This is a genomic window from Streptomyces roseofulvus (assembly GCF_039534915.1).
In the GTDB taxonomy this organism is placed as follows: domain Bacteria; phylum Actinomycetota; class Actinomycetes; order Streptomycetales; family Streptomycetaceae; genus Streptomyces; species Streptomyces roseofulvus.
This window is the reverse complement of record NZ_BAAAWE010000001.1, coordinates 396205-452467: the sequence shown is the minus strand read 5'-3', so window position 1 is coordinate 452467 and position 56263 is coordinate 396205. Positions and strand designations below refer to the sequence as shown.

Sequence of the window (56263 nt, the reverse complement as noted above, 5' to 3'; positions counted from 1 at the left end):
CGCGCGTCCACTCCGCGCCGCTGTCGGCCGAGTGCACCCACATGTTCATGATCTCGCCGATGTGCCCGAGTTGTTCGGGGCCGGCCTCCGGCGTGTAGTACTCGGTGACCGCGGACCGCCACTGTTCGAGGCCGGCGATCCGCTTCCTGAGGAGGGCGACCGCCTCTTCGCGCGGCAGGTCGACGATGAAGCCGATGCCGGCCGAGAGGACGTCGGTCTTCTGCTCGTGCGAGCTCAGCGCCTCGCGCAGCAGCGCGAAGTACTCCTCGGTGCCCTTGTCGTTGATCTCGTACTCGACGCGCGGCGGGCCGCCGGCGGTGCTCGGAGCGATCTCGTGGGCGATGAGGAGTCCCTGCTTCGCCATCTGCTTGAGCGCGTGGTAGATCGAGCCCGGCTTGGCGTTGGACCACTCGTGGGCGCCCCAGTACTCCAGGTCGTTGCGCACCTGGTAGCCGTGTGCCCTGCCGTGCTGGCGGACCGCGCCGAGGATCAGCAGCCGGATCGCTGACATGTGCGTTTCCCCTCTAGTCCCCGCTGGGCGGTGATCACCAGGCCACTCTACAAGTGGGCGAGCGGCGGACGGCAGGGAGCGGACCGGGTCACTAATCAAGTTTGACTAGACGGTGGGAGGTGTCGTACGTTGATGCTCTAGTCAAGTTTGACTACTAAGCCTGAGGGAGGGCGTTTTGTCTGACCGCGATCTGGCGATCGTCGCAGACGGCCTACGGAAGAGGTACGGGGACAAGCAGGCCCTGGACGGCCTCGATCTCACGGTCCGGGCCGGCACCGTCCAGGGGATCCTCGGCCCCAACGGCGCCGGGAAGACCACGGCGGTGCGCATCATGTCCACGCTGCTGCGCCCGGACGAGGGGCGGATCGAGGTCGCCGGCCTCGACGTGCGGACCCGGGCCGACGAGGTGCGCTCGCGGATCGGGCTGCTCGGCCAGAACGCCGCCGTCGACGAGGAGCTCGGTGGCCGGCAGAACCTGGAGATGTTCGGACGCCTCCACCGTCTCGGGGCGCGCCGCGCCGGTGCACGGGCCGACGAGCTCCTCGCCCGGTTCGGGCTCGCGGACACCGGCGCCAAGCCGGTCCGGCAGTACAGCGGCGGCATGCGGCGGCGGCTCGACCTGGCGGCGTCCCTCATCGCCCGGCCCCAGGTGCTCTTCCTGGACGAGCCCACCACCGGACTCGACCCGCGCGGCCGCACGGAGGTGTGGAACGCGGTCCGCTCGCTGGTCGACGGCGGCACGACCGTGCTGCTGACCACCCAGTACCTGGAGGAGGCCGACCAGTTGGCCGACCGGATCGCGGTGATCGACCACGGGAAGGTCATCGCGGAGGGCACGGCCGACGAGCTGAAGGCGAGAACGGGCGGCGACCGCGTCGACGTGGTCCTGCGCGACACGGCCCAGGTGGCCCGCGCGGCGGCGCTCCTCCCCGGCGAGGTGCGGGTCGACGAGGACCGGCGCATGGTCAGCGCCTCGGTCACCGACCGGATGGCCGCCCTGACCGAGACCGTACGGGCCCTGGAGGCGGCCGGCATCGAGGCGGAGGACATCGCCGTGCGCCGGCCGACCCTCGACGAGGTCTTCATGCATCTGACGGGGGAGGAGGCCGCATGAGTGCGACGATCCACGAGGTGAGCACCGCTCACGCCACCGGATCCCGGCTGGGCTGGGCGGCCGCCGACTCCTGGACCATGACCCGGCGCGAGCTGGCCCACTGGGCGCGACAGCCCGTCCAGGTGGTCGTCGGCCTGGTCTTCCCGGTGATGCTGCTGCTGATGTTCGGCTATCTGATCGGCGGCGGACAGGGTGTGGACGGGGACTTCAAGGCGTACCTCGTCCCCGGCATGCTCGCCCTGACCATGGCCTTCGGTCTCGAAGCGACGATGCTCGCCGTGACCCAGGACCTCGGCAAGGGGGTCATCGACCGGTTCCGCTCGATGCCGATGGCCTCCGGCGCGGTCCTGGTCGGGCGGAGCGTCGCCGACATGCTGCAGTCGGCGGTCGGCCTGGCCGTGATGCTCGCGGTCGGGTACGCCGTCGGCTGGCGCTGGCACGAGGGGTTCGGCTCCTTCCTGGGGGCGGTCGGCCTGCTGTTGCTGCTGCGCTTCGCGATGCTGTGGCTCGGGATCTTCCTCGCGATGGTGGCGGGCAGGCCGGAGCTGGTGCAGGCGGTGCAGATCCTGGTCTGGCCGGTCGGCTTCCTCTCCAACGCGCTCGCCTCGCCCGCGTCGATGCCGTCCTGGCTGGGCGCGATCGTGGAGTGGAACCCGCTGTCGGCTACGGCCACGGCGGTGCGGGACCTGTTCGGCAACCCCGGCGCCGGCGGCGACTCCTGGGCCGCGACCCACGCGGGGCTCCTCGCGGTGGCCTGGCCGGTCGTGCTGATCGCGGTGTTCTTCCCGCTGGCGGTGAATCGCTTCCGCGGTCTGAGCCGCTGACCTCTCTCCTGCCCCCGCCTCCGGCCCGGCTCCCCCGGGCCGGAAGCGGGGGTTGCCTGTGCGCTTACTCTATGAATTGCATAATTTGGCAATTCACTACATCATGAGTGCGCTACGACGAGGAGAGGCTGGCGCGTGTCGGTTCCGCAGTACCAGGCCGAGGCCGAGTTCGTCCGGAGGCTCGGACGCCCGGGAGGGCAGCAGCCGCCGTCCGGGCGGCACGCACTCCTCGCCGAACGCCGGGACGCCCGGTGCGCCGTCCGGTGAAGGCGATTCTCGAACGGGTCCGGGCCCTCCTGCCCGGACGCCGAGACCTCGCGGCCATGCGGCGCGACCCGCGGCGCGACCTGCTCGCCGGGCTCACGGTGGCCGTCGTCGCGCTGCCGCTCGCGCTCGGCTTCGGCGTCTCCTCCGGCCTCGGAGCCGAGGCCGGCCTCGCGACCGCCGTCGTCGCCGGGGCGGTCGCGGCGCTGTTCGGCGGCTCCGACCTCCAGGTCTCCGGGCCGACCGGAGCCATGACCGTCGTCCTCGTCCCCATCGTGGCGCGGTACGGGCCGAGCGGCGTCCTCACCGTCGGCCTGATCGCCGGTGTCCTCGTGATCGGACTCGCCCTGGCGCGGGCCGGCCGGTACATGGCGTACATCCCCGCCTCGGTGGTCGAGGGATTCACCCTGGGCATCGCCCTCGTCATCGGCCTCCAGCAGGTGCCGAACGCCCTCGGCGTCCCCGCACCCGAGGGGGAGCGGGTCCTGGCGGTGACCTGGCGCGCCGCTGGCGCGTTCGTGCAGGCCCCGAACTGGACCGCCCTCGGACTGGCCCTGGGCGTCGCCGCCCTCATGCTGGCCGGCGCCCGCCGGCGGCCGACCGTCCCCTTCTCCCTCGTCGCCGTCATCGCGGCCACGGCCGTCGCCCAGCTCTTCCACCTCGACGGGGCGACCCCGATCGGCTCACTGCCGGCGGGACTCCCCGCCCCTTCCCTCGGCTTCGTCGACCCGACGCAACTGGGCTCCCTGATCGCCCCGGCGCTGGCGGTCGCCGCCCTCGCGGCCCTGGAGTCCCTGCTCTCGGCGCAGGTCGCCGACGGCATGACCGTCGGCCAGAAGCACGACCCCGACCGCGAGCTGTTCGGCCAGGGCCTCGCCAACCTCGCCGCACCCCTCTTCGGAGGCGTACCGGCGACCGGCGCCATCGCCCGTACGGCGGTCAACGTGCGGACCGGCGCCACCTCCCGGCTCGCGGCGCTGACCCACGCGGCCGTCCTCGCCGCCATCGTCTACGCCGCCGCCCCGCTCGTCTCCAGGATCCCGCTCGCCGCCCTCGCCGGCGTGCTGATCGCCACCGCCGTCCGCATGGTCGAGGTCGGCTCGCTGCGCGCCCTGGCCAAGGCCACCCGCTCCGACGCCGTCGTCCTGGTCCTGACCGCCGTCGCCACCGTGGTCCTGGACCTCGTGTACGCGGTCGTCATCGGCTTCGTCGTCGCCGGCGCCCTCGCCCTGCGCGCCGTCGCCAAGCAGGCACGGCTCGCCGAGACGGACGTCACGGCCGACCTGCCGGGCGAACACGGAGCCGAGGAGCACGCGCTGCTCGCCGAGCACATCGTGGCGTACCGGATCGACGGCCCGCTGTTCTTCGCCGCCGCCCACCGCTTCCTCCTCGAACTCTCCGACGTGGCCGACGTCCGCGTCGTCATCCTGCGCATGTCCCGCGTGACGACCGTCGACGCCACCGGCGCCCTCGTCCTCAAGGACGTCGTCCAGAAGCTCCACCGGCGCGGGATCGCCGTCCTGGCCTCCGGGATCCGGCCCGGCCAACGGCAGGCCCTCGACTCCGTCGGCGCCCTGGACCTGCTGCGCCTCGACGGACGCGAGTTCGCGACCACGCCCGAGGCGATCGCCGCCGCCCGCGCCCACCTCCACGGCACCGGCGTCCTGGCCCCCGCCCCCGCTCCGCGCCCCCGGACCGCCACCGAAGAACCCTCCCGATGACCGCCGCCGCGCGTGCGGCGACGACCGGCCCGGCACGCGGAACCCGGCCCCGGCCGGGGGACTGGGCCGGGGCCGGGCGTCCGTCGGGGCGGCGCAGCAGCGAGGATGTCCCTCATGGCGAAGTGTTCTGCATGCTCACGAGGATGGATACCGCGCACGCGGCGACGGTCGCACGGGCGGTGGGCCCGGTGAAGGCGCCCCTGTACCAACTGAAGGCCGAGTTCTTCAAGACGCTCGGACACCCGGTCCGCATCCGGGTGCTGGAGCTGCTGAGCGAGCGGGACCACGCGGTCTCGGAGATGCTGGCCGAGGTGGACGTCGAGGCGGCGCACCTGTCGCAGCAGCTCGCGGTGTTGCGCCGGTCGAACCTGGTCGTCGCGCGACGCGAGGGCTCGACGGTGTCGTACTCGCTGACCAGTCCCGAGGTGGCCGACCTCCTCGCGGTCGCCCGGACGATCCTCTCGGGAGTCCTCGCCGGCCAGGCCGAACTCCTCGCCGACCTCCACGCGGCCACACCGCCGTCTTCCTGAGGGCGTTCACCTCGCCGCGCACCACCTGGAATCGCATCGGCTGGGGGAGAGGGGCCGACCGAGCCCGGAGGAGAACGCCGAGATCGACGCGCCGTGCGAGCAGGGGCGCTTCTACGGCACGGACGGCGTCGGCGGCCCCTCGGCCGACCCGTCCGGCTGAGACATCGCGACGAGTTCGACCTCGAAGCCGTCGTCGTTCTCCAGGTAGGCGGCGTAGTGCCGGTCGCCGCCGGCGTGCGGGTGGAGGTCCGGGAACATCAGGCGCCAGCCGTGTCCGGCGGCTTCGGCCGTCAGCTTCTCCACGGTGGCGGCGTTCTCCACATGGAACGCCAGGTGGTTCAGCCCGGGACGGAGGCGGTCGTACCGGTCGGCCGTGAGGGCCGGGGACTGTTCGAGGACGAGGTAGGTCGGGCCGAGCAGCCAGCTGCGGCCGGTGGCCCAGCTCTGGGAGACGGAGTAGCCCAGCGCCTCCAGCATCCAGCCCAGGGACACCAGCGCGCGGCCGAGGTCGGGCACCCAGATCTCGACGTGGTGCAGCGTCCCGTGCGCCGGCCGGTTCACGCGGTCACCGCCCGGGTCCGGACGAGGACGGCGGTCGGGGGGCGGTGCGACGGGGAGCCTGCGGGATCGGCCGGCGTGGACACGGCGTCCTTTCCGTCCGGCGCGGCGACGCCGGACCCATGGTGTGCGGTGACGATCGGTTGACCATGAAGAAAGGTACGTCCCTCGTGCACCGGAGATCACACCGCCGGCGCCGGCCCGGAAATGCGCGGCGAGGGGGTCCCGCGCCCTGTTAGCCTGCCGGAGGCCGTGCGACAGAACGAGGAGGTGGTACCCGTGAACGCATTTTCGACGTGGGTGCTCCTCTCCGGGGTCACGGTCGGGCGGTAGGTGTCGTCCGGGAGCGCCGTTCTGAGCACTCCTGAAAGGGCACGACCGTGCACTTCGCCTTCACCTCTGAGCAGCGTCTCGACGACGGCGTCCTCGAACGCGCTTTCACCCTCGGCGAGATCCCCGGCATCCTGTGGTCGCCGCCGGCCGCCTCCGCGCCCGCGCCTCTCGTCCTCATCGGCCACCCGCCGCTGGGACTGCGCGCAATGTACCCCCGGCTGGCCGGGCGGGCACGGCATTACGCGGCGGAGTACGGCTTCGCCGCCGCCACCATCGAGTTGCCGGGGAGCGGTGTGCGGCCCCGGTGGGCCGCCGCGGAACAGGCCCGGGCCGAGCTGCACCGGGCGAAGGAGGCCGGCGAGCCGGTCGGTGGCGAGATCGTCGACGCGCTCGTGCTCCCGCTGGTCGAGAAGGCGGTACCGGAATGGCAGGCCGCCCTGGACGCGCTGTTGTCGCTGCCCGGCATCGGCGGTCCGGTCGGCTACGAAGGGGGCGTGATCTCCGTCGGGGTCCGGCTCGCCGTCGTCGAGCCGCGCATCGTGGCCGCGGGGCTCTTCGCCGGAAGCCTCATCCCCGCCGTCATGTTCGAGGAGGCCCGCCGCGTCACCATTCCGCTGCACGTTCTCCTGCAGTGGGACGACGAAGGGAACGACCGGCAGGCGGCGCTCGACCTGTACGACGCCTTCGGGTCCACGGAGAAGACCCTGCAGGCCAATCTCGGCGGTCACACCGGCGTCCCGCGGTTCGCGTTCGAGAGTGGAGCCCGGTTCTTCGCCCGGCACCTGAGGTGACGTGGGCGCGGGCCCCTGCGCGTCGGCGGGGGCCCGCGCGGCCGCGGGGCGGGGCTCGGCGGCTGAGGCGGGCGACGCGTAGGGTGCCGGGATGTTCGCGACGCCTGAGGAATTCGTACGGAGCACGGTCGAGCGGGAGGGGGCGGCCGGGGCGACCTGGATCTCCGCACTGCCTGGGATCGTGGGGGAGTTGACGGAACGCTGGGAGTGCGCGCCGGACGGGGCCGTCATGCACGGGGGAGTCGGCGTCATCGTCCCCGTCCTGCGGCGGGGCGGGGAGAGCGCCGTGCTGAAGGTCTCGTTTCCGCACCCCGGCAACGTCCATGAACCGGACGCCTTCATGGCCTGGGGCGGGCGGGGTGCCGTGCTGCTGCACGAGCGCGACGAGGAGCGGTTCGCGATGCTGCTGGAGCGGGCCCACCCGACGACCCTCGCGGAGGCCGAGGACGGCGACGAGGTGGTCGCGGTCGCCGGGCGGCTCGGGCGGCGTCTCGCCGTTCCCGCGCCTGCCGGTCTGCCGCGGCTGAGCGAGCGGGCCGATGCCTGGGAGGAGGCGCTGCGGAGGGACGCCGAGGAGCTGTCGCACGCCCTGCCGCGCCGGGTGCTCGACGCCGCCCGTGCGACCGTGCGCGAGCTGGGGCGGGTCCAGCCGGAGACACTCGTCCACGGCGACCTGCACGCCCGGAACATCCTGCGCGCCGAACGGGAGCCCTGGCTCGCCGTCGACCCCAAGGGGCTCGTGGGCGATCCCGCCTACGACGGCGGCACCCTGCTGAAGTCCCGCGCGCTGACGCTCCTCGACGCGGACGACCCGGGCCGGGCCGTTCACCGCCTGCTCGACGTCTTCGCCGACGCGGCGGAGCTCGACCGCGAGCGGGTGCGGCGCTGGGCCCAGTTCCACGCGGTCCAGGCCGCCTTCTGGGCGCGGCGGCACGGTTTCCGGGTGGCGCGCGGGGGCCCTGAGCTCGATCGGATCACCGGGTTCGCCGACCACCTGGCAGAGCTGCTGGCCGGCGGACGCCGAGCCTGACGGGTGACCTCACCAGCGGCGCCGGTCCAGGCGCCCCCGGCCGCCATGTCGGACCGGCAGATACTCCAGGCCATGTCCGGCCTGACGGCAGGCATGTTCGTCTCCATCCTCGCCGGCACCGTGGTCGCCGACGCGCTGCCCCGGATCATCGCCGACCTCGGGGCCACCCAGTCCTCCTACACCTGGGTCGTCACCGCCGAACTGCTCGCCATGACGGCCACCGTGCCGCTCTGGGGCAAGCTCGGCGACCTGTACAAACCAGAAGCTGCTCCTGCAGATCTCCGTCGGCCTGTTCGTCGTCGGCCCGCTGCTGGCCGGCTTCTCCCAGGAAGTCGGGCTGCTGATCTTCGGCCGGGTCGCCCAGGGCATCGGCGCCGGCGGTCTCACCGCCCTCGCCCAGGTGGTGATGGCGGCCATCATCCCGCCGCGCAGGCTCGGCACGTACGCCGGCGTCTTCGGTGCCGTGTTCGCCGTCGGCACCGTCGCCGGCCCGCTCATCGGCGGTGTCCTGGTCGACACCTCCTGGCTCGGCTGGCGCTGGTGCTTCTTCATCGGAGTCCCCTTCGCGCTGGTCGCGATCGTGCTGCTCCAGCGGACCCTGAAACTGCCCGACCTGCGCCGCGAGGCGAAGATCGACTACCTGGGCACCTTCCTCATCGCGACCCCGTTCGCGGCCCTCGCGCTGCTCGCCGTGCTCTTCGTCAAGGAGAAGCCGCTGAAGACGACCAGCGGCATGCAGCGCCTCGCGGAGAATCCGGCGACGGTGGCGACGCCGCCCTTCAAGGGGATGCCGCGCCTCAGGGCGACGCCGCTCCCCAGGGCGACGCGCCCCGGCCCGTCGCCGACGCCTCGGCGTAGCCGATGAGACGGCCTCCCCCACCGACGCCGCGGTGGGGGAGGCCGTTGTGGTGTGTCACGGGGCCGCGCGGGCGTCACGCGTCGGTGACCAGCACCACCTGGAGGGTGCGGGGACCGTGGACGCCCTCGACCCGGTCGAGTTCGATGTCGCTGGTGGCGGACGGGCCGGAGATCCACGTCAGGGGACGCGTCGGGTCGAGGCGGGGCAGTGCCAGCGGCACGGACGCGACGGTCTGTTCGGCGGCGCGTACCACGCAGATGTGCAGGTCGGGGACGAGGGTGAGGGCGCGCCGGCCCTGGCCGGGGCCGCCGTCCAGGACGAGCGTGCCGGTCTCGGCGATCGCCAGGGCGCAGCCGGTGACCACGGCGTCGGTGCCGTCCAGGTCGTGCGGGGTGAGCGGGGTGTCCTCGTCGTGGCGCTGTTCCGCGGTCGTCGCGGAGAGCCAGGCGGGCGGCAGGCCGGGCGGGACGGCGACCGTGGCGGCGCCGTGCCGGTCGAGGAGCTCCGCGACGAGGGCGGGCAGTTCGCCCTCCGTGGCGCGGTGCACGCGCGCGCGGTAGTCGGCGAGGTTCTCGTGGAGGAGGTCCAGGAGCGCGGCCGGGTCGTCGGGGGCGTGCGCGGTGAGGTAGGCGCGTGCCGGTTCCCGGACGGCGGGCGCTTCGGCGAGCGCGCGGCGGACGCGGCCCAGGATCCGGTCGCGGGAGGTCTGGCTCATGTGCGGTTCCTCTTCCACCAGTCGCGGAACGGTTCGGCGGGCATCTCGGGCAGGTCGCGGCTCTCCGTCCACTGGCTCGCGCCGGGGCCGGGCAGCCTCTTCGGGTGCAGGGCGCGCGTCCTCGACGCGAGGCGCTCGCCCGCGGCGAGGGCGGCGGGGTGGTCGAGGACCCAGGCGGCCGCCTTGACGGCGGCCTTCTCCAGGCGGTGGCCGGGGCCGCCCCGCTCCGCGACCTTCTCCCGCAGGTGGACGAGGACTTCGGGGATGTCGATGGCGACGGGGCAGACGTCGTAGCAGGCGCCGCAGAGGGAGGAGGCGTACGGGAGGGAGGCGTCGAGCTCGCTCCGGGTGCCGCGCAGCTGCGGGGTGAGGATCGCGCCGATCGGGCCGGGGTAGACGGAGCCGTACGCGTGGCCGCCGGCCCGCTCGTACACCGGGCAGACGTTGAGGCAGGCGGAGCAGCGGATGCAGCGCAGCGCCTGGCGGCCGACCTCGTCGGCGAGGGTGTCGGTGCGGCCGTTGTCGAGCAGGACCAGGTGGAAGGCGGTCGGGCCGTCGGCGTCGGTGGTGCCCGTCCACATGCTCGTGTACGGGTTCATGCGCTCGGCGGTCGAGGAGCGGGGGAGGGTCTGGAGGAAGACCTCCAGGTCGCGCCAGGTGGGGACGACCTTCTCGATGCCGACGACGGAGATCAGCGTCTCGGGGAGGGTCAGGCACATGCGGCCGTTGCCCTCCGACTCCACGACCACCAGGGTGCCGGTCTCGGCGACCATGAAGTTGGCGCCGGAGACGCCGACCTTGGCGCGGAGGAACTTCTCGCGCAGGTGCAGCCTGGCCGCTTCCGCCAGTTCGGCGGGGCGGTCGGTGAGGCCGTCGGGCGCCGGGCGGCCCCACTCGCCCATCTCGGAGGCGAAGATGTCGCGGATCTCGCCGCGGTTGCGGTGGATGGCCGGAACCAGGATGTGGGAGGGACGGTCCTCGCCGAGCTGGACGATCAGCTCGGCGAGATCGGTCTCGTAGGCGCGGATGCCCTCCGCCTCCAGGGCCTCGTTGAGTCCGATCTCCTGCGTGGCCATCGACTTGACCTTGACGACCTCGGTCTCGCCGGTGGCCTTCACCAGGTCGGCGACGATCCGGTTGGCCTCGGCCGCGTCCGACGCCCAGTGCACGGTGCCGCCGGCCGCCGTGACCGCCTCCTCCAACTGCACGAGGTACGCGTCGAGGTGATGGAGCGTCCGGTCCTTGATCTGTCTGCCGGCCTCGCGCAGTGCGGCCCAGTCCGCCAGCTCGGCCACGGCCACCGCCCGCTTGTCGCGGATGGTGTGGGTGGCGTGGCGCAGGTTCGCGCGCAGGGTGGTGTCGCGTACGGCGTCGTGCGCGGCCTTCGGGAAGGCCGGCATGCCGACGAAGGTCCCGCTCATGCGAAGGGCTCCTCTTCCGTGCTCGCCAGGATCTCGGCGAGGTGCAGGACTCGCTGCGGGGCGTCCTGGCGGCGCAGCATGCCGCCGAGGTGCATCAGGCAGGAGTTGTCGGCGCCGCACAGGAACTCGGCGCCGGTGGACAGGGAGTTGCGGAGCTTGTCGGCGCCCATGGCGGCCGACACGTCCGGGTTCTTCACGGCGAACGTGCCGCCGAAGCCGCAGCACTCCTCCGCCCCCGGGAGCTCCACCAGCTCCAGGCCCTTGACCGCTTCGAGGAGTCTTCGGGGCCGTTCGCCCAGGCCGAGCACGCGCAGGCCGTGGCAGGAGGGGTGGTAGGTGACCCGGTGGGGGAAGTACGCCCCGACGTCGGTCACTTCCAGGACGTCGACCAGGAACTCCGTCAGTTCGTACGTCCGCGGGACGAGCGAGGAGGCGGCCTCGGCCGGCGCGTCGCCGCGTCCCTCGGCCTGTGCCTTCCGTCCGATCCTCGGGTAGTTGTCGCGGACCATGGCGACGCAGGAGCCGGACGGGGTGACCACGTGGTCGTAGCCCTCGAAGGCACGGGCCATGCGGCGGACCAGCGGTTCGGTCTCGCGGCGGTAGCCGGTGTTGTACTGCGGCTGTCCGCAGCAGGTCTGGGCGGCGGGGAAGTCCACGGTGACGCCGAGGCGTTCGAGGAGCCGCACGGTGGCGACGGCCGTGGCGGGATGGACCGCGTCGTTGACGCAGGTGGCGAAGAGGGCGACACGCATCAGGGGTTCCTCGGGGCGGAGTCGAGTCGGGCGGCGGCCGCGTCCCAGGCGGCGCTGTCACCCCCCGGGGTGTAGGACCGCAGGGGCTGGGTGGAGGCGATCAGCCGGCGCATGTCGGCGAGGTCTCCGACCAGGCCGGCGGCCCGCGCCTGGACGAGGATGTTACCCAGGGCGGTGGCCTCGGTGGGGCCCGCGACGACGGGCAGGCCGGTGGCGTCGGCGGTGAGCCGGCACAGCAGGTCGTTGCGCGCGCCGCCGCCGACGAGGTGGATCCGCGTGACGTCCCGGCCGGCGAGCGCGGCGGCCTGGCGCAGCGTACGGCGGTGGGCCAGCGCCAGGCTCTCCAGGACGCAGCGGACGACCGCGCCCTGACTGCCGGGGACCCGCTGACCGGTGCGGGCGCAGGAGGCGCGGATGCGGGCCGGCATGTCACCGGGCGCGAGGAACTCGGGGGCGTCCGGGTCGACGACGGAGGCGAAGGGCTCGGCCCGGGCCGCTTCGGCGAGCAGCGTCGGGATGTGAGTGGGCAGACCCTGCCCGTCCCAGGTGCGCCGGCACTCCTCCAGGAGCCACAGGCCCATGATGTTGCGCAGGTAGCGGACGGTGCCGTCGACGCCGCGCTCGTTGGTGAAGTTCGCCGCCCGGGACGCCTCGCTCAGCACCGGGGCGTCCAGTTCGAGGCCGGCCAGCGACCACGTGCCGCAGGAGATGTACGCGAAGCCGGGCTCCGTCGCGGGCACGGCGGCGACCGCGGAGGCCGTGTCGTGCGAGGCGACCGTCGTGACCGGCGTACGGGGATCGAGGCCGGTGTACGCGGCGACGTGGGGGAGCAGGGCGCCGGCCGGGTCGCCGGGGGCGCGGAGCGGCGGGAAGAGGGCGGGGTCGAGGGAGAGGCGGCGCAGGAGGTCCTGGGACCAGGTGCCGGTGCGGGCGTCGAGGAGGCCGGTGGTGGAGGCGTTGGTCTCCTCGGCGCCGATCGATCCGGTCAGCCAGTGGATCACCAGGTCGGGGACGAGCAGCAGGGTGCGGGCGACGTCCCGCTGGACGGTCCCCTCGGTGGAGGCGAGCTGGAAGACCGTGTTGAAGGGGAGGTGCTGCAGGCCGGTGACGCCGTACAGCTCCTGGCGGGAGACCGCGGCCCAGACGCGTTCGGCGGCGCCGTCGGTGCGGTCGTCGCGGTAGTGGTACGGGTGGCCGAGGAGGGCGCCGTCGGCGTCGAGGAGTCCGTAGTCGACGGCCCAGGTGTCCACGCCGATGGAGGCGACGCCGCCGGAGCGGGCGGCCTCGCGCAGCCCGTCGAGGACGCCCTGGAAGAGGGAGAGGACGTCCCAGCGCAGGCCGTCGGGGAGCCGGACGGGGGTGTTGGGGAAGCGGTGGACCTCGGTGAGGTCGAGGGTGTCCGGGCCGACATGGCCGAGGATCACGCGCCCGCTGGTGGCGCCGAGATCGACCGCGGCGAAGGCGGACGCGGAGGCGGAGGACGGGGGAGTGGGGGTCACGGGAGGTACCTCCGCGGTGCCGGTGGCTCATCGAGGAAGGAGGAGGACGACGACGGGAGGCGGACCGGCGGCGCGCTGTGGGGGCAGGGTGTCAGGCCCATGCCCGCACGAGCTCGCCACCGGTCCGCCGTGCACCCGGGGCGGACCCGTCGGTCGGTCCGTCCCGGGTGGCCCGGATCGGGCGTCAGCGCAGGAAGGCCGCCGCGACGCCCGCGTCCACGGGAACGTGCAGACCGGTGGTGTGGGTGAGGTCGCCGCCGGTGAGGGCGAAGACCGCGTTGGCGACGTGCTCGGGCAGCACCTCCCGCTTCAGCAGCGTCCGCTGGGCGTAGAACTCGCCGAGCTTCTCCTCCTCGATGCCGTACGTGGCGGCCCGCTGGGCGCCCCAGCCGGCGGCGAAGATGCCCGAGCCGCGGACGACCCCGTCCGGGTTGACGCCGTTGACGCGGATGCCGTGCTCGCCGAGCTCGGCGGCGAGGAGGCGGACCTGGTGGGCCTGGTCGGCCTTGGTGGCGGAGTAGGCGATGTTGTTCGGCCCGGCGAAGACCGCGTTCTTGGAGGCGATGTAGACGATGTCGCCGCCGAGCTTCTGGTCGATCATGATCCGGGCGGCCTCGCGGGAGACGAGGAAGGAGCCGCGGCCCATGATGGCGTGCTGGAGGTCCCAGTCCCGGGCGGTGGTCTCCAGGAGCGGCCTGGAGAGGGAGATGCCGGCGTTGTTGACGACGAGGTCGACGCCGCCGAAGGCGAGGACGGCCTCCCGGAAGGCGGCGGCGATCTGCTGCTCGTCCGTCACGTCCACCGTCACCGCGACGGCCTTGTCCGGGCCGCCCAGCTCCTCGGCGACGGCCTCGGCGTTCTCGCCGTTCAGGTCGGCGACGACGACGCAGGCGCCCTCGGCGACCAGCCGGTGGGCGATGGCCTTGCCGATGCCGGAGGCCGCGCCCGTCACGAGGGCGACGCGCGTGGCGAGGGGCTTCGGCTTCGGCATGCGTCGCAGTTTGGCCTCCTCCAGCTCCCAGTACTCGATGCGGAACTTCTCCGACTCCTCGATGGGCGCGTACGCCGACACCGCCTCGGCGCCGCGCATCACGTTGATCGCGTTGACGTAGAACTCGCCCGCCACGCGGGCCGTCTGCTTGTCCTTGCCGAAGGAGAACATGCCGACGCCGGGGACGAGCACGATCGCCGGGTCCGCACCGCGCATCGCGGGGGAACCGTCGGTGGCGTGCCGCCGGTAGTACGCCGCGTACTCCTCCCGGTAGGCGGCGTGCAGCTCCCGCAGCCGGGCCATGGCCGCGTCGAGCGGCGCGTCGGCCGGCAGGTCCAGGACGAGCGGGCGGACCTTGGTGCGGAGGAAGTGGTCCGGGCAGGAGGTGCCCAGGGCGGCGAGCCGCGGGTGCTCCGCGCGGGAGACGAAGTCGAGCACCGCGTCCGTGTCGGTGAAGTGGCCCACCTGCGGCCGGTCCCGGGACGCGATCGCCCGGATGTGCGGGGCCAGGGCGGCGGCCCGCTCCCGGCGCTCCTCCTCGGGCAGCGGGGCGTACCCCTCGACGACCCGGCCGAAGGGCTCGGGGCGGCCCCGCTCGGCGAGGAAGGTCTCGGCGGTGCGGATGATGTGCAGCGCGTTGCGCTCGCACTCCTCCGAGGTGTCGCCCCAGGCGGTGATGCCGTGTCCGCCCAGGACGCAGCCGACGGCCTGCGGGTGCGCCTCCTTGACGGCGGCGATGTCGAGGCCCAGCTGGAAGCCGGGCCGGCGCCAGGGCACCCAGACGACGGTGTCGCCGAAGCACTCGGCGGTCAGCTTCTCGCCGTCGGCGGCGCAGGCCAGGGCGATGCCGGAGTCGGGGTGCAGGTGGTCGACGTGGGCCGCGTCGACCAGTCCGTGCATGGCGGTGTCGATCGACGGGGCGGCGCCGCCCTTGCCGTACAGGCAGTGGTCGAAGGCGGCGACCATCTCGTCCTCGCGCTCCACGCCCGGGTAGACGGCCTTGAGGGCGCGCAGGCGGTCGAGCAGCAACACGGCGAGGCCGTCCTCGGTGAGGGTGCCGAGGTCACCGCCCGAGCCCTTGACCCACAGCAGGTCCACGGTGCCGCCGGTGACCGGGTCGGTGGTGGAGCCCTTGGCGGAGGTGTTGCCGCCGGCGTAGTTGGTGGTGCGGGGGTCGGATCCGAGTCGGTGCGAGCGCCCGAGCAGCGCGTCGACGGCGGGGTGGGTGGTCATGGTGACGGTTCCTCGTGGTTGTCCGGGCGGAAGGGGTGGGACGCGCGGAAGCGCTCGGCCGGTCAGGCGCCCCAGCCGGCCTGCTCGCCGCCGACGCGTTCGGCGGCGATCCGCTCCTGCCACCCGGAGGCGGCGTACGCGGCGACCGGGTCGGGGTGCAGCCCCCGCTCCTCGCGGACCTCGCGCAGCAGGGGCCGTACGTCGGTGTCGTAGGCGTCCATCAGGACAGCGTGGGCGGCGAGGACGTCTCCGGCGGCCTGCGCGGCGGCGAGTGCGTCGAGGTCGACGAGGAGGGCCTTGGCGGTGGCCTCCTGCACGTTCATCACGGAGCGGATGACGGCGGGGATCTTGGCCTCGACGTTGTGGCACTGGTCGAGCATGAAGGCGACGTTCGCGGCCCGGTCCAGACCGCCGTTCTTGGCGACCTCGTGCATGATCCGGAAGAGCTGGAAGGGATCGGCGGCGCCGACCATCAGATCGTCGTCGGCGTAGAAGCGCGAGTTGAAGTCGAAGCCGCCGAGCTTCCCCTCCCGCAGCAGGAAGGCCACGATGAACTCGATGTTGGTGCCGGGCGCATGGTGCCCGGTGTCCACGACGACCTGTGCCTTCGGGCCGAGCTTCAGGCAGTGGGCGTACGAGGTCCCCCAGTCCGGCACGTCGGTGGTGTAGAAGGACGGCTCGAAGAGCTTGTACTCGAGCAGCAGGCGCTGGTCGTCGCCGAGCCGCCCGTACACCTCGGCCAGCGCCTCCCCCAGCCGGTCCTGCCGGGCCACCACGTCGTCCTGGCCGGGGTAGTTGGTGCCGTCGGCGAACCACAGCTTCAGATCGGCCGAACCCGTGGCGTCCATGATGTCGACGCACTCCAGCAGGTGGTCGACGGCCTTGCGGCGCACCTTCGGGTCCGGGTGGCAGACGCTGCCGAGCCGGTAGGCGTCGTCCTGGAAGGTGTTGGAGTTGATCGCGCCCAGCTCCAGACCGCGGTCCTTCGCGTACGTGCTCAGCACCGCGTAGTCGTCGACCTTGTCCCACGGGATGTGCAGCGACACCTTCGGCGCCACCCCGGTGAACTCGTGCACCCGGGCGGCGTCGTCCAGCTTCTCGTACGGATCCCTGGGCACGCCCGCCCGCGTGAACACCTTGAACCGGGTGCCGGAGTTTCCGTAGCCCCAGGAGGGTGTCTCGATCCGCTGGCCGGCGAGCGCGGCTTTCACGGCGGCGATGTCAGGCATGGGTCACCTCGGGGGGAACGGGGGAGGAGTTAATGAATCGATTCATTACGGGAGCGAAGCTAAGCCTTCGTCAGGAGGGTCGTCAAGGTGTCGGGCGAGGCCGGGCCGGTCCTGGACGCCACGCTCCCTCGTCGGGCGTGGTGGTCGGCCGGGGGTGGTGGCGGCGCTCTCGGGGCACCAGTAATGAAACATTTCATCGGCGTCCCGCGGGTGGGTGGGGCGGTTCGGCTCCGAGCGCCGCGTCGCGGGGGCGCCGCCCACGCCGGCACCGGGGACGCCCCGCCCGCCTCCCGCCCCCCGCCGCCCGCTTGCGCTTCGTCGGCGCACGGCTCCGGACCATCCGCGCGGGCCCCGCCTCCCCGCCCGCCACCTCCCGGCCGACCGGCCCGCCCGAGCCGCCCAGGAGACCTTCCGCCGCGCCGCCGTACGGACGGAGGAACCCGCCCTGGCCATGGCCCGCGAGCTGCCGGAGACCGTCCGGCTGCCTAGAACCCCTGCCGCGGAGGCCACGTCCGGGTCGGATTTCCCGGGGCGTGCGGTCGGGAAGTCGTCGCTGGTCAGCCGCCGGCCCACCGCCGTACGTGATGCCGCGCACACCCGGCCCGAGAGCCCGCTCCGGGCGTGTTAGCTTCCGGCCGTGATGTTCAGGGCGGCGGACGGCCGCGAAGACGGCGCGGCACCGTCCGCTCACGGCCCCGTGACCGGGCTCGCGGGGGCGGAGGCCGGCGACCCGCTGGGTCTGCTCGACCTGTTCGGGGACTCCTTCGTACGCGACCCCCACCCGTGGCTGGACCGGCTGCGGTCCGAGGCGCCCGTGCACCACGACCCCGCCACCGGGCTGTGGCTGGTTAGCCGCCCTCAGGACATCCGGCACGTCCTCCTCGACACGGACCGGTACCTCCCGGACAACGCCCAGAGCGCGGTCACCCCCCTGCCCGTCGCCGTCATGCGGATCCTCGTCCGGGCCGGCTTCAGGCTCCCGCCGGCGCTCGCCAACAACGGGACCGCGAGCCACGCGGGACTGCGCCGGGCCGTGGCGCGTTTCTTCGACGCGCGGAGCGTCACCGCCGCCGTACCGGCGATCGAGCGCATCGCCGGCGAACTGCTCGACGAGCTGACGGCGCGCGGTGCGGGCCCCGCCGGCCTCGACCTCTTCGCCTCCTTCGCGCAGATCCTGCCCTGTCGCGTCCTGATGGAACTCCTCGGCATCCACGGCGTCGACCCCGCCACCCTCATCGCCTGGAGCGACGCCTCGCTGGAGCTGTTCTGGGGCCGCCCCACGCTCGAACGGCAGCGGGAACTGGCGGAGCTCGTCGCGGAGTTCCACCAGTGGCTCGCCGCCACCGTCCGCGACACCACCGCACCGCCCGGCTCCTTCGTCGAGGCGCTCGCCGCCCACCGGCTGCCCGACGGCGCGCCCCTGGACGTCGACACGGCCGTGGCCGCCTGCTTCTTCGTGTTCATCGCCGGCCAGTCCACCACCGGCCAGCTCCTCGCGACCGTGCTCCGCAGCGCCCTCACCGAACCCGGCGTCTGGCCGCGCGCGGCAGAGGAGCCCGGCCTGGCCGAGGCCTGGGTGGAGGAGGTCCTGCGCCGCGAGCCGCCCGTGACCACCTGGCGCAGGGTGACCGCCGAACCCACCCGCCTCGCAGGAGTGGACCTGCCGGCGGGCGCCCCCGTGCTGCTGATGCTCATGGGCAGCGGCTCCGACCCGGAGCTCTTCCCCGACCCGGCACGCATGTGCCCGGGACGCGAGAACGCCCGCGGGCACCTCGCCTTCGGCGCCGGCCGCCACCTCTGCCCCGGCGCCACCCTGGCCCGTACGGAGGCCGCGGTGGCCCTGCGCGCGGCGGCGCGCCGCCTGCCCGGCGCCCGGCCGGCGGACGCTCCGGCGGAGCCCCCGATGCTCGGCCTGCTGTCGTTCAGGGCGCCCCTGCAGGTGAGGGTCGAGACGTGAGGGACGGCGACGTCACCGGCCGCTGCGCCGATCACCCCAGCATGCGGGCCTGAACCTTCCGCTTCTATGGCAAGGCGCGCCACACCTCGGTCTCCGGATGTGGTGGGACGACATGTGGGCGCGGATCCCCGCCCTTCATCAGGATGTCCGCATCTCACACCCCCACCTGGAGATGCACATGAAGATCAGGAAGATCCTCCTCGCCGCCCTGGCGGCCGTCGGCCTCGCCGCGTCGACGGCCGGCGGCGCGACGGCGGCCGTCCCCGCGCCGACCACCGGCTCGCTGCAGCAGTACACCATCAGTTCGACGTACGTGAGCGGGCTCTCCTCCGGCGGGTTCATGGCCAACCAGATGCACGTCGCCTACTCCGACGTCTTCACGGGCGCCGGCATCTTCTCGGCGGGGCCCTACGACTGCGCCCAGAACAACCTCAACACGGCCCTGTACGCGTGTATGGACACCTTCCAGGCCCGCAAATCCCCCGCTCAGCTGGAGCAGTTGACCCGGGACCGGGCGGCCGCCGGCAAGCTGGACCCGGTCGCCAACCTCTCCGGCGACAAGGTCTGGCTGTTCCACGGCACCAACGACAGCACCGTCAAGGCCCCCGTCAACGACGATCTCGCCACCTACTACCGGGACTTCGGCGCGGACGTCGTGTACGACAACACGTCCGCCTCGGGCCACGCCTGGGTCAGCCCCCTCGGCCCCAACGCCTGCACCTCCACCAGCTCGCCGTACGTCAACAACTGCGGCGGCGACCCGGTGAAGGACATGCTGACCCACCTGTTCGGCAGCGTGAAGCCCGCCAGTTCCACCGCCCTGACCGGAAAACTGGTCCGGTTCGACCAGAGCGCGTACACGCCCGGCGGCAGCCCCGGCGCGATCAGCATGGGCGACGAGGGCTTCGCGTACGTCCCGCAGTCCTGCCAGAGCGGCGCCTCCTGCAAGCTGATGGTCACCCTCCACGGCTGCTACCAGTACTTCGGCCTGGTCGGCAACGCGCTCATGGACAAGGCGTACCTCAACGAGTACGCCGACACCAACGACATGATCGTGCTGTACCCGCAGGCGACGACCATGTCCGGCAACCCCCGCGGCTGCTGGGACTGGTGGGGATACAAGTCAGCGGACTACGCCCAGAAGAGCGGCCCGCAGATGACGGCCGTGATGAACATGGCCAAGGCCCTCGGCGCCGCGGGCACCACCAGCCCCCCGAGCCCGCTCCCGGCTCCCTCCGGCCTGACCGTCACCGCCACCACGAACACCACCGCCTCCCTGACCTGGAGCGCGGTCCCGGGCGCGGCCTCGTACCACGTCTACCGCGACGGGACGAAGGTGAACGGCGCCCCGGTCACCGCCACCGCCTTCACGGACTCCGGTCTGACCGCCGGTACGACCTACCGCTACACGGTCGCCGCCGTGGACCCGTCCGGCGCGGTCGGCACCCGGTCCGGCGCGGTGAACGCCACCACCACGGGCACCGCGGTGGTGTGCGTGACCGCCTCCAACTACGCCCACACCCAGGCCGGCCGCGCCCACCAGTCCGGCGGATACGCCTACGCCAACGGCTCCGGCCAGAGCCTCGGCCTCTGGAGCGTCGGAATATCCAGCACCATCAAGGAGACCTCCCCGGGCTACTGGGTGAAGTGCTGACCCCCTGCCCCCTCCCGGAACGACGCCTTGCCCGTGGGCTCCCCCGGCAAGGCGTCACCGCCGCGCGCGGCGCCCGCCGGACCGTCAGCGGCCGACGGGGTCGCCGTCCGCGCCGTCGGTCCGGCCGATCAGCATCAGGTGGCCGCCGTGGTGCAGGGGCGTGCTCAGTCGTACTCGGGTCGCCTCCTGTCCCGTCCGCGCGTCGACGAGGTGGACCTCGCCGTGGCCGCCGCGGGTGACGGCGACGAGGTCGGAGCCCGGTGAGGCGGCGACCGCGCGGCGCTCGACGCCTTCCCAGGGGGTGCCGCCCGCCTTCGGGGCGCCGTCCATGGCGGGCAGGGGGACGCGTCGGACGGCGTGGTCGGCGTCCAGGAGCACGAGTTCGTCGCCGTCGGGGTGGATCCGGGTGAAGGCGGTGTGGCCACGGGCGAGGGCCAGCCGGAAGACGAGGCCGGGGCCGAGGTCGATGAGGGACGTGCGGCCCGTCGTCAGGTCGTGGCGCCACGCCTGGTTCGTCCACTCCTGCCAGCGCAGCGGATCGGGCGAGCCGCCGCGCAACGTGGTCCACAGGGCCGGCCGGCGGGTGTCGAGACGGAGGTACCAGCCCCGGGCGGGGGACTCCCACGGGATCACCGGGCCGGCCCGGAGCGTGTCGCCGTCCCGCCGGGCCGTGTGCACGCCGGCGGCCGTGGCCGCGAACACCCGTCCGGTGCACGGCTCGTGGGCGTCGCCGTGCCCGTCGTCGGGCAGCGGCAGCAGTGCGTGCGGCGGGGCGGGAGGACATCCGGGCGGGGCCGCGAGGAGGTCCGCGAACCGGTGGGCCGCCAGCGCGCCCGGCGTCCTGTGCCGCAGGACGACGAGCGGGTCGCCGCCGCCCAGGACCGTCACGCCCGGCTCGTCGGCGCGGGTGCGGGCGCGGGAACTCTCGCCGGTGGCCAGGTCGACGACCGTCACGAGGTCCGACCACGGGACGGTGTTCTTCCCCAGGCCGGTGGTCACGGCCAGACGGCGACCGGTGGGGTCGCAGGCCAGGTGCTCGGCCGGCACGGCGACCGCGAGGGCGCGTTCGACCAGTTCGTCGCCGAACGGATCCAGTACGAGGAGTTCGCCCCGCCGGTCGTCGACACAGGCCACCCGCCCGCCCGGAAGGGCCAGGAACCCGGCGTGCTCGGAGAGGTTGCGTCCCGTGAGACGGGCCGTGACGGTGCCGTCGGGGACGGCCAGCACGGAGACGGATCCGGCCACGTGGTCGGAGACGAGGAGCGCGGTGTCGGGCAAGGGATCCTCCAGACGGTCAGGTGAAAATGATTATCATGTATGTTCTGTGCGTTCCAGGTTCCCGAGAAGAATGGAAGGCACCCATGCTGAGCGCACCGTCGAGAGCCGTACGCGGCTGGCTCACCGCAGTCGTGCTGGGCTCCGTCCTGGTCGGCTGCGGCACGTCCGCCGAAGCGCCCGCGCAGGACAAGGCCCGCCCGGCCGCGAAGGCCGAGGTCACCGTCGAACCCATCAAGGCGACCACCGAGTTGACCGACGTCAACGGCGTCCGCGTCGCCCTGGAGGAGAAGCCGGAGCGGATCGTCTGCCTCTTCGCGCTCTGCGACGACATCCTGACCGAGCTCGGCATCGTCCCGGCCGCCACCAACAGCGCCCTGCTCGGCCACCCCCGCTTCCTCGGCGCGGCCGGGGCGAAGAAGGTCCCCGTCGTCCCGGGCGGGTTCATCGCCCCGGAGGTGGAGGCGATCCTCTCCCACAAGCCGGACCTCGTCATCGGCCTGGGGGACACCCACGGCAAGCTCGCCCCCGCGCTGAAGGGCGCCACCACGTTCTGGGCGATGCAGCCCGAGACGTGGGAGGACAGCGTCGGCTATCTGCGCGACACGGCCGCCCTCACCGGCCGGACCGCGGCGGGGGAGAAGGCCGAGAAGGCGTTCCGGCTCAAGCTCGCGGCGGCCGAGAAGGCGCCGAGCGACAAGACCGCGCTGATCATCTACGGCAGTGACGAGAACTTCGGCGTCGCCACCCCGGACGGCGACGTGACCGCCAGCCTGTTCCCCCGCTTCGCCGACTACCCGTGGAAGTCCCGTGGCGTCGAGGGGAGTTACAGCCTGGAGGAGATCCTCGCCCAGGACGTCGACGTCCTGTTCGTCGAGACCATGAGCTTCGGCGGCTCCGACGGCAAGCTGTCCGAGAAGCTGGCGAAGAACCCCCTCTGGGGCAAGATCCCGGCGGTCCGCGACGGCGCCGTCCACGAGGTGGACTCCGAGGTGTGGGCCAAGGGGCGTGGCACCCGCTCGATGGGCATCGTCCTCGACGAGGCCGCGGCCGCCCTGCGGTGAGCGCCACCCCCTCCGCGGGAACGGGTCCTTCCCCGGCCCTGGTCACGCCCCCGGAGCAGGCCGGTGCGGCCGGCCGGCTCCGCGGGCGCGGGCGGGCCTGGCAGCCGGTCCTCGTGATCGCGGTGCTGAGCGCCGCGTCGCTGTGCGCGCTCTGTCTCGGCACCCCCGTCGTCCCGCCGCACCACCTGCTCGGTGCGGTCCTGGACGGCGAGGCCACGCTCGCCGGCATCGTCGTCACCGAACTCCGCGCCCCCCGCCTGGTGTTGGCGATCACGGCCGGGGCCTGTCTGGGAGCGGCGGGGCTGGTGCTCCAGGAGGCGCTCCGCAACCCCCTCGCCGTCCCCGAGATGCTGGGCGTCTCCTCCGGCGCGGCCCTGGGCGTCGCGGCGCCGCTGGTCCTCGCCCTGTCCCTGCCCGCCGCGGCCCAGCCCCTGCTCGCCCTCGGCGGGGCCGTGCTCGGCGGCGGGCTCACCCTGCTCGCCGCCGGGCTGGGACGCAGCCCGTCCGCCGTGCTCCTGAACGGCGCCGCCGTCGCCGCCGCGCTCCAGGCGGCGCTGCTCGTCCTGATGGTGATGGCCGACCAGCTCGACCTCCAGCTCATCTACCGCTATCTGCTCGGCTCCCTCTCCGCCAGGACGTGGGACGACGTCGCGGGAGTGTGGCCGTGGCTGCTCGTCGCGGCACCCGCCCTCGTGCTGTGCGCGCCCGTCCTCTCCGTCATGCGGCTGGGGGACGCCGACGCCGAGGCGCTGGGCGTGCGTGCCCAGCGCGCCCGGCTGGCGGCCCTCGCCATCGCCGTCGTGCTGATCGCACCCGTCACGGCGGTGTGCGGGCCCGTCGCCTGGGTGGGCTTCCTCGCCCCCCACGTGGCCCGCTGGTTCAGCCCCGGCGCCGGCGCGGTGCGGTGGCTCGTGTGGTCGGCCGCGTGGGGAGCCGTGGTCGTGGCCGTCGCCGACGTCCCCGCCCGGCTGGCCCTGGCCCCGGTCGAGACCCCGGCCGGCGCCTGGACGGCCCTGCTGGGCGTGCCGGCCGGCGTCGCGCTGATGCGGACCCGGCGCCGAAGCCGTACGACCGGGGGCGGTGGCGCCGTACGCGTACCGTCGGCCGGACCGCGTACGCCGGAAACCGCCGAGACGACAGACCGGGCACCAGGCGGCGCGCGCTCACCTTCGTCCTTGGACATCACCGGAGCGGAGGGCGCGCGATGAGGCGGCGCTTCGCGGTGCTCGTGGCCCTGGCCGTCGTCTGCGCCGGGGCGGAACTGGTCGCCGGACGCGGTCTGTCCCCGGCCACCGCCTGGGACGTGCTGACCGGCGGCGGGGACGCGACCGAGCGGCACATCCTCTTCCAGCTGCGGATCCCCAGGATGCTGGTGGCCCTCGGGGCCGGAGCCGGCCTCGCCGTCGCCGGCCTGGTCCTCCAGTCCGCGCTGCGCAACCCCCTCGCCGGCCCCGAGGTAACCGGTGTGACGCCGGGGGCCGTCCTCGGCGCGGTCACCGCGACCGCCCTGGGCCTCGCCGGCTGGGAGTCGCCCCTGGCCGTGGTCGTCGCCGCCTGCGCCGGCGGATGCGCCGGAGCGCTCCTGCTGTGGCTGCTCGCCGGCAGCACGGGGGGAGACCCCGCCCGGACCGCCGTGCACGGGGTCCTGGTGTCGGCGGTGCTCGGCGGGTTCACCGCCATGGTGCTGCTCGTCGAGCCGGGGGAACTCGGCAGCGTCGTGCAGTGGTTGGTGGGCACCACGGAAGGCCGGGTGTGGGAGCACTGGCACCTGCTGTGGCCCTGGGCGCTGCTGTGGGGAGCGGCCGCCTGGCTGCTCACGGGGCCGCTGACCCTGCTGCGCTGCGGCGACGACACCGCTCGGGCGGCCGGGCTCTCCGTCCACCGGGCCCGCGCGCTGGCCCTGCTCTGCGCCGTGGCGCTGACGGCGGGCGCGGTGGCCGCCGTCGGGGCGCTCGGCTTCGTGGGCCTCCTCGTCCCGCACCTCGCGGTGGCGGTCTTCGGCGCGGACCTGCGCTCCGCCCTGCCCGGCGCGGCGGTGCTGGGTGCGGTCGTGGTGTGCGGGGCGGACGCCGCGGCGCAGCTGTCCTCGCGGCTGCTCGCCGACACGCTCGACGCCGGGCGGCTGACCCTGCCGGTCGGAGCGGTCACCGCCTGCCTCGGCGCCGCGCTGCTGCTCGTCGTCGTGCGGCGCGCGCCGGACCGTACGTACTGAAGCCGACGGAGGACAGAACAACATGACCCAGTCCATGGGGATCCACGTCGAAGGCGTCCACTTCGGCTATCCCGGACGCCCCGTGCTGCGGGGCGTCGACCTGACCGTGCGGCCGGGCGAGCTGACCGCGCTCATCGGCCTCAACGGCTGTGGCAAGTCCACGCTGTTGCGACTGGCGGCCGGCCTGCTGAAGCCGGACCGGGGGCGCGTACGGCTCGGCGGCGAGGACCTGGCCGGGCTCTCCCGGCGGGCCACGGCCGCGCGGGCGGCTCTCCTGCACCAATCCGCTCCCTCCGTACCCGGTATGACGGTGCGTCACCTCGTGCGGCAGGGGAGGTACGCGGCCCGCGGCCCGCTCGGCATGCTGCGTGAGGGGGACGACCCCGTCGTACGGCGCGCGCTGCGCGACGTCGGCGTGGAGGGGTGGGCCGACCGGGACGTCGACGCGCTGTCCGGAGGTGAACGGCAGCGGGTGCGGCTCGCGATGGCGCTCGCCCAGGACACCCGCGTCCTGCTGCTCGACGAGCCGACCACGTATCTCGATCTGCACCACCAGCTCGACGTGCTGCGGACCGTGGTCCGGCTGCGCGAGGAGCGCGGGCTCACGGTGGTGATGGTGCTGCACGACCTGGCTCACGCCGCCCGGTTCGCCGAGCGGATCGTCGCGCTGCGCGACGGGCGCGTGGTGGCCGACGGAAGCCCCAAGGAGGTCGTCACGCCGGGGCTGCTCGCGGACGTGCTGAACGTGGCGGGGCGGGTCGGGAGCGACCCCGAGGGCGGCTGGCCGGTGTGTTACCCAGATCACCCTCTTCCCGAGCCGGAAAGATCTAGAAAATGAAAATCATTTCTATTAGTGTCGTCCACGGCGCTCGACCGAACGCCACAACTGCCTTACAGAAAAGGTGAGTCACATGAACAACGAGCAGATCTTCTCCCCGATCGTCGACCCGGGTCAGCTCGCCCACGACTCGGCCTCCCACTCCAACGCCCTCGTCGAGAACCCCTTCGAGGACACCGAGGAGTAAGCGAGGGAGCTCGTCCCTCGACCGTGGGCCCGCCCGTTGCCGTTCGGGCGGGCCCACGCCCTTTCCAGCCCACGCACCCCTTCCCGCCCCCGTCGTCAGGAGAACGCCGTGACCCGCAGCCGGCTCGCCCCCGGTGTCGACGTCGTCGCCGTGCCCAGCCGCGGTCTCGCCGTCCGCACCCCCGCAGGAGAGTTCCTCAGCGTCAGGACCCGCGACGCCGACGAGAACGCGCTGCTCGCCCGGCTCACCGGCGCCGACGCCACCCCCGAGGACGAGGAACTGCGGCGCGTCGTACGGGCCTTCGAGAACGCCGGCTACCTCGCCGACGACCCCCCGGCACCCCAGTGGCCCGCCGCCCGACGCGCCGTGCGCCTGCTCGGCGCGCCCGCCCTGACCGGCCCCCTCGCCGCCCACCTGACCGCCCTCGGCGCCGCACCCCGGACGGCCCCCGCGGCCGATGCCCCGGAGGTGCGGCCCCCGGACCTCGACGCCCTGCTCGACGGGAACCCCGCCGCCGTCGTCTGGTGCCTCGACGGACCCGTCCCCGACGGACTCTGGGACGCCGCCGACCGGCTCCCCGGTCACGGGGTCGCCTGGCTGCGCTGCCACCGCGAGGGCTGGCAGGCGTACGTCGAACCGCTCGCCGCCGAAACCGGAGACGTCACCGCCGCCCACGTCCGCTCCCGCCGCCTCGCCGCCACCCCCGCCCACCGCGAGCTGGCCGCCTACTGGACCGGGCCCCGGACGTCCGGCACCCCGGTCCGCCCCACCCTCCCCGCCGCCGCGCTGCTCGCCGCCCTCCTCGCCGACGACCTCCGGCGCTGGGCCACCGACGCCCCGGACACCGAGGGCCTCCCGGCCCGCCGCCGCCTCCGCGCGGTCGACCTGCGCACGCTGACCGTCACCGAGCACCCCGTCCTGCCGGTGCCCCCGGTCGCCCCCACGCCGAGGAGGGACGGGTGACCACGGGAGCCGTCGGGGCCCCGGTGGCCGCGGCGCACACCGTCCGCGTCGGCGGTCTCGCCACCGACGTACGTCTCCCCGAAGGCCCCGGCCCCTTCCTCGCCGTCCTCATCCGCACCCCCTACGACCGCACCCGCCACCTCGCGGAGGCGCGCGCCTGGGCCCGTCACGGCTTCGCCGCCGTCGTCCAGGACGTCCGCGGCCGGTACGCCTCCGCGGGCCGGTGGCGGCCGTACGAGAACGAGACCGGCGACGGAGCCGCGACCGCCCGATGGATCCGCCGCCGGGCGTGGAGCGACGGGCGGCTCGTCGCCGTCGGCGCCTCCTACGCCGCCCACTGCGCCGCCACCCTCGCCCTCGACGCCCCCGAGGACGCCCGCCCCGACGCCGTCATCGCGGCCGTCCCCGCACTCGGCGCGGCCGAGACCGCGCGCGAACCCACCGGCCCGGAACGACTCCTCGCCCGCGCGGGCTGGTGGGCCGCCCACGGCGACCGGCCGACCTCCGACGAGGGCGCGCTCGCCCGTGCCCTCGCCGAGGACCCCGCCCTGCTCACCCGTCTGCCGCTGACCGCCCTGCCCCACCGGCTCGGCCGGCCCCTGCCCTCCTGGACGGGACTGTGGCAGCGCCACGACCGCGGCCGGCTCACGGCCCGAGCCGCCCACGCCGAGGTGCCGCTCCTCGCCGTCGGCGGCCACCACGACCCCTTCGCCGAGGACACCGTGGGGCTGTGGCGCGCCTGGGGCGGCCCCGCCGCGCGACTGCTGCTCGGCCCCTGGGGGCACGGGCTCGTCACCGCACCCGGGCCCGACGCCCGCCCCGCCCACCGGCTGAACCTCGGAGCCCTGTACGTCCGCTGGGCCCGCCGCGCCCTCGCCGGAGACCTCGCCCCCGGCCGGCACGGCGCCGTCGCCCTCGGAGGCAGCGACCAGTGGCTGCCCGCCGACACCGCCACGGAACCCCGCTCACCTCGGCTGAGGCCCCTGCGCGGTGCCGCCTTCACCGCCGACCCCGACCACCCCGTCCGCTCTGACGACCTCACCGTCCCCACCGGGGGAGTGCCCGACCGCTTCCTCCTGGCCACCCCACCGCTGCCGCGCCCCCTCGACGCCGTCGGGCCCGTCCGCGTGCGGCTGCGGGCCACCGCCGACACCCCGTCCGCCGACTGGGCCGCCCGTCTCGTCGCCCTCACCCCGCACGGGACCGCCGAGCGGCTCGCCGCCGGCGTCCTGCGTCGCGCACAACCAGCGGGTGTTCCAGGGGAGTTCGCCATCGAGCTGGGCCGTGTCGCGCGCCGACTGCCGGCGGGCACCCGGCTACGGGTGGAGATCGCCGGACACCACTTCCCGGCCCACGCCCGCCACCCCCACAACGGCGACGACCCCGTCACCGCCACCCGGCTCCTCGCCTCCCGCCGGGACGTCGACGCCGACAGCGTGACGCTCACCCTGCAGGTCCTGCCCGCCCGACCGCCCGCCACCATCGACCCCGCCCAGGAGATCCTGCGATGACGCTGCCGCTGGAAGCCCTCGTCGACCCCGTCTGCGGCCTCGTCCGCAAGGTCAAGCCCGTCGAGCACCCCCCGGGCACACCACCCCGCTACACCGCTCTCACCGCCGAGATATCCGACGCCCGCCGGCACGGACTGTGGCCCGCCGACCGGGTCTCCCTCGGCACCACCTTCGGCGACCCCGAGCAGGCCCGCATCGCCGCCATCGCCGAAGGAGTCGAGCGGTACTGCGGCAACCGCGTCCCGCCGCCCGGCCACCCCGACGCCCCGCTGCGCGCCACCGCCGCCGAACTCGCCGACAAGGGAATGCGGTTGTACGGCCCCGAGGACCTGCCCGCCTACGCGCCCTGGCAGTACGAACGGGAGAGGTTCCCCTACCGGCGCCTCACCCCCGACACCCCCTCCCTCTGGACGCGCGGAACCGAGCACCTGCCCGACGGCGCCACCAGCGAGGTCTGGGCGCCCGTCGCCCTCACCCACCTCAACTGGCGCCAGGGCGACCTGCGGGAACTGCCCCGCACCCACCACCTCAACTACGCGGGCATCGCCACCGGCCAGGGACTCGACGACGCCGTCGAGCGCGGCCTCCTGGAGATCGTCGAGCGCGACGCCCTCGAACTCTGGTGGCACCTCGACGGCCCCACCCGCGGCATCGACCCCGCCAGCGTGCCCGGCCTCCTGGACGACCTCGCCGGCTCCGCCCTCGACGTCCACCTCGTCGAGATGCCCTCGGAGTTCGCCCCCTGCGTCGGCGCGCTCGTCCACGACCCCGCCCTCGGCCTCTATGCCGCCGGCTTCGCCTGCAAGTACGACCCCGCCGAGGCCGCCCGCAAGGCCGTCCTCGAAGCGGTCCACACCTGGGTCTTCACCCAGGGCCTCACCGGCCCCGACGGCTGGGTCTTCCAGGCCGTCGACCTCGGCCTGCTCGCCCGCGGGCTCTACCTGGACCACCGCGCCGACTCCCGCTACCTGGACGTGTGCGGCGAGCGGTTCGAGCACGTCCGCGACCTCGGCGCCCACGTCCAGGTGTGGCTCGACCCCCGCATGGCGGCCGAAGCCCGGCGGTTCACCGAACCCGCCCACGGCACCGTGCCCGTCCACGCGATCGAGCCCGGCAGCCGCGAACGGCTCCTGAAAGCCCTCCACTTCGGCGGCCACCGCGTCATGACCTTCGACCTGACCACCGAGGACGTGGCCGAGACCTCGCTGCGCGTCGCCCGGGTCCTCGTCTCCGGACTCCTCCCCAACGCCCCCGCCGCCTTCGGCTACTTCGGCTGCCCCAGGCTCGCCGACACGGCACTCCGGCGCGGCTGGCGCGCCACCGCGCCCGGCGGCCCGGAGGACTTCACCCTCGCACCTCCGCCGCACATGTGAGGACCACCGTGAACCACCCCGAACCGGACGACCTCCCCGCCGCCCTCGCCCAGGCCCGCTCCGCGCGCCGCCCCGGCCCCGACACCCCCGCCGGAGCGGCCGTCCCCGCCTGGCCGGGACCGCCGCTCGCCCTCCCGGACGCCGGCCCCGCGGACCTCGACCTGGACGCCCTCCTGCGGCTCTCCCTGGCCGCCGCCGACGGTTCGGGACGCCTGCGGCCCGCCTCCTCCGCCGGAGCGCTCCACCCGGTGGACACCGTGCTGGTCGTGGGCGACGGCTGCTCCCTGCCACCGGGACGGTACGGCTACGACCCGCTGCGCCACCGCGCCCACCGCCTCGGCGGACCGGCCGACGGGACGCCTCCCGGCCTGACCGCCGAGCTCTCCGTCACCGCACAGCGCACCGCCTCCCACTACGCCCACCGCGCCTGGCCGCTCCTGCTCCTCGACACCGGGCACGCCGCCGCCCTGCACCTCGCGGCCCGGGCGCTGGGCTCGGCGGAGCCCGTGCTGTGCCCGGACGGACACGGCGCCCACGCGACCGCCCTCGCCACCGTCCACGTACCGCCGCCCGGCCCCGCGTCCCCGACGCCGCCGACCCCCACCCCCGCCGAACTCCTGGCCCGCCGCAGCGACCCGCCTCCCCTGCCCGGCACCCCACCCGCCGACGCCCTCCTGGCGGTCCTCACGACCGCCGCACGGGCGGGCGGCGACGACCTGCGCTGGTGCGCGGCCGTGGGCGGCCCCCGGCCCGGCCTCCTGGAAGCGGCCCCCGACGGCGCCGGCCTGCGCCGGACCGCCGCCGGAGAGGCCCGGCCCACGCTCGCCGCCTGGGCGGCGGGACAGGCGTGGATCGCCGGCGCGGGCGCCGTGCTGCTCGCCCGCGGCTGCCCCGCCGACGCCGACGCGCCGCACATCCGCCGCACCCACCTGCGGGCCGGCTACGCCGTCCACCTGGCCCACCTCACCGCCCGGCGCCACGGCCTGGCCGCCCGGCCCGTCGGATCCTGGCAGCAGGCGGACCTCGGTGCCGCGCTCGGAGCGCCGCCCGGCAGGGACTGGATCGTCCACGCACTGGCCCTCGGCACCCGCCACGCCGACGAGGAGAACACCCCGTGACCGTCGTCCACCCCGAACTGCGCCGCGCCACCCGCGGCGCCCGGCGCTCCCTGCTCGCCGCCACCCTCCTGCAAGGCGCCGTCACCCTCACCCACCTGGCCCAGGCCGTCCTGCTCGCCCTCGCCCTCGCCGACCTCGCGCGCGGACGGACGGAACGCCTGCCCTGGCTCCTCGCCGCCGTCCTCGTCGTCGTCGCCGCCCGCGCCGCCGTCACCACCCGCCAGCGGCGCACCGCGACGCGGGCCGGGGCCGAGGTCAGGGTGGCGCTGCGCGACGAACTCCTCGCCCGCCTCGGCAGCCTGGGTCCCGCATACCTCACGACCGCCCGCGCCGGAGCCGTCCGCACCACCCTCGTCGACGGCGTGGAGGGAGTCGACGCGTACGTCTCCCGCTACCTGCCGCAGCTCCTCATCACCCTCACCGTCCCGCCGCTCCTGCTCGCGGTCACCGCCGCCGTGGAACCCACGGCCCTGTTCGGCCTCGTCCCCGCCCTGCTCCTCGCCCTCCTCGGCCCCCGCGCGTGGGACAGGCTCCTCGCCGCCCGTGGCAGGGAGCACTGGGACACGTACGAACGGCTGGGCGCCGACTACCTGGAGGCCCTGCAGGGCATGCCCGCCCTGCGGGCCGCCGGCGCCGTCGGCCGGACCCGCGCCCGCCTGGAGGAGCGCTCGGCGGCCCTGCACCGGTCGACCGTCGCCCAGCTCCGGGTCTCCCTGGTCACCACCGGCATCACCGACCTCGCCATCCAGGGCGGCACGGCCGCCGCCGCGCTCCTCGCCTGCTGGTCGGCCGTCGGCGGCGCCACCACGGCGACCGGCACCTACCTGGTGCTGCTCCTGGCGTCCGAATGCTTCCGGCCGGTCCGCGACCTCGCCCGCGAATGGCACGCCGGATACCTGGGGGCGTCCGCCGCCGACGGCATCGCGGCCCTGCGCACCGCCGCACCCGCCGTCCGCGACACCGGAACCGCCCCCGCCGACTGGCCGAAGGCCCCCGAACTCCGCTTCGACAACGTCGGGTTCACCTACGACGGCGCCTCGGCACCCGCCGTGGACGGCGTCACCTTCACCGCCCCCGCCGGGCGTACGACCGCCCTCGTCGGCCCCTCCGGCGCCGGCAAGTCCACCCTCCTCGCGCTGCTCCTGCGCCACCACGACCCCGGCGACGGCCGCATCACCCTCGACGGACTCCCCACCACCGCGTACACCCTGGACGCCCTGCGGAAGGGCGTCGCGGTGGTCTCCCAGACCACCTACCTCTTCCACGCCACCATCGCCGACAACCTGCGCGCGGCCCGCCCGGACGCCACGGACGACGACCTCGCGGCGGCGGCCCGCGCCGCCGGCGTCCACGACGAGATCACCGCCCTCCCCGACGGCTACGCCACCGTCCTCGGCGAACGGGGCGCCACCCTCTCCGGCGGCCAGCGCCAGCGCCTCGCCCTCGCCCGTGCCCTCCTCGCCGACGCCAGGGTGCTCGTCCTCGACGAGGCCACCAGCTCGGTCGACGAACGCCGCGAGGCGCACATCGTCCGCGCACTGACCGAGGCGGCGGGTGACCGCACCGTCCTCGTCATCGCCCACCGGCTCGCCGCCGTCCGCCACGCCGACCACATCGTCGTCCTCGACGCCGGACGCGTCGACGCCACCGGCGACCACACCCACCTGGTCGAGGCCGGCGGCGTCTACGCCCGACTCGTCGCGGCCGGCCGCACCCACCCGGAAGACGTCGCCGCATGACCACCCAGAGCCGCCCCACCACCCCGACCGCACCCGACCGGGGCGCCCTGCGCGCCCTGCTCCCCGCCCTGGCCGAACACCGGGCCATGACCGCCCGCACCTGCGCTGCCGCCCTCCTCGAACAGGGCGCGCTCGTCGCCCTCCTGACGTCGGCGGCCCACGCGGTCGGCACGGCCGTCATCGAGGCCGAGGCCCCCTCGACCGGCACCGTCGCCGCCCTCGCCGCGCTCGTCCTCCTCCGCACCCTCATGACCTGGCGCGAGATGGACCTCTCCCACGACCTCGCCTACCGGGTCCTCGCCGCGCTCCGCGTCCGGGTCTTCGACGGCCTCGCCCGCAGCGCGCCCGCCCGGGTCGCCGGCCGGCGCAGCGGCGACCTCGCCGCCACCGCGATGGCCGACGTGGAGGCGCTGGAGTTCTTCTACGCCCACACCACCGCCCAACTCCTCGCGGCCGGAACCGTCTTCACCGGCGGCGCGGTGGTCCTCGCCGCCGTGGAGCCCTGGCTGCTCGCCGCAGTGCTGCCGACCGCGGCCCTGCTCACCGCGGCACCGTTCGCCCAGGCGCGCGGCCGCGCGGCACACGGCGCCCGCACCCGGGCCGCCCTGGCCACGCTCTCGGCCGACACCGTGGAGACCGTCGACGGACTCCGCGAACTGCTCGCCTTCGGCGCCCTCCCCGCCCGCCGCCGCCGGCTGGCCGACCACGGACGCCGGTTGGGCGACGCCCAGCGCGCGGAGGCGACCGCGGAAGCCGCCGCCGCCGCGCTCCGCGACCTCCTCATCGTGGCCGCCGTCCTCGGCGTGGTGGCCACCGCCGCCCACTCCGTCACCTCCGGGCGCCTGCACGGCGCCTGGGCCCCGGCGGCGATGGCCCTCGCCCTGGCCGTCCTCGGCCCGGTCGCGGAAGCCGCCCGCTCCCTCAGCCAGGCGGTCTCCCTGCGCGCCGCCGCCGCCCGCGTCGGCGCGGCCGTCAAGGCCCCCGCCCTCGCCCCGCCGCCCACCGCCCCTCGCACACTGCCCCCGGGCCCCCTCGGCGTCCGGCTGCACCGGGTGCACTTCGACTACGGCGGCGCCGCCGTCCTCGACGGCGTCGACCTGACCGTCCCCGCCGGACAGACCCTCGCCCTCGTCGGAGCCTCCGGCGCCGGCAAGTCCACCTGCGCCCACCTCCTCGCCCGCTTCTGGGACCCGGCCGAGGGCACGGCCCAGCTCCTGCCCGCCACCGGCGACCCCGTCGACCTGCGCGACGTCGACGACGCCGAACTCCGGCGGGCGGTCGCCCTGGTGGGCCAGGAGACCCCCCTCTTCCACGGCACCCTCGCCGAGAACCTGCGGCTCACCGCCCCCGACGCCGACGACGACCTCCTCGTGGAGACCGCCCGCCGCTGCGGCGTCGACCGGATCGCCCCGATGGACGCCGTCATCGGCGAACGCGGCGCCACCCTCTCCGGCGGCCAGCGGGCCCGCATCGCCCTGGCCCGCGCCCTCCTCGCGCAGCCCCGCGTCCTGATCCTGGACGAGTCCACCGCCCACCTCGACAACACGGGCGACGCCGAACTCGCCGCGGCCCTCCACCACCCCGGCCGCACCACCGTCGTCATCGCCCACCGCCGCGCCACCATCCGCCGCGCCGACCGCATCGCCGTCCTCGAAGCCGGTCGCGTCACCGAGGAGGGCACCTGGGAGGAGCTCACCGCCCGCCCCGGCAGCGCCCTCCACCGCACCCTCGCCCGACGCTGACCCGGCGGCCGCCCGCGCGCCCTCCCGCACCCGCGTGCGGCGAGCACGGTTCCGGTGGCGGCGCGGGCGGTCCGCAGCGGCTGACCTACGCCCCACCGCGACGCGCGCGGTGGGCCAGGAGGGCGTCCAGGCCCGCGCGTTCGGCGCGCAGGCCCTGGAGGAAGGCGGCGAGAGAGGGCCCGCGCCGGGCCCATCCCGACATCGCCGTGATCGCCTCGTCGAGCGCGGACGCCGACTCCTCGATCCGGTCCGAGACGCACAGCAGCCGGCTCACCAGCTGCAGCGCGCGGGCGAACTCCACCACCTCGGTCGGCCCCTCGTGCGCGTGCCGCCGGAGCGTCTCGGCGGCCCGCTTGCCGACGACGACCGCCCGCGTCGTCTCCAGGGCGACCAGGGGCCACTGCCCCGCGATCCGCGCCGCGGCGTAGGCGTCGGCCGCGGGGGCGAGCGGGAAGACGTCGAGCCGGGCGCGGGCCTGCTCGGTACGCGGCCCCGCGCTCCGTGCCACCGCCGCCTCGCCGGCCGCCAGCAGCCGCGGCACGTCCTCGGGACGTCCGTACGCGTGGCAGGCGGCGGTGAGCACCCCCAGGTAGCCCACCACCTCCCCGGTCAGCTCGTCGTCCTGAGCCGCGTCCCCCAGGCCACGCGCGGTCAGCAGCAGGGTGCACGTCTCCCAGCAGCGCCGGGCCGGCCCCTCCGTCTCGTGGCCCCGTCCGCAGAGCAGCAGCGCGGACGTCTCGCGCCACAGCGCCCGGGCGAGCCGCCGCCGGCCGGCGAGATCGCCGACGGTCCGCACGAGCTCGGCGGCCGCCGCGGCGGCGTCGCGGGCGGCCGCCAGGGCCTCGGGCGTCTCGGGCCGCGTGAGGGCCAGATGGTCGGCGCGATCGCGCAGGCCGTCGGCGACCGCGGACGGATCGGGAGTGCTGCGTCTCCACCAGCGCATCGGCACGCTCCTGTTTCACGACGGATTCGCCCCTTGGAGTGCTGTGCAGGATTGTTGAACGATTCTCGGATATGCGCAAGACTGCGGTGGTCCGGCAACTCCCCTACGGTGCAGCGGACTTCAGTGTCGACCGGCCGTCAGGAACCACCTGCCCCGGCCGCCCGTCATCCCCCAGGGGAGCGCGGGACGCACCCGTCCCCCGCTCGTCACCACCGACCGACGTCCGAGGAGATCCATGGCCGACACCGTCCACTCACTGATCGACCGTGCTCACGACGTGCTGGTCGAGCTGCTGACCCAAGGCCCCACCCCGGCGGTCACCGCGGGACTCCACGACATCATCGCCCGAGCCGCGTCGCTCGGCCCCGACGGCGCCTGGCTCGCCCTCCCGGGCCACACGAACCTCGGCGCGGTGGCCCTCGCGTACGGTCGGACGGAGCAGGCCCTGCACCACCTCGACGCCGCCGTGTCCGCCGGTTTCAACGACTGCGTCGGGCTCCACGCCGCCCCCATGCGGCCGCTGCACCACGACCCGCGCTTCCAGGCCCTGTACCAGCGGATCCGGGTCACCCAGGCCGACCTCGACGAGTTCTTCTGGCTGCACCGGGAGATGCACACCATGGCGCGAGAGGCCCAGGACGCGAGCGTCCACAACCTCGGCCGCCTCGACACCGGGGTGTCGCTCCTCCCGCAGGCGCCCATGCCGACCCGCGAACCGGACACCCCCGGCGTCCTGGGCACCCGTATCGAACTCGCCGCGCTCCAGACCGCCCTCCGACAGGCCGCCGTCAAGGCGGAGTTCGAGCGCAGCGCCGGCAACACCAGCCTCAGTCTCATCGACGACGCGTGGGACTACACCCGTGCCCGGCAGGACGCCTGGTACGCGGACGACCTGGACGACCGCCGCCGACGCGCCGCCGAGGCGCGGGCCTTCGTCGAACGCCCCGGCGCCGGGACCACGCTCCTGCCCTGCCCGCCGCTGGGCTCGCTCGTCTACCCGGCCTGACCCGAGCGGGGACGTCACCGACCCCGCGCGACCGAACCTCCCTCCGACGGAGGGAGGTTCGGCGATTTGTACGCCGTCAGGCGCGGGCCAGGAGGTCCTCTGCGAGACCGTGGAGCACGAACCCGTTCTCGAAGCGCACCTGGTAGCCGGTCCCGGCCCCGGCGCCTCCGGAGTCGACCGCTCCCTGCCGGAGGATCTGGTCCCGCAGGTTCCCCAACAGCCCTGCCGCGTGGGCGTCGAACCGCTGGCCGCCGACGCGCCGGTCGAACTCGGCGAGCGCGTCCTGGGCCCTCCTCCCGCCCGCTTCCCTCGGCGCCGAGCCCGTGACGACGCCCCGCAGCCCCTCCGCGAGGAACAGCGGACCGGGGGAGCCGGTCCTCCCCGCGGTGCCGCTCCCGCCGACCTGGACATCCCTGACGAGCCTCACCTGCGCGCCGACCTCGTACGGCATGGGCGCACCCCCCTCGTTCGATCGTGGACATGCTCGTGGTCGTGGCAAGGGTAATCCGGACGCCGGGGGAGGAACGGCAGTTCGGTGACCGGATCACTCCGTGACGGGCAGGCACTCCCCGAGCAGGTCGACGACGTCCCGCCACGCGCGCCGCGCGTGCTGGGGGTGGTAGCCGACTCCGGGGCGCGTGGTGTGGTCGACCGGCGGGTGGTGGAAGGCGTGCAGGGCGCCGCCGTAGACCACGAGGCGCCAGTCGACGCCCGCGGCTTCCATCTCGGCGGTGAACGCGTCCCGTTGCGCGCGTGACATGATCGGGTCCTCCGACCCGACTCCGGCCCACACCGGGCAGTGAATGCGCGCCGCCTCGCCAGGTCGGCCCGTGGTCAGGCCGTTGACGGTCGCGATCGCGCGCAGGTCGACGCCGTCGCGGCCGAGTTCCAGCGCGATGGCGCCCCCGGTGCCGTAGCCGACGGCGGCGATCCGGTCGGGGTCGGTCCGCCGCTCGGCGCGGAGCACGTCCAGCGCCGCGTGTCCGATGCCCCGCATCCGGTCGGGGTCGGCGAGCAGCGGCAGGCAACGGGCCAGCATCTCCTCGGGGTCGCCCAGATAGCGCCCGCCGTGGAGGTCGAAGGCCAGCGCCACGTATCCCAGCTCGGCGAGCGCCTCGGCCCGGTGGCGCTCGACGTCGCTGAGCCCCACGCCCTCCGGCCCGACCAGGACCGCGGGCCGGCGGTCCACACCGGCCGGAAGTGCGAGGTGCCCTAACATCGTCCGGCCGTCGGCCGCGTACTCGATCGTGCGCGTGGTCACTGTCGTCATGGGCCTGGACAGTAGTGATCATCCGGCCCGTCCGGCCCGCGTTCCGCTGCCGGCGGAAGACCGCGGCGGTTCAGAGGCGCTTGGCGCTGCGGAGGGTCTTGGCGTAGTAGCCGTTGCCGTCCAGGCGGGAGACTCCGCCGATGTCGCCGATGGTGGGACCGTTGACCTCCTCCCGGCTCGACACGAAGATCAGGTGCCCCTCGGTGTCGTGGCCGAGGACCATGCCCACGTGGTCGAGGCGCTGCCCGGTCCGGGTGTCCAGCTTGAAGAAGACGAGGTCGCCCGGCTGGAGCTGGTCGATCGCGGACGGGCGGTCCTTCGCCGCGATGCCGGTGAGGGGCAGGACGTCGGTCCCCTCGCCGGAGCGCGCCATGCCGTTCGCGGTACGGGGCAGGCCGTCGCCGGACGTGTCCGAGGACATCAGCGGGTACCGGGCGCGGTAGCCCATCACCATCCGGATGTAACCGGAACAGTCCAGGGACCGGGCGCGGAGGGCCTCGGGCGTGCCGACGGCGCCGTCGCGGAACGGGTACGGGGTGCCCAGGAAGTCGTAGAAGTCGGACTGTTCGAGGCGCAGGTCGCCGCCCTCCGCGCCGGAGGTGTTCAGCGGGCCGAAGTTCGCGTCGCCCGCGACGACCAGGCCCTGCGCGTCCTTGCGCGGCGCCGCGCCCGCGACGTACTGGAAGGCGAAGGCGAAGACGTCGTCCTCCCGGCTGGTCGCGTACTCGGCGTACCACTCCTTGAACCACGTCGAGTCCTGGGCGTCCTTGGTCCAGCGCTTCGGCAGGAGGCGCACCCAGTCGGTCGTGGAGACCTTGGACGAGGTCGAGGCCGGTTCGGCGAAGGTGCGCGCCGGGCCCTTGAGCGTGGCCGTGCGGGCGCCGTCCGTCAGCACCGCCTTGACCTGGCCGTCGGCACCGCGGAGCACGCTGCGCGCCGGGTTCTCCAGCCGCGACCACCGCTGCTCGGACGGGTTCGCGGCCGCGCCGGCGGTCTTGGCCCGGGTGCCGTCCAGGACCCCCACGTCACGGACCTCGGTGACGCCCCGCTCCTCCTGGGCGCGCAGTTCGAGGGTGAGGTACCCCGAGGCGGCGACGAGCCCGAGCACGACGAGGCCCGAGAGGACCGGACGGGACTTCTTCTTCCCTGGCATGGTTCTTCCTCTGATTCTCGGGCGGGGCTCAGACCGCGGGCATGACGCCGAGCAGCAGGCCGGCGGCGATGACGATGTAGGCCGTCAGCGAGACGGTGGCGGTGGCCAGCAGGGTCGGACCCTTCGGCTGGCGGACCAGCTGGTAGGCGATGAGGCCGGGGACGATGAAGCCCAGGGTCTGGTTGCCGTACATGAGCGGGAACTCGATCGACAGGACGATCATCACGGTGGCCTGGAGCAGGACGCCCAGCAGCACCACCGCGGCGAAGAGGCGCTTGCCGTACAGGATCACCAGCCGCTGCATGAGCCGGGTGCCCGCGTAGGTGAGGGCCGTGACGCCGACGACCATGGCCGCGCGCTGCAGGTCCTCGATGAGGGTCAGGGCCAGCCAGCCCGGGGTGATCATGCCGCCGGGGGAGAGGTTGGTGGTGAGGTAGCACAACAGGGAGAAGAGCAGCCCGATGGCGATGCCGAGGGCGGCCATCTCGGGGGTCAGTGCGGCGGTGGTCAACGGGGGCTCCGGGCGCGTGTACGGGGAGGAGGCGGGTGGGTGGGAAGCGGCGGGCGGTTCAGGAGCGGGCCGGCGGCCGCTCGTCGCCGTCGTCGGGGGTGTCGAACCAGCCGAACGACGCGGCGGGGTCCTCGGGCCGCCCGGGCAGCCCGTCGCGCCGCCCCGCCGCCGAGCCGGGCCACGCCCGCTCGGCGTCACGGGACCAGCCCGGCGCCGGGCTCTGCGCCCGCTGCGCGTGCGCGTCGGAGCCGGGTCCCGCTGCCGGGTACGTGTCGAAGGAGGGTCCCGCGGCCGCGTGCGCGCCGCCGGGCTCAGCCGCCGGGTACGGAGCGGCAGCGCGTGCCGGTCTCGGGCGTGCGTCGGGGACGGGTTCCGCCACCGGGCGGGCGTCGGGGACGGGTTCCGCCACCGGGCGGGCGTCACCGCTCCGTGCCGGGATCCGGAGGCGCGGGATCCGGAGGGTCTGGGACGTCTCGTGCGGCTCCGCGTCCGCCCGGCCGTCCGGGGCCTCCGGGGCGGCGGCGACCGGGGCCGGCGCGGCCGGGGATTCGTCCGCCGGGAGCCCGGCCAGGTACTCGAGCAGTTCCTCGCCCTGGCCGTGGATGTTGCCGACGGCGACGAGCGAGGAACCGTCGGGCATCGCGGCCAGCATGGCGGGCATGAACTCCTCGGCCGGGCGGCGCTCGCCGCCCAGGTCGACCGCCCGGTCCCGCCAGGCGGCGGGGATGGCGTCGATGGCGCTCCTGGAGGGGTGGCCGATGACGAAGACGTTGTCCGGCTTCAGGTCGGGGATGATCTCGCCCATCTGCCCGTTGCGCTCGACGCGGTCGGGCCGGCAGTTGACGACGACGTTCAGCGGACGGCCGACGGCACCGAGATCGAGCAGCTGGTTGACGTTCATCAGCGTCGACTCGGGGTCGTTGGCCGCGAAGACGTTGGCGAACGCGAGGCGCTTGCCCTCGGGCGTCACGTAACGCTCCACGGAGAGGACGCCGGGGTCCGGCGGAGCGTCGTACATGCCCTGGAGGGCGACCTGCCGTTCGACGCCGAGCAGCTCGGCGACCGTGAGGGCGATCGCCACGTTCTCCTTGAAGGTGAACCAGCTGAAGCCCCGCAGCTCCGCGTCGGTGACCGACTCGGGGTCGGCGTAGACGAGTCGGCAGTTCCGGGCGTCGGCCTCCTCCTGCAGGATGGCGAAACGTTCCTTCTCGGCGGTGACGCAGATGCCGTTCTCCGGCATCGAGCGGCACAGCGAGCGGGCCACGTCGTCCAGGGTGGGGCCCATCTCGGCCAGGTGGTCCTCGCGGACGTTGCACAGGACGCCGATGGTGGAGCGGATCAGCTTGCTCTGGTTGACCTCCTGGAGCGCCGGCATCACGGCCATGCACTCGATGACGAGCGCGTGCGGCCGGTAGGCGGCGGCCCGCCGCACGATGCCGATCTGCTCCACCACGTTCGCGATGCCGAACTTCCGGTAGACCGGCTCCTCGGTCGCGTCGGGATGGATGAACCGCGCGGCCGTGCCCGTGGTCTTGGCGACCGTGACGAGCCCGCCGCCGCGCAGGGCGCCCGCACACAGGCGGGTGATGGAGGACTTGCCCCGGATGCCGTTGACCAGGACCCGGGCGGGGATGACGTGGAGGGCGGCGTAGTGCCTGCGCTGTTCCACGATGCCCGCGATCAGCAGGACGAGGCTGCTGACCAGGAGGACGAAGTAGAGGTAGAGCACGCGCCTTGTCACCTTCCGCCCGCACCGGCGCCGGACGGGGCGTCCGACGGCCGGCGGGCCTGGTCGTGTCGGTGGGCCTGCGCCTGCTGGCGCAGGAGTTCGAGACTGCGGACGACGGCGCCCACCTCGTCGTGGTAGCGGGGGTAGAGCACGGTCCTGAGATCGCCGTCCGCGAGTTTCTCGGCGCTCCGCGCGAGGGCGCGCAGCGGCCGGACGACCACGAGGTGGATCCAGCCGAGGCAGAGTATGGCGGCGGCGAGACCGAGCATCCCCGCCAGGACGCTGCGGTCCTCGCGCTCGTACGCGGTGATCTGGAACCCGGCGGCGTCCTGCCGGCTGACGACGGTCCAGCCGATGTCGGCGGTGACGCCGCCGCCGGAGAACGGCGCCGCCGCGGCCACCGTCACCCCGTCGCCGTCACGGAGCAGCAGCCCGTTCTCGACCGGGCCGGCCCCGACGCGCACACCGGCCGCGCGGACGAGGTCCTTCAGCGACGCGTCCGGCAGCTGCTCGAAGGCCCGGAAGCCGTCGCCGGCCGCGATGGTCAGCCCGGCGGAGTCCACCACCCGCACCTCGCCGAGGCCGGGCCGGGCGAGCAGCGAGTTGAGGAACTCCACCCGGATCTCGCCGACCAGGGTGTCGCCGTCGCCGCCGGGCACGGGGGCGGACGCCTGGATGACCGGCTTCTTGCCGCCCTGCCCCGACACCCGCACCGGCGGCCGGTCCTCGCCGCCGCTCCAGGCGTGCGGCTCACCGCCCGCGCGGGCGGTGACGGAACCGTCGGCGGCGACGAGGTAGAGGGCCTCGTAGCGGGTGTGCTTGACCAGCGCGTCCTCCAGCAGCCGGCCCGCGGCGCCGCTGTCGCCCGCCGCGATGAGGCGGGAGGCGGAGACGAGGTCGGCCTGTGCCTCGTTGAGCGCCCGGCGCAGCCGGTCGGCGATCAGGTCCGTGCGCTCCCGCTGGTCGTTGACCATCGTGGTCGGCACGCTCACCGACCCGTCCGTACGGTTCAGCAGCAGGCCGACGGGCACGCACCAGAGCAGCAGCAGGACGCCCGTCGCCACGAGCGGTCCGCGCGCCCCCACCCACACCCGGCGGGCGGTGCCGACCCCCTCGTCCTCGCCGTTCAGCCGGCGGCGCAGCCGCTCCAGGGCGAGGCCGATCCGGTGGGCCTCGCCCCGGCGCGGCACCGAGACCGGACGCCGCAGATCCCCGCGGGCCAGCCGGCGCGACTCCAGGAACAGCCGGAGCAGCGGCCGCTGGACCGTGCTCCAGAGCACGGCCACCGCGACCAGCCCCACGAGGAGCAGGGCGCCCGCCGCCGCGAGGCCGAAGAGGCGGCGGTCGGAGTCCTCCGGCTGCTGCTCGACCACGGGCAGCAGCGCGACGACCGTGAGCCCCAGGCCCGCCGCCACGCTCTCCTTCTCCTCGGGGTCCGAGGAGGCCAGCGAGGCGTACCCGGCGGTGGCGACCCGCCCGTTGTACGCGCCGCCGAGCAGGGTGCCGCTGACGCCGGGATACCCGCGGGACCCGGGCTCCTTGGCACGGACCGGGTGCTCCTCGGTCCGTACCGCGGCCTGGTCGGCGAGGCGCGTCATCTGCCGGTGCAGGAAGGCGAGCTCCTTGCGCTCCTGGTCGGAGTTGAGCGCCTCCGCCTGCTCGAAGCCGGCGGTGGCGAGGACCTCGCCGTCCTCGGCCACCACCGACATGCTGCGGAACGGACCGAGGTTCACGGCCGGCACGGACAGGCTGCTCGACGCGATCAGCAGCTGCTGGGGACGGTCGGCCCAGTCCAGGACGGCCATCGTCATCAGCCGCACGTCGCCGGTCTCCAGGCGTACCATCCGCGGCGTCAGGGCCCGCTCGCCGACGAGGACGTCCCGGTCGAGCCAGCCGAGGGGAATCGTCTCGCCACGAGCGGCGAGCACGTCCCCGCTCGCCAGGTCCACGACGGTGGTGCCGGTCCACTTCTGGTACGTCCGGCCCAGGTCCGAGAGGACCCGCCCGGGCCTCACGGGACGGCCCGCGTTCAGCGCGGCGGCGGTGCGCTCCAGGTCCGCGACCCGCTCGTCGATCGAGGCGCGCAGGGCGATGGCACCGTCCTCGGCGAAGTACCGCTGCGAGGACAGCACCGCGTCCGGCGCCACCGCTTCCTCGCTGGGCCCGAGCACCTTGGCCGTCAGCCCCGCGAGCGCCAGGAGCAGGACGCACAGGACGGCGATCGGCGGACGGATGCCGCCGAGAAGCGGCATGTCCGCGCGCCTGCGGCTGCGCCGCCGCCCTCCGCGGACGGCGAACGCTGCGTTCTTCTGTGTCACTGCTGTGTTCTTTCCTGGTTCCTGGGGCCTGGCCCTGCGGCATGCGCTGGGGCGCGGCGGGCGTCACCCGCGGCGCCTGCCGGAGGCGGAGAGGGTGTCCGTGGCGGCGGGTCGCGGCCCGGACCGGCGCCGGTTCAGTCCGGCAGGGACAGCTCGGCCAGACCGTCGCCGCCCGGCGCTCCGCGGTTGTAGAGGAAGCCCTGCGTGCGGTCGGCGGCGAGGCGGTAGCGGGCGAGCCGGTCGGGGGAGAGGCCGCCGGGCCGGTCGAGCGCCTGGCGCACGTCGACGAGCCGGTGGTCCTCGACGGCACCGCGGGGCGGCCGCTCGCCCTCCTCCACCTCGGGAGGGATGTCGACCAGCGTCGTGCGGTAGCGGGCGGCGACGTCCCAGCCGTCGTCCGTCTCCCGGAACTCGAACCAGCCGATCACGCCTTCCTCGGTGAGACCGGTGGGCGAGGAGTGGCGGGCCACCTGGTTCCCGAGGCTGTACGCGACCCAGGTGCCGTTCAGCTTCTGGATCGGCTGCACCACGTGCGCGTGGTGGCCGATCACGAGGTCGATCCCGGTCTCCCGGGTGAGCCGCTCGGCGAGCTCCAGCTGCGGCGCGCTCGGCTCGTTGTAGTGCTCCAGCCCCCAGTGGACCGAGAGGATCACGACCTCGGCGCCCTGCTGCCGGGCGCGCTGCTCGGCCTTCCTGATCTCGTCGGTGCTGATCCGGTTGAACGCCCAGCGTTCCTTCTCGGGGGTCGGGTTGAGGAACGACTCCCACGAGTAGGACAGGTGCGCCACCTTGACGCCCTTGACGTCCCGGATGTTGGTCTTCTGCGCCTCTTCGGGGGTACGGGCGGAGCCGGCGTGACCGAGCCCGACCGCGTCCATGGCGTCCAGGGTGCGGCGTACGGCCTTGAGCCCGTGGTCGTACGTGTGGTTCGAGGCGGTGGAGCAGGTGTCGTACCCCACGTCCTTGAGCGCCGTGAGGATCTGCGGGGGGACGAGGAACTCGGGGTACCCCTCGAACGGCCCCTTGGGCCTGCCCACGGGCGTCTCCATGTGGCAGATGGCCAGATCGGCCTTGCTGACCACCGGGCGCACCCCGGCGAGCAGCGGCCCGAAATCGAGCCCCGCGCTGCCCTCGCCGGTCTCCTCGGCGTCCTCGGCCGCCTGCTCGACGAGCTCGGGATGGATGAGAACATCTCCTGCGGCGGCGACGGTGAACGCTCGTCCGCCCGGCTTGACCTGCGGATTCGAGGGCGCCGCACAACCGGCCCCGAGAACGGCGACGGCGGCGGTCAGCGCCAGCGCACGCCCTATGGGGAGAGATTCACTCAATGTCACCGACGAATCTTCACATGAGCAACGCGGCCTCCCGCCGCTGGTTCGTCACGAGAACATCACTTTTCCTTCACATTCTCGGCGTCCTCTGCGTGTCGCTCGCCATGGCGGGCTGCCGACTGTCGACCTTCGGCGGCGATGTCACGGCTCACCCCAAAAGTCCTGAACTCGTCGATTTCGACCGCCGTGTCGTCGACTACGCCAGGCAGGCCGCCGAGCGTGCTCCCTACACACCGCCGAGCGCGGCGGACCGCGCCCGACTGGCCCTCGGCGTCGGCAGCCTCCTGGACGGAGACCGGTCCGGCGCCGAACGCCTTCTCGCCGCCGTGGGCTTCCGCGTGACCCGCCTGACCGACGCCGTCTCCGGCCGGCGTTACGACGAGGTCGCGGCACGCGAGCAGGGCCCCGAGGCCCGCTGGGGGCGCCTGTACGTCAGCGCCGGCGCCGCCGTCCGCTGGAGCGTGCAGGTGCCGCACCCGGTGTCCGACCGCGACACCGAAGCGCTGGGCGCCCACCTCATGGAGGGCACCCCGCACGGGGCGCTCGTCCTCGCCGGCGCCCACCGCACCGCCGGGCGCGGCGACGCGGCGGACGTGGCCCACCGCACCGACAGCGCCTTCCACGCCATCGTCCTGGAACTGCAGAAGCGCGATCTTCCGGGAATCCAGCTCCACGGCTTCGCGAAGAACGGCAGCCGCCCCTACGACGCCATCCTCTCCACCGGCGCCGCCCGCACCGTCTCCCGGGACGCCACCGCCCTCGCCGACCTCATGGAGGGCCGCGCCCTCCGGGTGTGCCGGGGCTGGTCCGCCCCCTACCCCCTCGAAGGCGCCACGAACGCCCAGGGCAGGTCGGCCCAGCGCCGAGGCACCCCCTTCCTCCACGTCGAGCTGGCCCCGAGGACGCGGGCCGACACCTTTGCGGCCGACCGGGCCCAGGCGGCGCTCGCGACCCTCCTGGCCACCTGGTCGGACGCCGACCGACCCTGAACCGGAGCCGTTCCGGGCGCGCCTGGTTTCACCGGCTGGGTGACCCACCGGGCCGAGGGGCGTGCCTGGTTCGCCTGACGGCCGGAGGACGGGGCATGGGTCCGCCCCGGCGGGGCAGGCGGGGGGCATGACATGGCTGCCCGACGCCCTTGTGAGCTGATGTGATCATGGTGAGTGACGCACACACCCGTCCCCCGACACCCCCTCGTCCCGGCCCGCCGGATCCCGGCGGCAGTCGGGGGGTGCGAGCGGCGTCGGGCACCCCGCCGAACGATCCCGTGCCGCCGAGTCCCACGCCGGCGCCCGGGCCGGGCCCCGGGCCGGAGCCAGGGCCGGTTCCCGGTCCGGTGCCCGGGCCCGGCGGGCCGGATCCGGTGCCGCCGGCTCCTCCGCGGCCCGCGCCGGATCCCCAGCCCGGGGGTCCGAGGCCGGAGCCGCGGCCCCAGCCGGGCCCCCTGCCCGGTCCGGTGCCCGCGCCGGAGCCTGTCACCTGAGCGCGGCCGCGCCGGTCAGGGCTGTGCCGTGCCGGAACGGCGCTGGTCGCTTTCGTTGCGCAGGTCCGCGGTGCGGCGGGCGAGTGCGTCGATGCGCTCGACGAGGTGCGCGGGGAGCGCGGGGCGGGTGGTGCGGGCGCGGGCGAGGGGCTCCAGCAGGCTGGCGGGGTCGCTGTCCGCGAGCGCCTGGCTGAGATCGCGCCGCAGGGCGGCGGGGAGGCTGCCGAGGGCGGTGATCTGTCCGGCGAGCTGGCGCAGGTCGGCGGCGTTGTCACGGGCCCAGGTGGTGACGGTGCGGTCCGCGGCGCGCCGGTCGCGGGTCGCCTGGACCCGCTCTTCGCGGGTGGCGCCGGGGCGGCCCGGGCGTACCCGCAGATAGCGGCGTTCCGCGGCCTGTCTGCTGGTCACCCCGAGGGGCTGGGCGAGGTCGGCCCAGCTGGCGCCCGCGTCACGGGCGGCCTCGATGAGGCCGGGCTCCCAGTCCGCGAGCTGCTCGCGCAGCTCGCGCAGGAGCAGGAGCGCCGCGAGCGCCTGCTCGGAGGAGGTGCTGGGCGGCGTGGTCGACGCGCTCGCGGTCCGCGCGGCGCGGACGGTCTCGTCGATCGAGGCGAGCGCGACCAGCGCCGCCTGGAAGCTCACGGGGGTGCCGCCTCCGGCCATGGAACCACGCTCTCCCTCATGTCGTCGTTTCGATGACGCCACATTTGTCATCCATCCGATGACATGTTACAACGGTGTCAGGTGAAGCGCATGGCACCACTGCCTGAACCGATGGAGGTGTTCCACGATGCTGATGCGCACCGATCCGTTCCGCGAACTCGACCGCCTCACCCAGCAGATGCTGGGCACGACCGGCACCTGGTCCCGCCCCGCCGCCGTCCCGATGGACGCCTACCGCGAGGGCGACGCGTACGTGATCATGATGGACCTGCCCGGCGTCTCCCCCGACGCGATCGACATCGACGTCGAGCGGAACATGCTGACGGTCAAGGCCGAGCGCCGACCGGTCCAGAAGTCCGACGAGGTCCAGATGGAACTGTCCGAGCGGCCCCTCGGCGTCTTCTCCCGCCAGCTGATGCTGGCCGACACCCTCGACACCGAGAAGATCACCGCGGACTACACCGCCGGCGTCCTCACCCTGCGTATCCCGATCGCCGAGCGCGCGAAGCCGCGCAAGATCGCCATCGGCCGCGGTGACGACCGCAGGGAGATCAGCGGCTGAGCCGCCCAGGCCGGGAGCGGAGGGCGACATCCTCTCCCCCTCCTTCGCCCCCGCTCCCGCCGCCCCCATCCCCCCACCTCCCCAAGGGGTCGCGATGAGACTGCCATGGCAGACCTTCCTCGACCGGGTGCAGGAACGCGGTGACTACGACACACCGCACGAGGCCGAACGGGCCGCCCGTGTCGTCCTGGCGCTGCTCGGCGCCCATCTGGTCGGCGATGTGCGGGCCGCGCTCGCCGCCCGCCTGCCGGAGACCTTCGCCGTCATCCTGCTCAACCCCCTCCAGGCCGCCGAACCGCTCTCACCGGAACGCTTCGTGCGGGCGACGGCCGCCTGGATCGAGGGAGCCACCGAACGGACGGCGGCCTGGGACGTCAGCGCCGTCCTCAGCGTCACCGCCGACGCGGCCGGCGAGGAACTCACCGCCCGGACGCTCCTGCAGCTCCCGCCCGGATACGACCTCCTCTTCGGCCGGCCCCACCTTTCCCCGTGAGCCCGGCCCGTCCTGTCGACACCTGTTCGCTCCGCCCGGCCGCGACAGCCGGGCCCGAAGAGAACGGCGACCCGCAACCACCATGACGATCCAGACCGAGACCACGACCCAGCACCGGACCGAGACCACGACCCTGGACGGCGGGCCCGCGACCGACCGGGGCGCGGCCTCCTACACCGGCCTCCTCGAACGCGTCCGTTACGAGGGCGCCTACCCGACCCGTGAGCGCGCCGAGCACGCGGTCCGCTCCGTACTCACGGCGCTGGGAAGGCAACTCGTCGGGGAGGAACGCGTCGAGCTCGCCGCCCGCCTCCCCTTCGAAGCGGCACTGACCCTCACCGCTCAGATCCCCGCCACCACCCCGCTCACGGGCTGGGAGTTCGTCAAGGACCTCGCCCACCGCACCGACAGCAGCCCGGCCACCACCCGCTGGGACGTCGGGGCGGTCCTCACCCCGATCGCCCAGCTGGCCGGGCCCGACCTCACCGAGCGCATCATCGGGCAGCTGCCCTCCGGCTACGCCCTCCTCTTCGGCAGGGCCGAACTCCGCGCGCCTACGGCCAGGCGTTGACCAGTCCGTCGTGGTGGGCGGCGAGCCAGGTGGCGAAGTCCTGGAGGGCGGGGTTGAGGCTGCGGACGGCCGCGAGGTCCCGGGCCGCGGTGAAGCGGTGCTCGCACTCCGCGTAGTACTGGAACATGTTCCCCGACTCGTCGGCGCCCGGAGTGCCCTGCGCGCGCCACTCGTCCGGGCTCAGGGGCCGGTACCGCACGGGCTCGCCGAGTGACGCGGAGAGCGCCGCGGCCATGTCGGCGACCTTGAGGTGCTCGCCGGCCACGCTGACCGTGGCGGCGACGAAATCGGCGCCGCCCCGGAAGACGGCGAGGGCGGTTTTGCCGATGTCGTCGACCGCGACGCCGGCGAGCCGGCTCTCGCCCATGGGATACGTGAGGCGGAGGACGCCGTCCGGTCCGCGCTGCGGGGCGAAGGGGCCGAAGAGGTTCTCCCAGTAGAAGGTGGCGCGCAGGAAGGTGGTCGGCACCGCCTCGTCGGTGAAGAAGTGGTCCGCCTCCGCCTTGCCGTCGAAGTGCGGCACCTTGTAGCGGTCCTGGAGTGTGGGCATCCGGTCGTCGTCGAGGGGGATGCAGTCGCGGGTGTCCTCCAGGGTGGACCAGACCGCGTGCTGGACACCGGCGTGGGAGGCTGCCCGGGCGACCGCCTGGGCCTGGGTCTTCTCCCGCTCCGCGGACATGTGTTCCCAGAAGTTCGTGACGACGAACGCGCCGTACGCGTGCTCGAAGGCGGGGGCGAGGCTCGGCGGATCGTCCATGTCGGCGCGGACGACGTCCTCGACGCCGAGGCGCTTCAGTTCCCGCGCGGGCTCCCCGTCGAGGTCGCGGGTGACGGCACGTACGGTGAACTCCGACGCGCGGTCGGCGAGGATGGCACGCACCAGGCCGCCGCCCTGCCGGCCGGTCGCCCCGATCACCGTGATGATCTTCTTCTCGGTCATGGCTCGATCGCCTCGCCCCTCGGTCCACCTGTCGGCGGCCCGCGTCGCCTTGCGCCCCGTCGCCCTGCGAGTGCCCCGCGCGGCCGCGGGCATGCCCGGACGGGGTGGCGTCTGAAGGAGCCGAGCCCACGACCACCGGAACGGCGCATACGAACGGTCGTGAGCTAAGATTTCGGGCATGCCTCGACGCTCCGCCGCAGAAGCCCTCGACACCCGAGCGCGCATCCTCGACCGTGCCGTGGAGATCGCCGCGACGGACGGCCTCGAAGGCGTCACCATCGGACGCTCGCGACCGACCTGGGCATGAGCAAGGCAGGCGTCCACGGCCACTTCGGGTCCAAGGAAGCGCTGCAACTCGCCGCCTTCGACGTCGCGGTCGAGCAGTTCAGGGAACGGGTCCCGGCCAGGGCTGCGCAGGCGGCCGGTCCGGGCCTCGGGCGCCTGCTCCACCTGTGCGACGCCTGGGTCGACTACCTCGAACGCGAGGGAATCGCCGGTGGCGGCTGCTTCCTCACCGCCGCGGCCCTGGAGTTCGACAACCGCCCCGGACCGGTCCGCGACGCCGTCGCGGACGCCGCCGACCGCTGGCTCACCCACCTCGCCCGCCTCGCCGCGGAGGCCGTCGAGGCCGGGGACCTGCCCTCCGAGACCGACCCGGCCCAGATCGCGTTCGAGCTCAACGGCATAGCCATGGCCGCCAACCAGGCCATCCAGCTCCAGCGCGACCCCGCCGCACCCGACCGCGCCCGCCGCGCCATGCACCGGACCGTCGGAGCCCCCTGACCCGACGACCCGCCGACGGCCCCGGCCTCGAACTCGGCGGCGCCCGCCCTGCCTTCGCCGGTGGACGACGGCGTGCCCTGCGTGGGGCTGCGTCGTTGAGCCCGGCATGACGATCTCTCACTGCCGTGTTCTTGCCGCCGTCGCCGTCGCCGCCACGGCCGTTCTCGCCTCCGCCGGAGCGGCCGCGGCCGACTCCGTCGGCAACAACGTCCCCGGGGTCGGCCTGCTGACCCAGGCCTTCGGGAACGGCGATCAGCAGGACAAGGCCGCCGACACCCTGCCCACCCACAACGCCCTCAACAACATCCGCGTCCCCTGACCGAGGTGCCCACCGGCTCGGTCGTCGCGCGGGCCGGGGGAGACGGTCGGCGCGGGCGCGCTCGCTGACCCGAGCCGGTGGGTCTCACGCGCTCGTCTTGCCGCCGTCCGTGGTAGGGAGAGGGATGCAGACAGCGTTCCACGTTCCCCGTCTCCCCGTCGACGACGATCTTCTGCTGAGGCCCTGGCACATCGGCGACCTGCCGCTGGTGCGGGAGGCGGCGGAGGACGCCTACATCCCCCTGGTCACCACCGTGCCCAGCCCCTACACCCATGACGAAGGCGTCGCGTTCCTCGCCCGTCAGGAGGAACGGGCGCTGCGTCGCACGGGCTATCCGTTCGTCGTGGCCGAGGTCGCGGGAGACCGTGGCCTCGGCACGGTCGGCCTGTGGCCGAACGCCACCGACACGGGCCGGGCGGCCCTGGGTTACTGGGTGGCCGGCTCCGCCCGGGGGCGCGGTGTCGCCGCCGCCGCGTTGCGCACCGTCTGCTCCTGGGCCTTGGACGACCTCGGCTTCGAGCGGCTGGAGCTGTACGTGGAGCCCTGGAACACCGCCTCGCGCAAGACCGCGGTCCAGGCCGGCTTCTCGTACGAAGGACTCCACCGTGCCTGGCAGTCGGTGGGCGGCGAGCGCCGGGACATGATGTCCTACTCCCGGCTCGCGACGGACCTGGCCAAGACCGTCGACTGATCCTCAGGGGCCGTCTTGACCTCACGTCAACTTGAGGTTCTACGGTGATCGCGTTCCGTCGATCCCGAGGGGGAGAGGTCCGTGACCGTGACGTTCAGGGAGTATCCGGAGAAGGAAGTGGCTGCTCAGCCCATCGGGGCGTGGAGCGGCTCGGCGTATCGGTCGGTGGTCGGGGCGCTTCGCGAGCAGTTGGCGGTGGAGGGACTCACGCAGCCGCACTGGTGGACCCTCCAGCATGTCGCCGGGGATCCGGGCAGGTGGACCCGGGCGGCGTTGACCGACCGCCTGGAGCGTTGGGACGACCTCGGCACCGACTTCGACGGGGTCTTCGACGACCTGGTCGGCCGAGGCTGGCTCACCGAGGAGGCGGGGCGCATGACCCTGACCGAGGCGGGGGAGGAGGGGCGCGTGCGGGCCAAGGAGCGCAACGCGCGGATCCATCGGCAGGTGCACGAGGGCGTCGCCACGGCCGACTTCGTGACCACGGTCAACGTCCTCCGGCGCATGGTCGCCAATCTGGGTGGCGACGCGGACCTGCCGGGCTGACGCCCCCACCACGGACACGGCAAGGGCGCGATCCGCGGGCCCGCCGGCCCGGTCAGGCGGCGGGCCCGGTCAGGAAGACCCGTTCCAGCAGGGTGCGCAGGCGGTCGCGGTCCTCGGTGTCGAGGCTGTCCAGGCCCGCCCGCGTGGTGCGCATCCTCGCGCGGATGGCGTCGGCGACGCGCTCGCCCTCAGGGGTGAGGATGACGTTCTTGACGCGGCGGTCGGAGGTGCCGGCCTCGCGGCGCACCAGGCCGCGCTTCTCCAGGCGGTCGATGATGCCGGTGATGTTCGAGGCGTCGCAGGTCATGGTCTCGGCCAGGGCGCGCATCGCGGCGGGTCCGCGGCGCAGCACCGTGAGCGCCTTGCCCTGGCTCGCCGTGAGGTTCTCGCTCGCCGCCGCGGCCGTGAACTCGCCGTAGTACACGCCGAGGGAGACGGAGAGCAGCTCCATGAGCTCGGCCGTGTCGACGCGGGCACCTTCGGTCATGGGGTCACTCTACCCGGAGATACTTGACTACCTCAAATATCGACCTCTACCGTCATCGCCATTGCATGAAGATCTCAACCATCAAGCTTGTCAAGCAGTAGCCATGAGGAGCGTCCCTGTGACCGTCACCGCGTCCCCCGCCTCCCGCGCGGCGGAGATCCTGTCCCGGCCCGTCACGCTGAACGGCCTGACCGTCCCGAACCGCATCGCGATGGCGCCGATGACCCGCATGTTCTCCCCGGACGGCGTCGCCGGCGAGGACGTGCGGTCGTACTACGCCCGCCGGGCCGCCGCCGGGGTGGGCCTGATCGTCACCGAGGGGACGTACGTCGGCCACGAGTCGGCCGGGCAGAGCGACCGCGTGCCGCGGTTCCACGGCGAGGAGCAGCTGGCCGGCTGGGCGCAGGTCGCCGAGGCCGTCCACGCGGCGGGCGGCACGATCGTGCCGCAGCTCTGGCACATCGGCATGGTGCGCAAGCAGGGCCAGGCGCCCTACCCCGAGGCCCCCGCCGTCGGCCCCTCCGGCATCCGCACCGACGGCACCGAGGGCACGGGCAGGGCGATGACCCGGCGCGACCTCGACGACGTCATCGGCGCCTTCGCCGAGGCCGCCGCGGCCGCCGAGCGCATCGGCTTCGACGGCGTCGAGCTGCACGGCGCCCACGGCTACCTCCTCGACCAGTTCCTGTGGGCGGGGACGAACCGCCGTACCGACGCCTACGGCGGCGACCCCGTGGCCCGTACGAAGTTCGCGGCCGAGATCGTGGCCGCGGTGCGCGCGGCCGTCTCGCCCGAGTTCCCCGTCATCTTCCGCTACTCGCAGTGGAAGCAGGACGCCTACGACGCCCGGCTCGCCGAGACCCCCGAGGAGCTGGAGGCGATCCTCACCCCGCTGGCCGCCGCCGGCGTCGACGTCTTCCACGCGTCCACCCGCCGCTACTGGATCCCCGAGTTCGAGGGCTCCGACCTGAACCTGGCCGGCTGGACCAAGAAGCTCACCGGCAGGCCCACGATCACCGTCGGCTCGGTGGGCCTCGACGGCGACTTCATCGGCGCCTTCATGGGTGAGGGCTCCCCGGTCAAGGGCATCGACGAGCTCCTGGACCGCCTGGAGCGCGACGAGTTCGACATGGTCGCCGTCGGCCGCGCCCTGCTCCAGGACCCGGAGTGGGCCGCGAAGGTCCTGGCCGGCCGGTTCGACGAGCTCAAGCCGTACGACGCCGCCGCGTTGAAGACGCTGAGCTAGTGCCGGGCCGAGGGGGCGGCTCGCGACGACGTCGGGGAGCCGCCCCCTGGAGCCTCAGGAGAGATTGTCCCCGTGGGTGAGGGTCTCCCAGGCGACGAAGAGGTTGTTGGTACCGGCCGGACGGTTGCGCTTGGTCAGCGTCTCGGTGTTGGTCATGGCGAAGCCGAGACGGTTGTGCATGGCGTTGTAGCCCACCTCCGTCACGGGGCCGAGCCCCAGGCGGAGGGAGCCGCCGCACAGCCAGCTCGGCACGGTCGTGCCCAGTTCGTACGTCGACTGGAATCCGAGCGCCTGACGCAGCCGCTCGCCGACGTCCGTGCCGTACAGGTCCTGGCCCTGGATCCGGCTCGTCTCCGCGACGTGCGCCAGGGCCGAGATGCCGTAGCCGGTGTGGGTGAGGTCGCGGCAGGTCTCCTGCGTGAGGCCGGTCACGAAGGTCGACTGGCCCTGCCAGTAGGCGACGATCTTGGCGCGGGTGTCGAGGTTCTGGCTCGGCACGGTCTTGGGCAGCTCGCCGTCGGAGGCCAGATAGACGTAGGCGGCGGCGCGCGTACGGAACTTCGCCATGGCCTTGTCGTACGACGCCCTGTCCTCCAGGAAGACGGAGATGCCGACGGCCGCCTCCATCATCGACAGCTCCCAGTTGCCGTTGGAGTGCGAGCCGTTGATGACCTCGGGCAGGTACACGTCGCGGAGCATGGCGGCGAACCGGCCGGAGTTCGGCCAGCCGCCCGTGTAGGTGTGCTTGATGATCTCGGCCGCCTTGGGCCAGGAGGACCCGGCCCAGCCGGTCTGCAGCGGGGCGTTGCTGTTGGTGTGGTCGGTGATGACGGCGGACCAGGCGTCCATCAGCTGGATGGACTTCTGCGCGTAGCGCGCGTCCCTCGTGACGTACCAGGCGAGGGCGTTGGTGTACGCGGCGATCGCGTCCTCGCGCTCGTCGGTGCAGCCGTAGTCGGGGTTGGAGTACGAGCCGCACTCCACGACCGCGCGCGGCTTCGGGACGCGGTTCGGGTCGGCGTACCTGCTCGCCATCATCTGGTCGTAGGCCCCCTTCCACGGCTGGGCGCCGGTGAGGACCTTGGAGCGGGCGAAGTCCAACTGTCCCCGGGAGACGGTGACTCCGGGGTGGGTGAAGACGGCGGGGGCGGCTTCGGCGTGGGGTGCGGACGGCCAGGCGAGGGTACCGGCGACGAGGGCGGCGACGGCCGCGAGCAGTGCGGTTCTGCGCATGGGTGGGGGGCCTTCCGTTCTGGAGTGAACGTGAAACGCCTTGATGGGCAGACGTGTTGAGCTGAGACCGTAGGTCTGGACCACTCCTTCGTCAAGGTGTGAAAGAAGTGGTCGCGGGATCAGGAGCCGACCCGCCGCCTCACGCGCGGCGCCGGTCCACCAGACCGGCCAGTTCCGCCCTGGAGGTCACCCCCAGCTTCGGGAACGCCTTGTAGAGGTGGTGCGCCACCGTCCGGGGGCTCAGGAAGAGCTGGGCGGCGATCTCGCGGTTGGTCGCCCCCGTGACGGCCAGCTCGACGACCCGCAGTTCCTGCGCCGTGAGAGCGGCCAGCGGGTGACCGGAACCGTCGTCGGGCACGGAGACGCCGACGGCGCGCAGCTCGCCGACGGCACGGGCCGACCACGGCGAGGCGCCCAACCGCTCGAACGCGTCCTTCGCGGCCTCCAGATGGGAGCGGGCCTCGTTGCGCCGCTGCTGACGGCGCAGCCACTCGCCGTACACGAGGCGCGTACGGGCGTGGTCGAAGGGCTGCTCGTGGCGCCGATGCAGCTCCAGGGCCTTCTCGTACAGCGGACGCGCCCGGTCGTCGGGTGCCATCAGCGCCCGCACCCGGTTCAGGACCGCCTCGGGCCCCGGCCGGCCGGTCGCCCCCGCCCACGCCTCGTACCGGCGCAGCGCCTCGGCACCGCGCCGCGGCTCACCGCTCCGGGCGGCGGCCTCGACGTAGTCCGGCCAGACGTACGTCCACAGGAACGCGTGCCGGGTCGGTCCCGCCGCCGCGCGGTCGACCCGGTCGAGCACCGCCTCGTAGCGGCCCGCGCACACGTCCCACAGCACCCCGGCGTAGTCGGACCACCAGCGCCCCGGCATCCACGCCAGCGCGTCCGACCGCCGCAACGCCTCGGCGGCCATGGACCGATACCGTTCCTCGTCGCCGGCGACCGCCGACAGCCACGCGTGCACGCCGGCCAGATAGCCGCCCCACATCGACTGGTCGACGTCGGCGGCCAGAGCCAGTCCCTCGGCGGCCGTGGCGCGCGCGTCGGGGTGCCGGCCGGCCAGCAGCCGGGCGATGGCCAGGACCACCATCGCCTGCGGCATACGGCCCAGGCGGCCTTCCGTCCGGCACTCCCGGACGAGCTCGTCGGCGCCGGCCAGCATCCCGTCGCGGTCCGCGCGGAGACTCGCCTGGAAGGAGAGGATCATGCGCAGCTCGAACGGCAGGGGCTCGGCGCCGAGCCCGAGCGAGGAGGTGCCCAGGAAGGAGGTGCCGCCCTCCAGGACCGTCCGGAAGTCGTGGTTGATGGAGCGTACGGCGTCGGCCGCCCCATTACCCCCGGGAGTCAGTTCCTCGGCCCGCCGCGCCAGCCCGGCCTGGTCGGGGTGGGCGGCGCTGGACCAGGTGCAGTAGGAGGCGAGCCCGAGCAGCGACAGCCGCGTCAGGCGATCCGGACCGGCCTCGGCGCCGTCCAGGAGGAGGCGGGTGGCCTCCAGCGGCCGCCCCGCCTCGAACGCCAGCTTCGCCCGCACCTCCGCCAGCTGGGCCCGGACCGACCCCTCCGGCACCGAGGACTCCGACGCCTGCCGCGCACGGTCGACCAGCTCCACCGCGCGGTCCCGTAACCCGGCCTCCGTCGCACTGCGCGCCGCGGCCGTGTAGCGGCGGGCGGCGTCGCGGCCGTCCGGCGACAGCTCGGCGGCACGCGCGTACGCGGCCGACACCGCCGCCTGCCCACCGCGCTGCCGCGCCCGGACCGCCAGCCGTTCCAGCTCCCCGGCCACCCGCTCGTCGGGCTGGAGCGTGACGGCGGCCAGATGCCAGGCCCGCCGGTCGTCGTCGACCGCCTCGGCGAGGGCCCGGTGCGCGTCCATCCGCGTGGCGATGTCACAGGCCAGCAGGACGGCCGCACGCACGAGGGGGTGACGGAAGGCCACGCCGTACGGGGTGATGCGGACCAGGCCCGCCCGCTCGGCCTGCG

Annotated in this window: 53 protein-coding genes and 1 pseudogene (2 of these 54 running past the window's edge); 32 read left to right on the top strand and 22 right to left on the bottom strand. The window is 74.2% G+C overall.

Annotated features, from left to right (window positions below; translation table 11 throughout):
* On the bottom strand, positions 1-511 hold the 5' portion of the coding sequence (locus ABFY03_RS02205; RefSeq protein WP_346168978.1) for a PadR family transcriptional regulator. The gene continues 134 nt to the left of window position 1, outside the view; the window shows 511 of its 645 coding nt (coding positions 1-511); it begins with the start codon at positions 509-511; its stop codon lies off the left edge, out of view.
* Between the two features lie 175 nt (positions 512-686).
* Between ABFY03_RS02205 and ABFY03_RS02200 the strand changes: the two genes are divergently transcribed.
* The 5 genes from ABFY03_RS02200 (at position 687) to ABFY03_RS02180 (ending at position 4964) form a co-directional block, all read left to right on the top strand.
* The gene (locus ABFY03_RS02200; protein ID WP_346168977.1) at positions 687-1625 is read left to right on the top strand and encodes an ATP-binding cassette domain-containing protein; all 939 of its coding nucleotides are present in this window, start codon (positions 687-689) and stop codon (positions 1623-1625) included.
* A complete protein-coding gene (locus ABFY03_RS02195; RefSeq protein ID WP_319013493.1) occupies positions 1622-2449 on the top strand; it encodes an ABC transporter permease in 828 nt (275 codons plus the stop codon). The genes ABFY03_RS02200 and ABFY03_RS02195 overlap by 4 nt, the downstream gene beginning before the upstream one ends.
* 135 nt (positions 2450-2584) lie before the next feature.
* Entirely contained in the window at positions 2585-2716 is a 132-nt protein-coding gene (locus tag ABFY03_RS02190) for a hypothetical protein (protein WP_319013494.1), read from the top strand.
* Between the two features lie 56 nt (positions 2717-2772).
* Positions 2773-4434: a SulP family inorganic anion transporter gene (locus tag ABFY03_RS02185; RefSeq protein WP_319013662.1), complete on the top strand. Its 1662-nt coding sequence runs from the start codon at positions 2773-2775 to the stop codon at positions 4432-4434.
* A 188-nt stretch (positions 4435-4622) separates the two neighbouring features.
* Positions 4623-4964 (top strand): ArsR/SmtB family transcription factor, encoded by a 342-nt coding sequence (locus ABFY03_RS02180; protein WP_346172188.1) that lies wholly within the window; start codon positions 4623-4625, stop codon positions 4962-4964.
* Between the two features lie 111 nt (positions 4965-5075).
* On the opposite strand, the gene ABFY03_RS02175 is transcribed toward ABFY03_RS02180, so the two are convergent.
* Entirely contained in the window at positions 5076-5525 is a 450-nt protein-coding gene (locus ABFY03_RS02175; protein ID WP_319013495.1) for a VOC family protein, read from the bottom strand.
* Positions 5526-5902: 377 nt separating this feature from the next.
* On the opposite strand from ABFY03_RS02175, the gene ABFY03_RS02170 reads away from it, so the two are divergent.
* The 3 genes and pseudogenes from ABFY03_RS02170 to ABFY03_RS02160 form a co-directional block, all read left to right on the top strand.
* Positions 5903-6646, top strand: a complete 744-nt coding sequence (locus ABFY03_RS02170) for a dienelactone hydrolase family protein (protein ID WP_346168976.1) — start codon at positions 5903-5905, stop codon at positions 6644-6646.
* Between the two features lie 91 nt (positions 6647-6737).
* Positions 6738-7676, top strand: coding sequence for an aminoglycoside phosphotransferase family protein (locus tag ABFY03_RS02165; protein ID WP_346168975.1), 939 nt, complete (start codon positions 6738-6740; stop codon positions 7674-7676).
* A 45-nt stretch (positions 7677-7721) separates the two neighbouring features.
* Positions 7722-8361 (top strand): annotated as a pseudogene (locus ABFY03_RS02160) (MFS transporter); the annotation flags it as partial.
* 247 nt (positions 8362-8608) lie between these two features.
* On the opposite strand, the gene ABFY03_RS02155 reads toward ABFY03_RS02160, so the two are convergent.
* From ABFY03_RS02155 to rhaI, 6 genes are all read right to left on the bottom strand, one after another.
* Positions 8609-9250, bottom strand: coding sequence for a LutC/YkgG family protein (locus tag ABFY03_RS02155; protein ID WP_346168974.1), 642 nt, complete (start codon positions 9248-9250; stop codon positions 8609-8611).
* Positions 9247-10671: a LutB/LldF family L-lactate oxidation iron-sulfur protein gene (locus ABFY03_RS02150; RefSeq protein ID WP_346168973.1), complete on the bottom strand. Its 1425-nt coding sequence runs from the start codon at positions 10669-10671 to the stop codon at positions 9247-9249. Before ABFY03_RS02150 ends, ABFY03_RS02155 begins: the two co-directional genes overlap by 4 nt.
* On the bottom strand, positions 10668-11423 hold the full coding sequence (locus ABFY03_RS02145; RefSeq protein ID WP_319013500.1) for a (Fe-S)-binding protein: 756 nt from the start codon (positions 11421-11423) through the stop codon (positions 10668-10670). Before ABFY03_RS02145 ends, ABFY03_RS02150 begins: the two co-directional genes overlap by 4 nt.
* Positions 11423-12922: a rhamnulokinase gene (locus ABFY03_RS02140; RefSeq protein WP_346168972.1), complete on the bottom strand. Its 1500-nt coding sequence runs from the start codon at positions 12920-12922 to the stop codon at positions 11423-11425. Before ABFY03_RS02140 ends, ABFY03_RS02145 begins: the two co-directional genes overlap by 1 nt.
* 184 nt (positions 12923-13106) lie before the next feature.
* Entirely contained in the window at positions 13107-15146 is a 2040-nt protein-coding gene (locus ABFY03_RS02135) for a bifunctional aldolase/short-chain dehydrogenase (RefSeq protein ID WP_346168971.1), read from the bottom strand.
* Positions 15147-15208: 62 nt separating this feature from the next.
* Positions 15209-16375: an L-rhamnose isomerase gene (gene rhaI / locus ABFY03_RS02130; RefSeq protein WP_319013503.1), complete on the bottom strand. Its 1167-nt coding sequence runs from the start codon at positions 16373-16375 to the stop codon at positions 15209-15211.
* Between the two features lie 640 nt (positions 16376-17015).
* Between rhaI and ABFY03_RS02125 the strand changes: the two genes are divergently transcribed.
* Both ABFY03_RS02125 and ABFY03_RS02120 read left to right on the top strand, forming a co-directional pair.
* On the top strand, positions 17016-18332 hold the full coding sequence (locus ABFY03_RS02125) for a cytochrome P450 (protein ID WP_346172187.1): 1317 nt from the start codon (positions 17016-17018) through the stop codon (positions 18330-18332).
* Positions 18333-18510: 178 nt separating this feature from the next.
* The gene (locus ABFY03_RS02120; RefSeq protein ID WP_346168970.1) at positions 18511-19986 is read left to right on the top strand and encodes an extracellular catalytic domain type 2 short-chain-length polyhydroxyalkanoate depolymerase; all 1476 of its coding nucleotides are present in this window, start codon (positions 18511-18513) and stop codon (positions 19984-19986) included.
* Between the two features lie 84 nt (positions 19987-20070).
* Here the strand turns inward: ABFY03_RS02120 and ABFY03_RS02115 are convergent, their stop codons facing one another.
* A complete protein-coding gene (locus ABFY03_RS02115) occupies positions 20071-21264 on the bottom strand; it encodes a YncE family protein (protein ID WP_346168969.1) in 1194 nt (397 codons plus the stop codon).
* 83 nt (positions 21265-21347) lie between these two features.
* Here ABFY03_RS02115 and ABFY03_RS02110 point away from each other — a divergent pair, with 83 nt between their 5' ends.
* The 11 genes from ABFY03_RS02110 to ABFY03_RS02060 all read left to right on the top strand — a co-directional run bounded on the left by ABFY03_RS02110 (position 21348) and on the right by ABFY03_RS02060 (position 34008).
* Entirely contained in the window at positions 21348-22325 is a 978-nt protein-coding gene (locus ABFY03_RS02110; RefSeq protein ID WP_319013507.1) for an ABC transporter substrate-binding protein, read from the top strand.
* A gap of 125 nt (positions 22326-22450) precedes the next feature.
* Complete coding sequence (locus ABFY03_RS02105) at positions 22451-23533, top strand: FecCD family ABC transporter permease (protein WP_346172186.1); 1083 nt, start codon at positions 22451-22453, stop codon at positions 23531-23533.
* Complete coding sequence (locus ABFY03_RS02100; RefSeq protein ID WP_346168968.1) at positions 23530-24537, top strand: FecCD family ABC transporter permease; 1008 nt, start codon at positions 23530-23532, stop codon at positions 24535-24537. Before ABFY03_RS02105 ends, ABFY03_RS02100 begins: the two co-directional genes overlap by 4 nt.
* Positions 24538-24559: 22 nt before the next feature.
* Positions 24560-25375, top strand: coding sequence for an ABC transporter ATP-binding protein (locus ABFY03_RS02095; RefSeq protein WP_386723740.1), 816 nt, complete (start codon positions 24560-24562; stop codon positions 25373-25375).
* A gap of 73 nt (positions 25376-25448) precedes the next feature.
* Positions 25449-25562, top strand: coding sequence for a streptamidine family RiPP (gene amiA / locus ABFY03_RS02090; RefSeq protein ID WP_319013510.1), 114 nt, complete (start codon positions 25449-25451; stop codon positions 25560-25562).
* A 108-nt stretch (positions 25563-25670) separates the two neighbouring features.
* The gene (locus ABFY03_RS02085) at positions 25671-26525 is read left to right on the top strand and encodes a hypothetical protein (RefSeq protein WP_346168967.1); all 855 of its coding nucleotides are present in this window, start codon (positions 25671-25673) and stop codon (positions 26523-26525) included.
* The gene (locus tag ABFY03_RS02080; protein WP_346168966.1) at positions 26522-28036 is read left to right on the top strand and encodes a CocE/NonD family hydrolase; all 1515 of its coding nucleotides are present in this window, start codon (positions 26522-26524) and stop codon (positions 28034-28036) included. The genes ABFY03_RS02085 and ABFY03_RS02080 overlap by 4 nt, the downstream gene beginning before the upstream one ends.
* Positions 28033-29409, top strand: coding sequence for a YcaO-like family protein (locus tag ABFY03_RS02075; protein ID WP_319013513.1), 1377 nt, complete (start codon positions 28033-28035; stop codon positions 29407-29409). Before ABFY03_RS02080 ends, ABFY03_RS02075 begins: the two co-directional genes overlap by 4 nt.
* An 8-nt stretch (positions 29410-29417) precedes the next feature.
* Entirely contained in the window at positions 29418-30527 is a 1110-nt protein-coding gene (locus tag ABFY03_RS02070; RefSeq protein WP_346168965.1) for a SagB/ThcOx family dehydrogenase, read from the top strand.
* Entirely contained in the window at positions 30524-32266 is a 1743-nt protein-coding gene (locus ABFY03_RS02065) for an ABC transporter ATP-binding protein/permease (RefSeq protein ID WP_346168964.1), read from the top strand. The genes ABFY03_RS02070 and ABFY03_RS02065 overlap by 4 nt, the downstream gene beginning before the upstream one ends.
* Positions 32263-34008: an ABC transporter ATP-binding protein gene (locus tag ABFY03_RS02060; protein ID WP_346168963.1), complete on the top strand. Its 1746-nt coding sequence runs from the start codon at positions 32263-32265 to the stop codon at positions 34006-34008. The genes ABFY03_RS02065 and ABFY03_RS02060 overlap by 4 nt, the downstream gene beginning before the upstream one ends.
* A gap of 85 nt (positions 34009-34093) precedes the next feature.
* On the opposite strand, the gene ABFY03_RS02055 is transcribed toward ABFY03_RS02060, so the two are convergent.
* Positions 34094-34951 carry a hypothetical protein gene (locus tag ABFY03_RS02055; RefSeq protein WP_346168962.1) on the bottom strand — a complete coding sequence of 286 codons (858 nt, stop codon included), beginning with the start codon at positions 34949-34951 and terminating at the stop codon, positions 34094-34096.
* 235 nt (positions 34952-35186) lie between these two features.
* On the opposite strand from ABFY03_RS02055, the gene ABFY03_RS02050 reads away from it, so the two are divergent.
* Positions 35187-35957, top strand: a complete 771-nt coding sequence (locus tag ABFY03_RS02050; protein ID WP_346168961.1) for a hypothetical protein — start codon at positions 35187-35189, stop codon at positions 35955-35957.
* A 76-nt stretch (positions 35958-36033) separates the two neighbouring features.
* Here ABFY03_RS02050 and ABFY03_RS02045 read toward each other — a convergent pair whose 3' ends face one another.
* From ABFY03_RS02045 to ABFY03_RS02015, 7 genes are all read right to left on the bottom strand, one after another.
* Complete coding sequence (locus ABFY03_RS02045; RefSeq protein WP_346168960.1) at positions 36034-36408, bottom strand: hypothetical protein; 375 nt, start codon at positions 36406-36408, stop codon at positions 36034-36036.
* A 93-nt stretch (positions 36409-36501) separates the two neighbouring features.
* On the bottom strand, positions 36502-37227 hold the full coding sequence (locus ABFY03_RS02040) for a dienelactone hydrolase family protein (RefSeq protein WP_319013520.1): 726 nt from the start codon (positions 37225-37227) through the stop codon (positions 36502-36504).
* A gap of 70 nt (positions 37228-37297) precedes the next feature.
* Complete coding sequence (locus ABFY03_RS02035) at positions 37298-38380, bottom strand: C40 family peptidase (RefSeq protein ID WP_346168959.1); 1083 nt, start codon at positions 38378-38380, stop codon at positions 37298-37300.
* 28 nt (positions 38381-38408) lie between these two features.
* Entirely contained in the window at positions 38409-38891 is a 483-nt protein-coding gene (locus tag ABFY03_RS02030; protein ID WP_319013522.1) for a poly-gamma-glutamate biosynthesis protein PgsC/CapC, read from the bottom strand.
* Between the two features lie 58 nt (positions 38892-38949).
* Entirely contained in the window at positions 38950-40620 is a 1671-nt protein-coding gene (pgsB, locus tag ABFY03_RS02025; RefSeq protein WP_346168958.1) for a poly-gamma-glutamate synthase PgsB, read from the bottom strand.
* 8 nt (positions 40621-40628) lie between these two features.
* Positions 40629-42872, bottom strand: coding sequence for a cache domain-containing protein (locus tag ABFY03_RS02020; RefSeq protein WP_346172185.1), 2244 nt, complete (start codon positions 42870-42872; stop codon positions 40629-40631).
* Positions 42873-43072: 200 nt separating this feature from the next.
* Positions 43073-44272, bottom strand: a complete 1200-nt coding sequence (locus ABFY03_RS02015) for a CapA family protein (RefSeq protein WP_346168957.1) — start codon at positions 44270-44272, stop codon at positions 43073-43075.
* Between the two features lie 14 nt (positions 44273-44286).
* Between ABFY03_RS02015 and ABFY03_RS02010 the strand changes: the two genes are divergently transcribed.
* Entirely contained in the window at positions 44287-45258 is a 972-nt protein-coding gene (locus tag ABFY03_RS02010; protein ID WP_346168956.1) for a hypothetical protein, read from the top strand.
* Between the two features lie 509 nt (positions 45259-45767).
* Here ABFY03_RS02010 and ABFY03_RS02005 read toward each other — a convergent pair.
* Positions 45768-46412: a type III effector protein gene (locus ABFY03_RS02005; protein ID WP_319013527.1), complete on the bottom strand. Its 645-nt coding sequence runs from the start codon at positions 46410-46412 to the stop codon at positions 45768-45770.
* A 127-nt stretch (positions 46413-46539) separates the two neighbouring features.
* Here ABFY03_RS02005 and ABFY03_RS02000 point away from each other — a divergent pair, with 127 nt between their 5' ends.
* From ABFY03_RS02000 to ABFY03_RS01990, 3 genes are all read left to right on the top strand, one after another.
* Complete coding sequence (locus ABFY03_RS02000; RefSeq protein WP_319013528.1) at positions 46540-46974, top strand: Hsp20/alpha crystallin family protein; 435 nt, start codon at positions 46540-46542, stop codon at positions 46972-46974.
* Between the two features lie 94 nt (positions 46975-47068).
* On the top strand, positions 47069-47467 hold the full coding sequence (locus tag ABFY03_RS01995; protein ID WP_319013529.1) for a DUF2267 domain-containing protein: 399 nt from the start codon (positions 47069-47071) through the stop codon (positions 47465-47467).
* An 82-nt stretch (positions 47468-47549) separates the two neighbouring features.
* Positions 47550-48038, top strand: coding sequence for a DUF2267 domain-containing protein (locus tag ABFY03_RS01990; RefSeq protein ID WP_346168955.1), 489 nt, complete (start codon positions 47550-47552; stop codon positions 48036-48038).
* Here ABFY03_RS01990 and ABFY03_RS01985 read toward each other — a convergent pair.
* Positions 48022-48978, bottom strand: a complete 957-nt coding sequence (locus tag ABFY03_RS01985) for an NmrA/HSCARG family protein (protein WP_319013531.1) — start codon at positions 48976-48978, stop codon at positions 48022-48024. The two genes, ABFY03_RS01990 and ABFY03_RS01985, sit on opposite strands and share 17 nt — an antisense overlap.
* A 178-nt stretch (positions 48979-49156) precedes the next feature.
* Between ABFY03_RS01985 and ABFY03_RS37875 the strand changes: the two genes are divergently transcribed.
* From ABFY03_RS37875 to ABFY03_RS01965, 5 genes are all read left to right on the top strand, one after another.
* Complete coding sequence (locus tag ABFY03_RS37875) at positions 49157-49285, top strand: hypothetical protein (protein WP_386723739.1); 129 nt, start codon at positions 49157-49159, stop codon at positions 49283-49285.
* Positions 49282-49761, top strand: coding sequence for a TetR family transcriptional regulator C-terminal domain-containing protein (locus ABFY03_RS01980; protein ID WP_386723738.1), 480 nt, complete (start codon positions 49282-49284; stop codon positions 49759-49761). Before ABFY03_RS37875 ends, ABFY03_RS01980 begins: the two co-directional genes overlap by 4 nt.
* Positions 49762-49867: 106 nt before the next feature.
* A complete protein-coding gene (locus tag ABFY03_RS01975; RefSeq protein WP_319013533.1) occupies positions 49868-50080 on the top strand; it encodes a hypothetical protein in 213 nt (70 codons plus the stop codon).
* Between the two features lie 124 nt (positions 50081-50204).
* On the top strand, positions 50205-50771 hold the full coding sequence (locus tag ABFY03_RS01970) for a GNAT family N-acetyltransferase (RefSeq protein WP_346168954.1): 567 nt from the start codon (positions 50205-50207) through the stop codon (positions 50769-50771).
* 87 nt (positions 50772-50858) lie between these two features.
* Positions 50859-51317, top strand: a complete 459-nt coding sequence (locus ABFY03_RS01965) for a MarR family transcriptional regulator (RefSeq protein ID WP_386723757.1) — start codon at positions 50859-50861, stop codon at positions 51315-51317.
* A gap of 52 nt (positions 51318-51369) precedes the next feature.
* On the opposite strand, the gene ABFY03_RS01960 is transcribed toward ABFY03_RS01965, so the two are convergent.
* A complete protein-coding gene (locus tag ABFY03_RS01960) occupies positions 51370-51804 on the bottom strand; it encodes a MarR family winged helix-turn-helix transcriptional regulator (RefSeq protein ID WP_346168952.1) in 435 nt (144 codons plus the stop codon).
* A gap of 118 nt (positions 51805-51922) precedes the next feature.
* Here ABFY03_RS01960 and ABFY03_RS01955 point away from each other — a divergent pair, with 118 nt between their 5' ends.
* Positions 51923-53050, top strand: coding sequence for an NADH:flavin oxidoreductase (locus ABFY03_RS01955; protein WP_319013537.1), 1128 nt, complete (start codon positions 51923-51925; stop codon positions 53048-53050).
* Positions 53051-53104: 54 nt separating this feature from the next.
* Here ABFY03_RS01955 and ABFY03_RS01950 read toward each other — a convergent pair whose 3' ends face one another.
* Positions 53105-54283: an alginate lyase family protein gene (locus ABFY03_RS01950; RefSeq protein ID WP_346168951.1), complete on the bottom strand. Its 1179-nt coding sequence runs from the start codon at positions 54281-54283 to the stop codon at positions 53105-53107.
* Positions 54284-54422: 139 nt separating this feature from the next.
* Positions 54423-56263, bottom strand: partial view of an ATP-binding protein gene (locus ABFY03_RS01945; RefSeq protein WP_346168950.1) — the 3' portion only. Its footprint extends 883 nt past the window's final position; only the last 1841 of its 2724 coding nucleotides appear in the window; its start codon lies beyond the right edge, outside the window; the stop codon is at positions 54423-54425.

Coding starts and splice junctions, on each gene's coding strand:
- ABFY03_RS02045 (WP_346168960.1), bottom strand. CDS start 36,408: ATGCCGTACGAGGTCGGCGCGCAGGTGAGGCTCGTCAGGGATGTCCAG.
- ABFY03_RS02145 (WP_319013500.1), bottom strand. CDS start 11,423: ATGCGTGTCGCCCTCTTCGCCACCTGCGTCAACGACGCGGTCCATCCC.
- ABFY03_RS02035 (WP_346168959.1), bottom strand. CDS start 38,380: ATGCCAGGGAAGAAGAAGTCCCGTCCGGTCCTCTCGGGCCTCGTCGTG.
- ABFY03_RS02010 (WP_346168956.1), top strand. CDS start 44,287: ATGAGCAACGCGGCCTCCCGCCGCTGGTTCGTCACGAGAACATCACTT.
- amiA (WP_319013510.1), top strand. CDS start 25,449: ATGAACAACGAGCAGATCTTCTCCCCGATCGTCGACCCGGGTCAGCTC.
- ABFY03_RS02040 (WP_319013520.1), bottom strand. CDS start 37,227: ATGACGACAGTGACCACGCGCACGATCGAGTACGCGGCCGACGGCCGG.
- ABFY03_RS02095 (WP_386723740.1), top strand. CDS start 24,560: ATGACCCAGTCCATGGGGATCCACGTCGAAGGCGTCCACTTCGGCTAT.
- ABFY03_RS02100 (WP_346168968.1), top strand. CDS start 23,530: ATGAGGCGGCGCTTCGCGGTGCTCGTGGCCCTGGCCGTCGTCTGCGCC.
- ABFY03_RS02135 (WP_346168971.1), bottom strand. CDS start 15,146: ATGACCACCCACCCCGCCGTCGACGCGCTGCTCGGGCGCTCGCACCGA.
- ABFY03_RS02050 (WP_346168961.1), top strand. CDS start 35,187: ATGGCCGACACCGTCCACTCACTGATCGACCGTGCTCACGACGTGCTG.
- ABFY03_RS02125 (WP_346172187.1), top strand. CDS start 17,016: ATGTTCAGGGCGGCGGACGGCCGCGAAGACGGCGCGGCACCGTCCGCT.
- ABFY03_RS02055 (WP_346168962.1), bottom strand. CDS start 34,951: ATGCGCTGGTGGAGACGCAGCACTCCCGATCCGTCCGCGGTCGCCGAC.
- ABFY03_RS01995 (WP_319013529.1), top strand. CDS start 47,069: ATGAGACTGCCATGGCAGACCTTCCTCGACCGGGTGCAGGAACGCGGT.
- ABFY03_RS01950 (WP_346168951.1), bottom strand. CDS start 54,283: ATGCGCAGAACCGCACTGCTCGCGGCCGTCGCCGCCCTCGTCGCCGGT.
- ABFY03_RS02185 (WP_319013662.1), top strand. CDS start 2,773: ATGCGGCGCGACCCGCGGCGCGACCTGCTCGCCGGGCTCACGGTGGCC.
- ABFY03_RS01980 (WP_386723738.1), top strand. CDS start 49,282: ATGAGCAAGGCAGGCGTCCACGGCCACTTCGGGTCCAAGGAAGCGCTG.
- ABFY03_RS01960 (WP_346168952.1), bottom strand. CDS start 51,804: ATGACCGAAGGTGCCCGCGTCGACACGGCCGAGCTCATGGAGCTGCTC.
- ABFY03_RS37875 (WP_386723739.1), top strand. CDS start 49,157: ATGCCTCGACGCTCCGCCGCAGAAGCCCTCGACACCCGAGCGCGCATC.
- ABFY03_RS02120 (WP_346168970.1), top strand. CDS start 18,511: ATGAAGATCAGGAAGATCCTCCTCGCCGCCCTGGCGGCCGTCGGCCTC.
- ABFY03_RS02020 (WP_346172185.1), bottom strand. CDS start 42,872: ATGCCGCTTCTCGGCGGCATCCGTCCGCCGATCGCCGTCCTGTGCGTC.
- ABFY03_RS01975 (WP_319013533.1), top strand. CDS start 49,868: ATGACGATCTCTCACTGCCGTGTTCTTGCCGCCGTCGCCGTCGCCGCC.
- ABFY03_RS02165 (WP_346168975.1), top strand. CDS start 6,738: ATGTTCGCGACGCCTGAGGAATTCGTACGGAGCACGGTCGAGCGGGAG.
- ABFY03_RS01970 (WP_346168954.1), top strand. CDS start 50,205: ATGCAGACAGCGTTCCACGTTCCCCGTCTCCCCGTCGACGACGATCTT.
- ABFY03_RS01985 (WP_319013531.1), bottom strand. CDS start 48,978: ATGACCGAGAAGAAGATCATCACGGTGATCGGGGCGACCGGCCGGCAG.
- ABFY03_RS02060 (WP_346168963.1), top strand. CDS start 32,263: ATGACCACCCAGAGCCGCCCCACCACCCCGACCGCACCCGACCGGGGC.
- ABFY03_RS02000 (WP_319013528.1), top strand. CDS start 46,540: ATGCTGATGCGCACCGATCCGTTCCGCGAACTCGACCGCCTCACCCAG.
- rhaI (WP_319013503.1), bottom strand. CDS start 16,375: ATGCCTGACATCGCCGCCGTGAAAGCCGCGCTCGCCGGCCAGCGGATC.
- ABFY03_RS02005 (WP_319013527.1), bottom strand. CDS start 46,412: ATGGCCGGAGGCGGCACCCCCGTGAGCTTCCAGGCGGCGCTGGTCGCG.
- ABFY03_RS02195 (WP_319013493.1), top strand. CDS start 1,622: ATGAGTGCGACGATCCACGAGGTGAGCACCGCTCACGCCACCGGATCC.
- ABFY03_RS02150 (WP_346168973.1), bottom strand. CDS start 10,671: ATGAGCGGGACCTTCGTCGGCATGCCGGCCTTCCCGAAGGCCGCGCAC.
- ABFY03_RS02075 (WP_319013513.1), top strand. CDS start 28,033: ATGACGCTGCCGCTGGAAGCCCTCGTCGACCCCGTCTGCGGCCTCGTC.
- ABFY03_RS02110 (WP_319013507.1), top strand. CDS start 21,348: ATGCTGAGCGCACCGTCGAGAGCCGTACGCGGCTGGCTCACCGCAGTC.
- ABFY03_RS01990 (WP_346168955.1), top strand. CDS start 47,550: ATGACGATCCAGACCGAGACCACGACCCAGCACCGGACCGAGACCACG.
- ABFY03_RS02155 (WP_346168974.1), bottom strand. CDS start 9,250: ATGAGCCAGACCTCCCGCGACCGGATCCTGGGCCGCGTCCGCCGCGCG.